Source organism: Priestia sp. AB, from assembly GCF_028369225.1.
In the GTDB taxonomy this organism is placed as follows: domain Bacteria; phylum Bacillota; class Bacilli; order Bacillales; family Bacillaceae_H; genus Priestia; species Priestia megaterium.
This window is the reverse complement of record NZ_JAQMYN010000006.1, coordinates 1-57,671: the sequence shown is the minus strand read 5'-3', so window position 1 is coordinate 57,671 and position 57,671 is coordinate 1. Positions and strand designations below refer to the sequence as shown.

The following is a 57,671-nucleotide window of genomic DNA, read 5'->3' as shown; positions in this document are numbered from 1 at the left end:
TTAACTACGCAGGTTATTGGATGGTTAAGAATGTCTATTTAAATGAAGCTGCGGCAGGTTACAGCATATTAAATGCAACTCTTTCAATCATCATGCTTATACTCGGTCTCATTATTATGATTGCTGCGATTCAAAAATGGACGCAGCTTTGGCGCACGCCTCAGGCTGAACTGGCAGCGAAAGCAAACTTATCACAAAATATATAAAACGAACACGCTTGCTTATATAAATAAGCAAGCGTGTTTTTGATATGGTAATAGCCGGTCAAAATAATTGCACACCAGGCATTTTTATTATTAAACTAAATATACTATACAGAAAATTTTTAAAATAGTTCGTACACTTCACATGTTATATACCCCATTGACTACATCTCAAAATTAACAATTTAAATTATAATAATTATAATTTAGTATTGATTTTTTATTTAAAAATGTTATTATTATTTCTAACATAATAAAATTCAAATAAGAGGTGGTTCTAAGATGACAACAAACAAGAATAACCTGACGACTAGTTGGGGAGCTCCGGTTGGAGATAATCAAAATTCAATGACCGCTGGTTCACGCGGACCTACTTTAATTCAAGATGTTCACCTTTTAGAGAAATTAGCCCATTTTAACCGAGAGCGAGTTCCTGAACGCGTCGTACACGCAAAAGGCGCCGGTGCCCACGGCTATTTTGAAGTGACAAATGATGTTTCAGCCTATACAAAAGCAACTTTCCTTTCTGAAGTAGGAAAACGAACGCCTCTATTTGCTCGTTTTTCAACAGTAGCTGGTGAAAACGGCTCAGCAGATACCGTTCGCGACCCTCGCGGATTTGCTGTTAAATTTTATACAGAAGAAGGAAACTACGACTTAGTCGGAAATAATACACCTGTATTTTTCATCCGAGATGCGATTAAATTCCCTGACTTTATTCATACACAAAAACGCGATCCACGCACACATTTAAAAAACCCGACGGCCGTTTGGGATTTCTGGTCTTTATCTCCTGAATCTTTGCATCAAGTTTCTATTTTAATGTCTGACCGCGGTATCCCCGCAACTTTACGCCATATGCATGGATTTGGCAGCCACACATTTAAATGGGTTAATGCCGAAGGAGATGGCGTTTGGGTAAAATATCACTTCAAAACAGAGCAAGGCGTAAAAAATCTGTCTCCAGACGTAGCTGCAAAGCTAGCTGGTGAAAATCCAGATTATCATACTGAAGATTTATTTAATGCCATTGAAAAAGGCGATTTTCCTTCATGGAAGCTGTACGTTCAGATTATGCCATTAGAAGATGCTGATACGTATCGCTTTGATCCGTTTGACGTAACAAAGGTTTGGTCACAAAAAGACTACCCGTTAATTGAAGTAGGTCGCATGGTCTTAGACCGCAATCCAGAAAATTATTTTGCCGAAGTGGAGCAAGCTACATTCTCACCTGGAACGCTTGTGCCGGGAATTGACGTATCACCTGATAAAATGCTGCAAGGTCGACTATTCGCATACAGCGATGCACATCGCTACCGCGTGGGTGCTAACCATCAAGCGCTACCGATTAACCGTCCGCGCAGCGAAGTAAATAACTATCAGCGTGACGGCCAAATGCGCTTTGACGATAACGGCGGCCGTTCTGTTTATTATGAGCCAAACAGCTTTGGCGGCCCGACAGAATCACAGGAAAACAAACAAGCAGCATACCCTGTTTCAGGCGTTGCCGATAGTGTTGCATATGATCATAACGACCATTACACGCAAGCAGGTGACTTATACCGCCTTCTAAGCAAAGACGAGCGTACACGACTAGTTGCAAACATCGTTGAAGCTATGAAACCTGTAGAAAAAGAAGAGATTAAACTGCGTCAAATTCAACACTTCTACAAAGCGGATCCAGAGTATGGAACACGCATTGCAGACGGTTTAGGATTATCTGTTCCGCAGCAAGTAAAATAAATTTATCCGTTTTCTAAATGAAAAAATAAGAGTATTTTTCTCATTTTAGATTATCATTTATTCTCAATTAGTTTAACATTTTATCAATAAATAAGTATCCATATTTTATGGATACTTATTTAAATTCTTGTAAAAAGAGGAAGGGATGAAGAAATGATTGGACAAGAAATAAGATGTAATCAGTGTGATAGAGAAATAAAAGTACTAAAACACAGTACGCTTTGCGGTTGCGGAATAAAATTACGAACGCTAAAAAAAGAGAAGCAACCAGCATAGTGAGGTTGCTTCTCTTTTTCACTAGATATGCTGTTTATATTCACTGACATTAAAGAGTAATCGTTACTTTAAATAAATCTCCGTCAATTTTAATATTCAGTTCTCCTCCGTGCAAATCAATAATTGACTTAGCAATAGCTAACCCAAGTCCGGAGCCATCGGTTTGTCTTGAAGTGTCCCCTCTTTTAAATCGTTCAAACAGCTCATCTGCCTGCTCATTTAGTTCATATTTACTTACATTTTTAAAGGTTAGTTTCACTTGTTCGTTTATTTCTTGAACAGAAATATAGACACGCGTTTGTTCAAGTGAATATTTCAATATATTCTCTATCAAATTGTCAAATACTCTCCATAATTTTTGACCATCTACAGTAGCAAATATCGGCTTTTCGAGAGATTGAATACGAAATTGCAGAGTTGAATCTTCAATTGCTTCATTATATTCAGCTAAAGCCTGATGAAGAAGCTGGTTAATATCAATTTTGTCTTTATGCAATTCTACATTTCCACTTGCCATTTTTGACACTTCAAATAAATCATCAATAAGTGTCTGTAAACGTTTTGATTTACGGTCAATAATTTCAACGTAAGCATGTTGTTCGTCCGAAGTAAGATCTTGTGACTTTAGCAACGCTGTATATGTCATAATAGAAGTCAATGGTGTTCTTAAATCGTGACTGACGTTGGTAATTAACTCTGTTTTCAAGCGTTCACTTTTAACTTGAACATGCTGAGATGTTTGAATCTGCTGCTGGATATGATTTATGTTTAGCGCTGCTTGAGTCAAAGCTGATTTTCCTTTGATAGGTAACGGCTCTTTCCACTCGGCTGTGGCAATTTGATCAATTGAGATAATAATTTTATTTAAATAATTAACTCGTAGCATAAGCAGTATCAAAGTAACCACTCCTACAACACTGCCTATAGCTAAGTACAGTATGGATACTTGTTCTGCAAACATAGATCCACTAGTCAATAGAGCTGCAACAGCAAACACGGCAAACACTAAAAGCAGCACTACAATCATTATATGCATGCCAATATGTCTGATAATAAAAATAGATTGAAGAAAATAAATTACTTGATAAACACACGTTCTTTTATATTCTTCTTTTATATCATCTATTGTACGTATACGCTGAAACAGTAGAAATACTTGAAGTGCCCATAGAGAAATAGCTATAGATATTGCTATCATATAAAAGAAGAACGTAGCAACATGCTTATATGATTCTAATACAGAAGCAGGATAGCCGTTCAGAATTAGACTTAATGTAAAAAATGAGTATAAAAGAAAAACAATTATACAAATATCTAAAGGTATTTTTTTATAAACCCTCTGTACTGCAGTTTGTCTTGTTATTTCTTTTAAATGTCCAGTTATTGTTTTTTTATAAATAAAGTAACCTATTAACAGAGCTAGTATCCCTGAAAATGCATACACGAGAAACGCTACATTTTGATGATGATAATAGTTATATTCATCAAATAAAGGACTAATGAAGGTTTCTTTTTCAGGAACAGCAATTATACCCGTAAACTTCTGCTTTAAATACCAGGTTGGGATCTCTGAGTCTGCCTCACTGCTTAACGATGAATTTTTATATTCATCTGCTTGGAACACAAGCGGTGATTGAGCTGAATAAGTATGTTTATACAATATATTTTTCTTTTTTACTAATTGATTAACATCTTCTTTGCCTGCGTTTTGGATGTTCGTGTATATTTTGTTTGTGTTCCTATCTTTTAAATAATACACGATGTCTTTTTTATATTGAGATAATGTTTCTTGTCGATCAAAAGCTTCGTCATATAGTTTCTTCATTTCGAGTTTTTTGTTTTTCGCTATTTCTTCTCGAACGAATTGATCATCTTGAAACTTTTTTTGAATGTTTTTAACTTCTAGATCCTGCTGCTTTATATAGGCATCTTCAACGTTTTTACTCTTTGCCTGCTTAGCGTCTTCTATTTTTTCTTCATATTTATCGTGCACGTTTTTTATTTGTTCTGTTAATGTTCCTTCCGTATATCGATACGACTCAATCTCTTCTCCTGTTATCTTATTTGCATTAACGGTATTCTTATCTTTTTGTGTCAATTCTAAAAGGTAGAGATCATTTGTAAAACGACTTATTTGCTTTTTGAAGTCTTCTGATTTTACATAGCTGCTTTTTTGTAAATAGTTTGTTTTTAATAGATTATGCACGTTACTAATTGAAGAAATAGTTGCTCCTAAACCAAATAAAAACAAGATAATCCCTATAGCTGAAATGACGCTACTTTTCCATTTTGTATCCAAGTCCCCACACAACCTTTACATACCTCGGATTTTTTGGTTCAATCTCAATTTTTTCTCTTATTTTTCTAATGTGTACCGCTACTGTGTTTTCTGCGTTGTAGCCTGGTTCATTCCATACGCGTTCATAAATATCATGTATGGAAAAAACTCTCCCTGCATTTTTCATTAATAACTCTACAATTTTATACTCAATGGGAGTCAGCTTAATGAATCCCCCGTCAAGAGTGACGGACTTAGCTTCAATATCAAGTACAAGACCTCGGATATCAATCGTCTTTGTTTCCTCATATGTACCTAATGTCACATATCTTCTTAACTGTGATTTAACTCTCGCTATCAGTTCTAATGGATTAAAAGGCTTTGTCACATAATCATCTGCTCCTACCTGCAGACCGAGCACTTTATCTGCATCTTCGCTTTTAGCACTCAGCATAATAATCGGGATATTTTTTTGTTCTCGGATTTTAAACGTCGTTGAAATGCCATCTTGCCTTGGCATCATAATATCAAGAATAATTAAGTGAACTTTTTCTTTATTTAGTATCTCTATGGCTTCGATTCCATCTTTGGCCGTAAAGACTTTAATACCTTCATTTTTTAAATAAATAGCAATACCATTACGGATTTCTTGCTCATCGTCTACGACTAAAACCACATATTCGTTCATTGATTTCTCACACTCCTTTTAAAAGTATATCATGGGTCATTTCATCTATGGATTTTATTGTAAACTGCATTTCTTAAGAAAAAGGAAGGGGAAATCTTAAGATTTTCTTAAGCTTCATATGTTGAAAAAGGTTTAAAGAATAGGGATAACAGGAACGTTAAAAGAAAAAATATAATCAATTCCTCATTTGATTCTAAAGAACTATCCATGAGCGATTATATCTTTTTATTTAAAAGGAGGATGATTTAACTTGGAACGGAATCATACAATTATGCAATTTTTCGAATGGCATGTGCCAGCTGATGGCGAGCATTGGCAACGCCTCAAAGAGCTCGCTCCTCAACTAAAAGAACAAGGAATTGATTCCGTGTGGATTCCCCCTGTTACAAAAGGTGTTTCATCAGAGGATAATGGCTACGGCGTTTACGACTTATACGATCTTGGCGAATTTGATCAAAAAGGAACCATTCGTACAAAGTATGGAACCAAGCAAGAGCTGCATGAAGCGATTGATGCCTGTCATAATCATGGAATTAATGTCTATGTGGATATTGTAATGAACCATAAAGCTGCAGCAGATGAAAAAGAAACGTTCCACGTCATTGAAGTGGACCCCATGAACCGAACAGAAGAAATTTCTGAACCTTTTGAAATTGAAGGGTGGACAAAGTTTACATTTGAAGGGCGCGGCGATAAATATTCTTCTTTCAAATGGAACTTTAATCATTTTAACGGCACTGATTACGACGATAAAAATGGAAAAGAAGGCGTTTTTCGTATTGCCGGAGAAAACAAAAGCTGGAACGAAAATGTCGATCAAGAGTTTGGCAACTACGATTATTTAATGTTTGCGAATATTGATTACGATCACCCTGAAGTTCGAGAAGAAATGATCAAATGGGGAAAATGGTTAGCAGACACCCTGCAGTGCGACGGTTATCGATTAGACGCCATTAAACATATTAACCACGATTTTATTAAAGAGTTTGCCCACGAATTGTCCTCTTCTCAAGAAAAGCCATTTTATTTTGTGGGAGAGTTTTGGAATCCAGAGTTAACAGCCTGTCAGGAATTCCTAGACGTGATTGATTATCAAATCGATTTGTTTGACGTATCTCTGCACTATAAACTGCATGAAGCCTCTCAGCAAGGAAGAGATTTTGATTTAACCACGATTTTTGATGATACATTAGTCAAGACTCACCCTTTGAATGTTGTCACATTTGTAGATAACCATGACTCTCAGCCAAATGAATCTTTAGAATCGTGGGTAGAAGATTGGTTCAAACAAAGTGCTTACGCTCTAATCTTACTTCGTAAAGACGGCTATCCTTGTGTGTTTTACGGAGACTATTTTGGGATAGGCGGAGAGCACCCAATTGAGGGAAAAGAAAAAGATATTTCCGCTCTCTTGCATGTACGCTATGACAAAGCATACGGCCAGCAAGACGATTATTTTGATCACCCGAATACCATTGGATGGGTAAGGCATGGTGTAGAGGAATTTGAGAAGTCTGGATGCGCTGTAGTGATGTCAAACGGCGAAGATGGCGAAAAGAGAATGTTCGTCGGCGAACACCGAAGTGGACAAACATGGATTGACTTCACAAACAACCGAGAAGATCAAGTTGTGATTGAAGAAGATGGCTACGGACAGTTCCCTGTCAATGGCGGCTCTGTATCCGTTTGGGCTGAAGCATAAAAAAAACAGTGGCTTGCGCCACTGTTTTTTTTACCATAGACCTAGCAGTTTCCACCACAAGCCGCCAATTCCAATCCAAATGATAATATGAATAATTGAAATTAAAAAGCCGAGCGACCACCATTTTTGCTGCGTTACATATCCACTACCGAAGAACACCGGTGCCGGTCCACTGCCGTAGTGAGTTAAACAGCCAAATAAATTGCTAAAGAACGCTAAAATTAATGCTGACAGTAACGGAGGCGCACCAGCGGCCACGATGACAGATAAAAATGCTGCGTACATAGCGCTGACGTGAGCCGTATTACTCGCAAAAAAGTAGTGAGAATAAAAATACGCAACAGCTAGTACAATCAACGCCGTCATCCAAGACATATGACTAACAGTGCCTTTCATCAGATCACTGAACCAAGGAATCATGCCTAGATCATTTAAGAAGGTTGCCATCATAACCAAAACAGCAAACCAAACTAATGTATCCCATGCTCCCTGTTCTTTTTTGATGTCCGACCAGCTTAACACTTGCGTTAAAAGCAGCGCACATAGACCAATAAAAGCAGTTGTTGTTGCATTAATATTTAAATTAGCTCCAAAAATCCACAGCACAAGAAGAAGTAAAAATACGCCAATCATGTACCATTCTTCTTTCTTTAACGGACCCATTTCATTTAGTTTTTTTGCTGCAATTTCAGATGCTTCCGGCGTTTCTTTTAATTCTGGCGGATACAGCTTATAAATAACAAGCGGAATAACAATTAAACTAATAATTCCAGGTACAATTGCAGCCGCTGCCCAGCCAACCCATGAAATAGTCTTGCCTGTAATTTGTTCCGTCATTTTAACAGCAAGAGGATTGGCCGCCATTGCCGTTACGAACATGGCGGATGTGATCATATCTCCTTGAAACGATACTTTTGTTAAGAAAGCGCCAACTCTGCGCTCCGTACCGTCTCCAGTTCTGGATCCGTATGTTTCGGATAAAGAACGAATGATTGGAAGAATAATTCCTCCAGCTCGCGCTGTATTAGACGGCATTGCAGGTGATAAAAGCAAGTCACTTACGATAAGAGAATACGATAATCCCAACGTCTTTTTACCGAACAAACGAACAAAGATGTAGGCAACCCTTGTTCCTAGACCAGTCTTAATAAAACCTCTAGAAATAAAGAATGCAATAACGATTAACCAAATCGTCGTATTTTGAAAACCGCTGAGCGATTGTTCAAGTGTTAATGTATTAGTTAATACAATAATGGTTAAAGATAAAACAGCTACACTGCCTAATGGCAATGGTTTAATGATAAGCCCTACGATAGTAGCCACAAAAATAGCGAATAAGTGCCAAGCCTTCACATCAAGTCCGGACGGAGGTGTAATAAACCATAAAATAAGTCCGATTGCCAGACAAATTAATAAAGGAATAAATTTCACTTCGCCGCCAGGCTTTTTTGTTGTTTCAGCCATAATCTTTCTCCTTTCATGTTTTTAAATAATAGTAATAGTATGCTCTTTCCACTTCGTACCCAATACTTATCCCATTTAAAATAAAATAATTGTAAAAATACGTTTCGTAAGGATGATATTGCAAAATTGTGAAATGTTGAGCATAATTTCTTTATTATTTTATCATATATATTGACAATATTTATCTCTTACCTTCATTTTATTCCCTTCAAAATAGCTTGTAAGCGTTATTTTATTAAAAATAAATAAACTGCATGAGTTCATCATGCAGCCTTGCATTTAGCGATTTACTTTTTGAATAAACACGACTTTTAAATAATTACCTGACTTAAATTCTTTTATTGTTTTAAAATCAGCTGGAAGAGCGAACTGTTCCATCATTTTGTACCGTTCCCCTTTTTCATTAAAAGCTTTTTCAATAAACGAATGGAATTTTTTCATATCAAAATTGCTTGCATTCGTAGATGCTACAATGACACCGTTTGGCTTTGTAAGCGCAATGGCTTCTTTTAATAAATCTTTGTAGTCTTTTGCTGCGCTAAACGTATGCTTTTTCGACTTAGCAAAGCTTGGCGGATCTAGCACTACAAGATCGAACGTCATATTCTTCTTAACCGCATATTTAAAATACTTAAAAACATCTTCTACGATAATGTCCTGTGCTTCGTGATCAATTCCATTTACACTAAATTGCTCAATTGTTTTTGCCAAGCTGCGATTGGCTAAATCGACACTTGTTGTTTTCGCAGCTCCTCCAAGAGCGGCCGCCACTGAAAATGCGCCTGTATACGAAAACATATTTAAGACGGTCTTTCCTTTTGCATATTTATCTCGAATCGTTTTACGGACGTCTCGCTGATCTAAAAAGACTCCCACCATTGCTCCGTCATTTAAGTAAACGGCAAAACGAATACCATTTTCTTTTACAATTAAAGGAAATTCACCTTTGTCCCCTGCTACAAAATCATCTTCTTCAATATACTGACCCTTTACGTTAAAACGTTTTTTCTGGTACAGCCCTTTAAAGTTAGGCGCAGACTTTAAGGCTTCAATGACGTATTCTTTAAATTGATAAATTCCTTCACTATACCAACTCATGACGTAATATCCGTCATAATAATCAATAATCAAGCCGCCGATTCCGTCACCTTCACTATTAAATACGCGAAAAGCAGTTGTGTCTTCAGATGCATAAAAGTCATGACGAGAGGCAATAGCTTGCTGAATTTTTCTAGCAAAAAACGCCACGTCAATTTGCTCACTTTTCTTCTTCGTAAGAATCCATCCGTAGCCTTTGTTTTGTTTTCCATAATAGCCTTTGGCTAAAAATTGATTCTTCGGAGTGACTAAGTTAATAATAACCCCTTCTTCTTGCAGTTTATGACCATCAACAAGCGCATCTTTTTCAATGAGTGGATAACCCTTGTTCACTTTTTTAATAAAAGCTTCTTTGGCTATAACTTGTACTTCTTTTCTCATGTGTACACCCTATCTATTTAATTTATTTCATTCTAGTTCTATCCATTTTACAACAATAATCTACATTTATCTTAACATAGATAAACAGCCCCGTTTCTAGTTATAAATAGAAAAGCAGAAGATGCCTTGAAGCACCCTCTGCTTGATATGAATGAAAAATGAAATGTATGTTTTAAGATAAAAAATTATGAGCACTCTTGTCCCGTATAAGCATTGAACTTAAGCGTCTGCTGCTTGCTTCCGCTCACTAAGGTTACTACGTATACAGTTATTGAGTTTTCTGTTATAAGCTCAATATGCTCTACTTTTCCATCTTGATGTTTCAAAGCAAGATCTTTTACAGCGTTTTCCGTTAACGGCTGAAGCTTATCTTGTTTTACATGTATGATTTCACTTGAAACCGCATCGATTGTAACTGTGTATTCCGTATTATCTTTGATTATTTTCACTGTGAAAATCGCTGCGTTTTGATCATATTCTACCATTCTCACCTTACCTGCATATGTAGCCAATGCAAGATCTTTTGCATCTTGTCTCGTTAATAGCTTCAAGGCTTGCTGAGAAGTATTGACTACTTTTCCTGTGAAAGCATCTAACGTTACTGTATATTGAATGCTATCTTTAAGAATCACTGCAATATACTCACTAGCGGATTCTTTAAACTCTAGACTATATACGTAACCACTATATTGTTTGGCAATTGCTTCTTTTATTTTTTGCTTTGACATTAGCTGCAGCTCTTTTTTATTCTCATGAATGACTTTTCCGGTTAGACCATCCACGGTTAGCGTATATTCTACTTTGCCATCTACTACGGTTAACGTATATTCACGCGTTTCTTTGTAAAATGTAATAGATTGAATAACGCCTTTATACTGCTTAGAAACAGATTCTTTCACTTGAGTTTGTGTCCATAACTTCACTTCTTGCTTCTTTACTACTTTTCCGGTACTTGCATTTACTTCTACGATTCTTTGCTCAAGGCTGTTCGTTACAATTGTAATTACATACACACTTGATTCCTGCTTAAATTCCGTAGACGTAACTGTCCCCTTGCAATCTTGCAGAGCAATACCTTTTGCCTGAGCTTGAGAAATACTCATATGTTCAGTTGTTTCTGCTTTCGCTGTCTTCATTTCTGCAGCGTGACTCGTTGTAATAGAGCTACATGCGATTGCAGTTCCTAAAGCAGATGTAGACAATACTTTTGCCCATTTAATCATCCTTGAATTTCCTCCTTTTTCACCATTAGACTTTCCGTCTAATTTATGGGGTTTTATCTAGTACGCCGTTCATTATGCAAAAGATTTCTGAGAATAAGACGAATAGAAGCTTAAAGTTAGCTGAAGATATAAGAATAGCTACTATTTTCAGCTTGCTTTCAGCTATTATTCAGGGCTGTTTCAGATAAAAAAGCATAATAGAAAGTAGAGGAGCAAAGGAGTTTTCACCATGATGGAACAACTAAAAGGAATTAAAGTCTTGCTTATTGATGACGAACCAACTATTTTACAGTTTTTATCTTTGGGTTTAACGAATGAAGGATTTGATATTAAAACTGCCCAAGACGGAATTGAAGGAATTAATGTAGCCAAAGAATTCAAGCCCCACATCGCTATTGTAGATGTTATGCTTCCAGGAATGGATGGATTTGAAGTATGCCGCTTGTTGAAGAAAATGGGGAATATAGCTGTAATTATGCTAACAGCAAAAGATCAAGTAGATGACCGAGTAAAGGGGCTGACTATTGGAGCAGATGATTATATGGTCAAACCCTTCAGTTTTGAAGAACTTCTTGCACGCATTCAAGCTAGAATCCGCAATCAATTTCCCAACTTATTAGACGAAGTATCAATCGGTCCATTTAAAATTGATGACCGCCGCAAAGAAATTAAATACCTTAATCACATACTTGATTTATCCCCGACTGAATACGCACTTTTAAAGTTTTTGGTTATTAATCACGGTTTCGTACTAAGTAAATCCACCATTTTAGATCGAGTGTGGGGATATGATTTTGGAGGAGAAGAAAACATTGTAGAAGTATACATTCGATCACTGAGAGAAAAATTACAGGACCATAGCCGAACCGTTATTCGAACGCTTCGCGGTGTAGGATACCGGATTGATATTTCATGAAATACAAACGTTTCTTTCATCTGAACTCTCTTCGCCTTCAGCTTTTATCTAGAAGTTTACTCGTTATTTTAAGCTTACTCATGCTGATAGGCGTTTTTCAATACGTATTCATGAAGCAATTTATTTACACAAATAAAATTAGAAGCATCGAAGACCAAATTCACTTAATTCCCGATGATGTCTGGAAGCATGATATTGAAACAAGCCAGAATGTAAAAAGATCAAGACCGATGGTTTATTTCCCAGGTGTTAATATTACCTTTATCAATCAAAAAAGCACATTTTTACGGCTGGCTAAGGATCCACATCATTCTTACTTTCCTAAGCTTTCTGCATCTACATACAAACAAGTAATGAACAACATCAAACAGCCGGACAACACGACGAGCCTCATAAAAAAAATCGATGGTCATCAAGAGCAAGTCATTGTTTTAAAACCCATTGTTTTTGATGGAGAAATACAGGGAGTTATTCAAATCAATACTCCCACTGAATCACTAAGAGACCTCTTAATCAGACAAATGATGATCTTTTTAATGCTTTCACTTACTGCAATGACCATTGCTTTTTTTGTTTTTTCGTCTGTTTTAAAACGGACGTTAGTCCCTTTGTTTACTACTACTAAAAAAGTGGAGCATATTAATGCCGGAAGCTTACATGACCGCTTGCCTGTTAATCAAGGACAAATCGAAATGGATCGCCTTTCTCTTTCTATTAACGAAATGCTTGAACGTCTTGAAAAAGCATTTAAAGCAGAAACAGAAGCCAAAGAACAAATGCGGCGCTTTGTGGCGGATGCTTCTCATGAACTGCGAACGCCGCTTACATCCATTCACGGCTTTTTAGAAGTTTTACTAAGAGGGGCTAGCAGTAATCCCGAGCAGTTAAACGCCGCATTAAAAAGCATGTATGGGGAGTCCAAAAGACTGCGCAAACTGATTCAGGATCTTCTGCTTCTTGCTCAGCTTGATCAACTTCCACCGTTTCAAAAAGAGTACTGTTTTATAGATGAGTTGATTTTAGATATGAAACCTCAACTCATCCTGTTGGCGGGGAACAGAAAGGTTTTATTCGACTTCCCAAGCCGTTTACCATCCGAAGTTAACAAAGATCAATTTAAACAAGTTGTTTTAAACTTATTTTCCAACGCCGTACAGCATACAAATCCAACTACAGGAGTTATTCAAGTGGTAGGAAAAATAAATGAGGAAGAACTTTCGTTAATAATACAAGATAACGGTCATGGTATTCCTCAAGAACACCTTCCTCATTTATTTGAGCGATTTTACAAAGCTGATGCTTCACGCTCTCGGGCATACGGAGGAGCAGGTTTAGGTTTGGCTATCAGCGCATCTATTATAGAATTGCACGGGGGAAAAATACGTGTAAAAAGCAAATTGAATGTAGGAACTGCTTTTGAAATTTTATTGCCCTTAACGTAAAAAAGACGATTGCTTTACAGCAATCGTCTTTTTTGTCAAATCAGCACACTTTTCCTGTTTGAGGACTGATTTTTACAGTATGTTGTACGTTGTCTGTTCCTTTAATGACAAACGTGTATGCTTGTTCACTGAATGAGACAGATTGAACTGTTCCTTTGTGCTGTTGAAGAGCAGCTTGTTTAGCTTGTTCTTGTGTAAACTTTATAACTTCGACTTTCATTAGTTTTCCAGTTTCAGCGTTTACTTTCACATGGTGATCTTTGTTATCTTTTCCGTGGATCAAAAATGTATATACATCATTTGCATATGAACTTGATTGAATCGTTCCGCTGCAATTTTTTAGTGCAATTGTTTGAACCTGTGCTTTTGTAAGTGTAGCGCTTTGAATTTGAATCACTTTTCCACTTTGTGCATTCACTTTCACGTGGTGATCACGGCTATCTTTTCCGTGAATTAAGAACGTATATACTCCATCGTTGAAGCTTACCGACTTAACCGTTCCTCCACAATTTTTCAACGCTACTGCTTGTGCCTCACTTCGAGAAAAAGATAGTTTTTCAACCTTTACCACTTTTCCGCTGTGTGCATTTACTTTCACATGATGATCTTGATTATCTTGTCCGTGAATTAAAAACGTATAGGCGTTATTTTCAAAAGAAACTGTTTGAACCGTTCCTCCGCAGTTCTTTAAGGCAACTGCTTTTGCTTGAGCTTGCGTATACGTTGCCGCTTCGGTATGAGCCGACGCTTTTGTTGAAGTAATGTGCTGGCCGTCTGAAGCAAATGCGCTTGTCATTGAACCAAGAGCGATAGCTGTTCCAATTGTGGCACCTCCCACGACTTTTGCTACTACTGCTTTTCCTGCTAATACTTTTCCAATCATGATTATACCTCCGCGTAATTTCCAATGTATTTACAGCACAAGCTAAAGTTTTTAGCAGCGGTCATTTATCAAAATAGCGCTATTGGAGCAACGTTTTTTCTGCTAAAATACCTTTCACTTTTGCTGTACAAGCCAAAGCGCTTTTTGTCTTGTCGCCTTTAGCTATGGGTTTATTGTAAGAGCGGAACATGAATTCACTGTGAAGCCCAGCTGAATGCTATCTGAACAAATTCTGAAAGATAGCTGAATAATTTCTGTCATGTAAATGTTCACCGTTTTTAACAACAGCTCAACAAATCCAGCGCTTCTCTTTATATTTCCTCAACAATCAAATGATTTAATAAGTGTATGAATACAATTTGGAGGTTATCAACCATGAAAAAACGAGTATCTCTTGGACTATCTCTCACTCTTTTAGCTTCTAGCGCCGCTTCTGCTTTTGCAGCAGAACATCACCCAGTTCAACATCCAAAACAAATCAAAAGCGTCGAGTTTCAGCCAATGAAAGCACCTACTACGATTGAAAATATGATTAAAACGTATACAGAGGCATCTGTAAAAGTAACGTATAAAGATGGAAGCGTTGAAGAAACGCCGCTTAACTATAATCAGCTCTTTCTTTCAAAAGATAAAATTGTCGATAATAAAGGGGAATTAATCGCCGCAGGTACACCGATCGATGCAAACGGGGATCCGATTATTGACCGAAGCGTTCCTGATAAGCCATCACCGTACGTATCAGATGCACCGGATTCAAACAGCTTTATCACCATCAACGGTAAGTCTTATATTATTTCACATTATGAATATGAATCTGTTAATAATGCTGGAAAAGAGATTTCCGGTCTTCCTGCTTCAATGACGCTTACACAAGTTGACCGAGATGATAAAACAGGAAAACTAACCGTCAACCATGCTAAAAAAATTGATTTTTCTAATGTAAATGGTTTATGGACGCCGTGTAATGGCTCTACAACGGATTGGGGTACTCACCTTGGTTCAGAAGAATATGAGCCTGATGCACGTGCTTTTGAAGACCCTTCATCCAGCTCTTATAAAGACGTCACGAACTTCGTTAAGCTTTATTTCGGCGACATGTCAAAAGCAAATCCTTACTACTACGGCTGGATTCCAGAAATTTCAGTGGATGAAAGCGGCAATGCGTCCGTCGTAAAACATTACAGCACAGGTCGTTTTTCACACGAAATGATGCAGGTACTTCCAGATAACAAAACCGCTCTTTTTGGAGACGATGGGTCTAATACCATGATGTTTATGTATGTAGCAGATAAAGAAAAAGACTTCTCAGCAGGAACTCTTTATGCGGCAAAGTTTAAACAAACGAGCACAGAAAATGGAGGTAAAGGCGACCTTCAGTGGATTAAGCTTGGCCATGCAACAGACAATGAAGTGAAAACAATAATTGACAAAGGCACAAAATTTAGTGATATTTTTGAAACAGCTGACCAGCCTACAAAAGGATTTAAAGCAGTCAAAACCGCCGCAAGTAAAAAAGTTGAATATTTAAAAGTAAAGCCTGGCATGGAAAAAGCAGCTGCCTTTTTAGAATCACGCCGATACGGTGCAATTTTAGGTGCAACATCTGAATTCAACAAGATGGAAGGACTAACGGTTAACAAAAAAGACAAAAAAGCGTATATGGCTATTTCTTACCAAAATAGTGCCATGCTAAAAGAATCTGGTGCTGTACAAGATGATATTCAGCTTCCAAAACTAGAGTCTGGTGTGACCTACCAGCTGAACTTAGGATCGCATCAAAAAGACCAAGCAAAAGGCAAGATTAACAGTCGCTACGTACCTGCAAGCATGGAAGGGCTACTGATTGGACAAGACCTAGAAAAAGCAGATGCATACGGTAATAAAGCGGATCCAAATAAAGTTGCCAACCCTGATAACCTTACGTATTCAAATGACTTAAATACACTCTTTATCGGAGAAGACAGCTCACTGCACACAAACAACTTCGTATGGGCTTATAATGTAAAAACAAAAAAACTATCACGCATTCTTTCAGTTCCAGTGGGAGCAGAAGCAACAGGACTTCGTGCAGTAGAAAACATTAAAAACTCTCGCTACGTACTAAGCAACTATCAGCACCCGGGCGAGGACATCAGCAACAAAAACATTACCGCTGTTGATAAAAAAGAGCTAGCTAATGCAATGAAAGAAAGCATTGGCATTCAAGAAACAGGTGGTGTCGGATACATTTCTGGACTGCCTTCTAAGGACGGCGCTCCTTACAAAAAGCATTAATACGTAATAAAGCCACGTCTGTTGTACAGTGACAGACGTGGCTTTTTATATAGTCGAAGTTACTTATAAAATCGTTTATCGTAATCATAATTATAGTGAATACTTTATAATATCCTTGGAGAAAGTACCTACACACGAACCAAATGCTTTAGGATATTTATTCGCAGGTATCCGTTACATACCTTCAGGCTCGCTTTTAATTGCTTACACTCCACTAATACTAGATATAAAAGTTGTTTCAATAAGTATTTCCAGCAAAACAAAACCACTCGTTCCCTTGCACTTTTCGTTCCATACCATTAAAGTATATATTGGTTGAAGTTTATACTGGCATTCAGCCTGATAAAAGAAATTACACTTTTTAATTTTGGGAATATGTTTTCCCTAAAAGAAAGGGTTTAGATATAAGATGAAAGATAATTTTTGGCATGAGTTGCCGCGTCCGTTTTTTATTTTAGCACCGATGGAAGCTGTGACGGATGTCGTTTTTCGCCATGTTGTGACTGAAGCAGCACGACCTGACGTATTTTTTACAGAGTTTACGAATACGGAAAGCTACTGCCATCCGAAAGGAAAAGATAGCGTAAAAGGACGTTTGACGTTTACAGACGATGAACAGCCAATCGTTGCGCACATTTGGGGAGACAAGCCTGAGTACTTCCGTCAAATGAGTATCGGCATGGCCGAAATGGGCTTTCGCGGCATTGATATTAATATGGGCTGTCCTGTGCAGAACGTTGCAGGAAACGGAAAAGGTTCTGGTCTGATTCGCCGTCCAGATACTGCGGCTGAGATTATCCAGGCAGCCAAAGCTGGAGGGCTTCCAGTAAGCGTAAAGACTCGTCTTGGCTATACGCAAGTTGATGAGTGGTACGACTGGCTGAAGCACATTTTAGAACAGGATATCGTGAACCTTTCTATTCACCTTCGTACGAAAAAAGAAATGAGCGATGTTGACGCGCACTGGGAGTTAATTCCGGAGATTAAGAAACTTCGTGACGAAATTGCGCCTCATACGCTACTAACAATTAACGGTGATATTCCTGACCGCCAGAAAGGTCTGGAACTTGCAGAGAAGTACGGCGTTGATGGAATCATGATTGGACGCGGAATTTTCCATAATCCGTTTGCGTTTGAAAAAGAAAAGAAAGAGCACACAAGCGAAGAGCTATTAGAACTTCTTCGCCTGCAGCTAGATCTTCATGATAAGTATTCTGAAGAATTAGAGCCGCGTCCTTTCAAACCGCTTCGACGCTTTTTCAAAATTTACGTTCGCGGATTCCGCGGTGCAAGTGAATTAAGAAATCTACTCATGAGCACGGAAACAACTGACGAGGTGCGTGCGTTGCTTGATGAGTTTAAAGACAGAGCTGGAGTGAAAGAAGACGAAGGTTTTTCTGTTTCTTAAATAAGATCTCGTTTGCTTAAACTCAATTGTTCTAACATTTTATCGGAGAGAAGAACCTCTTGTTCTTTTTTATAGACGTGTGCTATTTATCCACATATGATAAAAGCTGAGGCAGAAGGTTTTACATTTCCTTCTGCCTCAGCTTTTAATGAAAAGATATCCACACGTTCTATTTATGATAAGGTTCATTTCGAATAATACGAAAAGCTCGGTAAATCTGTTCTACTAATACTAGGCGCATAAGCTGATGAGGAAACGTCATCTTTGAAAAAGAAAGGGCTGCGTTTGAGCGTTTCATTACTTCGCTGCTTAAACCAAGCGACCCGCCAATGACAAATGCTATTTTGCTTTTTCCGTAGGTAGCTAATGAATCAATTTCTTTTGCGAGTTCCTCGGAAGATTTTTGTTTTCCGTTAATAGCTAATGCGATCACGTAAGTATCGTCCGAGATTTTCGCTAAGATGCGCTCCCCTTCCTTTTGTTTTACCTGTTCCATTTCAGATTCACTTAAGTTTTCTGGCGCTTTTTCATCTGCAAGCTCAATAATTTCTACTTTTGCATAGCTTGATAAACGCTTTAAATATTCTTGAATGCCTTGTTTTAAGTATTTTTCTTTTAGCTTTCCAATGGTTATAATAGAGATATTCACAGGCTATTCTCCTCTCCTTTATCTCTTATCCACAGATATTATCCACATATCCACATGTTATATCCACATTTTGTATAAGAATATTAGTTCCCTACTACATATACAGCTTCATTGTCACAATATTCACAGCTTTTTTTGTCAGTGGAATTTTCTATTTTTTCAAAAACCGGCGCTAACTCAATCTCATCTACCATTACATCCAGCGCTAGTTCTGTATGTTCTAAACAGCAATATATCTTCATGTATTTATCTTCCTTTCTCTATTCTTTTCATTAAAAAACCACAGGAGTTTATCCCCTGTGGATAACTTTTCTTTCACTTCATTTGACGCGTTAATTTTACTTCTGTGGATTTCTTTTTGCCATCGCGATAGAACGTTACGTTCATTTTATCGCCAATTTCTTTTTCAATGTAGAGGTGTTTGCGAAGTGTCGCAATGTCCCTTACTTTGCTGTGATCTAACTCAACAATCACATCATATTCCTTTAATCCGGCTTTAGCGGCTGGCGAACCTGGCTCGACTTTTAGAACAGCGACTCCGTTTACTACATCATGCGGTAACTTAAGGGTTTCTTTTAAATGATACCCTGATACCTCACTTAATGATAGTGTACTAACTCCAAGATATGGACGTCTGACTTCACCATATCGTTCTAAGTCATTAATAATGGGCCTAGCCATGTTGATTGGAATCGCAAGACCGATGCCTTCTACTGCTTCTTGAGCAATTTTCATGGAATTAATACCGATCAATTCACCATCAATATTAACAAGAGCACCCCCGCTATTACCAGGGTTAATGGCGGCATCTGTTTGAATAACTTCTGATTGCCAATCAGGATTTCCATCGCCATTCAAATCTTGAGGAATGACACGGTTAATCCCTGAGACAACTCCTTGTGTAACGGAGCCAGAAAATTGAAGGCCTAGCGGGTTTCCGATAGCAATCACTGGTTCACCAGCTTTAAGCTTATCAGAATTTCCGAAGGTAGCCACTTTTGTCACGTGGCCTGCGTCAATTTCAAGAACTGCTAAGTCCATTAAATCATCGCTGCCAAGAATTTTAGCCGATACCCTTGTACCGTTACTGAAGCTCACTTCAATTTCGTTAGCGCCTTTAATGACATGATAGTTTGTCACAATATAAGCTTTGTTGCCTTGCTTTTTGTAAATAACACCTGAGCCTGTCCCGGCATCAGTTCGTTCATCATTCCAAAAGCTTTCAGAGTTCTGAATGTTTACAACTCCTACAACTGCTGCATTGACTTCAGAAACAGCTTTTGTGACGGCCGTAGTGACGTCAAGAGATACTGACTTTTGAATGGTAGAACCTGTTTGTTCATCTCCATTTTCATCATCCATCCATCCGTATGGCAAAATCCCGTTCCTCACCAAGGCTGGCATAAGAAGCAGTACAATAAGTGCACCTATAATTGCTCCAACCAGAGCAGAAGCGAAATATCCTCTGCGGCGTTTAGGCGGCCGACTATTTGGCTCTTGGCCTTCATCATAATGTTCCACACTATCACCGAACCCTTCATTTATCATCGTGAATGTCTGCATTCACGTACTAAATGAAGTTATTTTTCGCTTCCTTTCTAGAGACTATACATAAACAATATCAGTTGGTCTTTTTGGATCAGTATCACATAGGAGAATATTGTCCTCTACATTGATGTCTTTTTGTTGTAACACTTGTGCAACCGACATGCGGGCAATTTCCTTCATATTATTGTCTTGACTCAAATGCGCCAAATAAATGCGTTTGGTTTGATCTCCAATCACATCTGCCATTGCAAGCGCCGCATCTTCATTTGATACATGTCCCACGTCGCTTAGAATTCGTCTTTTAATGCTCCAAGGGTAGCGCCCCATTCTCAGCATTTCAACATCATGATTGCTTTCAAATACGTACATATCGCTATTTTTAATCGTACCTTTCATGCGGTCACTTACATAGCCGGTATCCGTAATAAGGGTTAATTTTTTAGACCCTTGATGAAAGACATAAAACATAGGCTCTGCGGCATCATGCGAAACGCCAAAAGACTCCACTTCCAATTGACCAAACGATTTCGTTTGGCCAATTTCAAAGTGAAACTTCTGTTCCGTATTAATGTTGCCGATCAAGCCATCCATTGCGTTCCACGTTTTTTCATTTGCGAAAATAGGGAGCTTATATTTACGTGCCAGAACACCTAGTCCTTTAATATGGTCACTATGTTCGTGAGTCACTAAAATTCCTGATAAATCCGGGATATTGCGATTTACTTGTTGAAAGAGAGCTTCCATTTGCTTTCCGCTCAGCCCTGCATCAACTAGTAAGGAATGTTCTCCATCACTTACTAAAATCGCATTTCCTGTGCTCCCACTCGCTAGCACGCTGAAATGCAGGCTCATTTATCTCACTCCAAATATTTATTTATTTCCTTTTTTAATGATCTGTCCTTCAAAGGCATTTACAAAATAACTCGTATCTCCATTTACAACGATGTGCCAAGTTGGTGCTAAAACTTGAGAATTTAGTAACGGCAGATCAAACGTATAGTACCCAAACTCTACTTTTGTTACAGAATCTTTCTTTTTCAATTCATCCTTCAAGAACAAATTTTCTAATGCTTTTAAAGGCGTTAAAACATCCTGCTCATCATCTAACGTTTTTACAGAACCTAGCATCGTTTGTTCATACGAAATAATTTCATCTTTGTCATTTAAGTGAGCAACGATCATACCATTTTCATTGTCAAAGATTTTATGCTTCTTATATTGTTGAAAGAATGTAACTGTTTTTTTCTCTTTGTTAACATTCCATAGCTCATAATCCTTACCTGAGATCACATACCGTTTTAGAAATTGACTTAGCTTTGCTTCGGGACTTTTTTCAGGTACTGAAAAAGGTTTGTCTAATACGCTTCGAATTGTTTTTTCCTCAAGCAGCGCTGCTTTTTGTTCTTTAAGCTTTTTTAAATCTTCATCTTTAAACAGTTTGCTTTTGGCATTTAACGACGAAGCTTCTTTCACATCTGTAGGCAAATGTTTATATTCAATGCCTTCACTCGTTAATTGTTCTTCAACGCTCGACTCTACAAATAGAGAATACTGATCTTCTTGATGAGTTTTAAAAATCTGATAGCCTAAGTAAATATTAAGAATCAAGAAAGTGAAAATAAAGATGGTTTTTGTTCTATTCCAATCCATCGTTATCGCCTCCTTCGGTCGGCGGTGCAATTCGATACCACTTGCTATTATAATAATAGAACCAAGAAGGAACGAGTTTGACAGAATTAGAATTAAACTCAACCGTCTTTTCACCGGTTTTCGGCTGCTGTGACACTTCTTCTAGCTGATAGCCTATTGAAATATCTTTTAACAGATTCGGGTCAAAGTTTTGGTGTTTTTCAATTAATTGAATCACCTTTTGAGATGACTGCAGCTTTTCTACACTGGAATCCTGTACTCTTACAAAACGATAAAGAGGACGACGGTAATTTAAAATCTCCGCATTTCCCCATCTCTGATATATTTCAGTCATGCCCTGATTGCTGTAAACTGGATAGTTATCTTTATAATAACGATAGCTAATTTCTTTTGTAATACGATTCCAGCTGTTGAACCTGTAATTAGATTCCGTCCAGCCTCCGTGGTCATTAACGAAGCTAAAGCTACGGTTTATTAAATTATAATCTTCCATTACTTCGGTCGTGGAATTTACAAGATTCACATATTCCATCACATCTGTCTTCGTATTAACATTAATCACTTTTGTACCTTCGGTGTAGACATCTCGGTTTGTAGACGTTTCTTTCCGTGCATAGTCTGGGTTGTTAAAAAGCGCTTCCTTATATTTTTCAATATCTAAATGCCTCATGCTCGTATAATAGACTTCACTATTCATCGTGATATTGTTTTCCGGAAGGAAGATATACCGATTTTTGTTTTCTTTATATACAAAGCTCGGGGCATACGTACGTTTCATTTTGTCTTCTAATTCTTTGATATCATCTTTGGCCAAATTCTTCACTGTAACCGAATAAATCTTTTTTTGCTCATAATTCACAAGATACACGCTCACGAAAAAGGAAGGTGTACGCTTAATTTTAATGAGTACACGGTCAAATGTTTGATTAGGCAAAGACGTTTGAGAAAATGAAAAAAGCTGTTGAAATGTTTTTAACGGTAGCGCGTCTGGATACAGCACTTCAATAGAATTACTTCCATGGACATAATTTAAAAATCCATCAGGAGAAATAGCATCCGAAACGTCCGTCACATTCGAAAATTTCCACTTTTTCATTTCATTTACCCATTTGTTTACATCATCTTCGTCGTGAGACATGTAGTGATTATCGTTTCGATGATAGAGAACTTCTGTTGGAAGAATATGATCTTCTATTTTACTTTTTGAACTCACTTCAACTTCCTGCAAATGTTGATTCTTTGAAATGACCTTATAAGAAGGCTGATACGTCCATATATGATACGTCATAATTAAACTGGAAGCGACGAGAACAACTAAGATGGCCGTTTTGATATGTTCATATCTCATTCCCATTCGTCATCATTCTCACTTTCAATTGGAAGAGTAAAGTAAATCGTTGTTCCTTTTCCTTCCTGACTATCTGCCCAAATACGTCCATCATGTGCTTCAATAATTTCCTTGGCAATAGCAAGCCCTAATCCTGTTCCGCCTAATTTACGCGTTCGTGCTTTATCTACACGATAGAAACGTTCGAAAATTTTAGCTAAATTTGATTTTGGAATTCCCATACCTTGGTCTTTAATGCTCACAACAATTTCATGCGTATGCTGAGCAATTGAAAATGTAATGATTCCGCCTTCAGGTGAATATTTTATTGCATTGGAAATAATGTTATCTAATACTTGTGTAATTTTATCTTGATCGATAGCGACATAGATTGCTTCAGTTGGCAAGTCGCGCACGAATGAAATACCTTGTTCAATTGTCATTTCAAAGCGATCAATGATGTAATGATAGAACTTCACAAAATTGATTGGGTCACGACTAAATCGGTAGTCTTGACTATCTAACTTAGATAATTGAAGCAAGTCGTTAACGAGACGAATCATTCGTTCTGTTTCCGTTTGCGTTACATTTAAAAACGTTGGAGCTAAGTCCTTATCTTGCCATGCTCCTTCTGCAAGCGCATCTAAATAACTGCGCATCGTTGTTAACGGCGTACGCAATTCATGTGAAACATTCGCTACAAATTCTCGGCGATCTTGATCAATTTTCTCCTGCTCTGTAATATCATGCAAGACAATGATAATCCCGTTAATAAAACCGGTCTCTTTTTGAATAGCGGAAATGGTAGCTCTTAAAATAAAGGGATCCGATTTTGTACTAAAGTCCAAAATTAATGACTCTTGATTAGCGAGCAAGCTCTCAAACGTATGCGTTTCTTCAAGATCTAATAGGGAAACAACTGGATCAGACAAAACCGTTTCACGTGAAACATTTAGCATAGCTGCAGCTGGATCATTAATTAAAATTACTCTTCCCTTTCGATCCGTCGCAATAACGCCGTCCGTCATATGAGCTAATACTGAACTAAGCTTACGGCGCTCCCCTTCTGTAGTTGCCTGTGCTTCTTGAAGCTTTCTTGTTAAGTTGTTGAATGTGAGAGCTAGCTGACCAATTTCATCATACCCGTATACCTTAGCTTTTCTCGTAAAATTCCCTTTGGCCATCTCAAGTGCTTGTTTTCTCATTTCAGACATTGGACGAGTAATCGTCTGAGCTAAAAACACGCCTAAAATAGCTGTAATAAAAAGAGCAATCACCGTACCTGCCTTAAAGATCTGATTGATATTACTCATTTGATCGTAAACAGGCTCCATGGAAGCTGTTAAGTAAATAGCACCTAAGATTTCTTCGCTAGACTGAATTTTTCCATTTTTATTGGTTGAATTTGATTGACTGGCACCTACTTTATCCTGTAAACGAATAGGCTGTATCATAACTCTGATTCGCTGTCCGCTTTGATCAACAAATACATTATCAGAGTTAGTTCCTGCTAACAACGCATTTGTAATCGCTAAATCATTAGTCTTTTTACCTATGATCTGTTGAGGATTTGAGTTCGATGTAGCAATGATTCTTCTATTTTGGTCAATGACTCTTACTTCAGAGATGTCATTCATATCATTTGAAGCTAAATTGGGTCTTGAAGCAAAATCTCGTAAAATAGTCTTTAAGTCTTCCTCAAGAGTGGGTGAATCATCATCACGATTTTTCACCATTTCTTGTCCAATGTTATACGTGAGCAAGTCTGTCCGCTCTTGAAGAGACGTTCGAAAGTTGTTAACTAATTCTTTTTCTAATTGTCGTGCAAAATAGACCCCAATAATTTGCATCGCAATTAAAATGAGCAGCACATAAATCAATACAAACTTTAAATGAATAGATTGCAGGAGCCTTACTTTCTTCATCTAAAATTACTCCTGCTCTGGGCTGCGTAAATAATAGCCTACTCCACGTCTTGTTACAATCCACATTGGATGGCTTGGATTATCTTCAATTTTTTCACGTAATCTTCGAACTGTTACATCTACCGTACGCACATCACCAAAATAGTCATAACCCCATACAGTTTGAAGCAAGTGTTCACGCGTCATGACTTGTCCAATGTGCTTCGCTAAATAATGCAGCAGCTCAAATTCACGGTGAGTCAGTTCAATCGTTTCTCCGCGCTTAGACACGATATAGGCATCTGGGTGAATAACAAGTGCTCCAATCGTAATTTCATTCGTTTCGCTTTCTTCCGTTGGAACAGCTACCTGCTGATGTCTACGTAAATTAGCTTTTACACGTGCTAATAATTCACGCGTACTAAACGGCTTAGTTACATAATCATCTGCACCTAATTCTAGACCTAAAACTTTGTCAATTTCAGAGTCTTTTGCTGTTAACATGATAATTGGCATATCATATTTTTTGCGCACTTCTCGGCAAACTTCCATTCCATCTTTCTGAGGAAGCATAATATCTAATAAAATCATTTCAGGCTGTACTTCTTCCACTTTTTCAAGTGCTTCTACGCCATCATAAGCACAAAATACTTCGTAACCTTCTTTTTGCAAATTAAACTTTAAAATATCTGCAATCGGCTTTTCGTCATCTACGACTAAAATACGTTTATCCATGATCATCGTTCTCCTTTATTAGTTGAAGCAAAATATAAAAGATAGTATTCATACTGTTTGAATACCGTAGTTTTATTATACTTGATAACCCTTGAAACGTCACAAGTTCATCCTCTACTATACATGAAGATATATGATTTTCAACCATCTCTAAATACAAAAGTAATATATTACCACAAAAGAGATACAAAGCAAATAACGTTTTCTTTTAAATGTAAATAAAAGAAAAAAGCATGACTTTAAATAAAGTCATGCTTTTTGATGGCTCGGGACGGAATCGAACCGCCGACACAAGGATTTTCAGTCCTTTGCTCTACCAACTGAGCTACCGAGCCAAAATGGCGGTCCCGACGGGAATCGAACCCGCGATCTCCTGCGTGACAGGCAGGCATGTTAACCGCTACACCACGGGACCTCAGTCTATATGCTATGTATTAAAAATGACCCGTACGGGATTCGAACCCGTGTTACCGCCGTGAAAGGGCGGTGTCTTAACCGCTTGACCAACGGGCCACGTTGTAACAAAAGTGAGCCATGAAGGACTCGAACCTTCGACCCTCTGATTAAAAGTCAGATGCTCTACCAACTGAGCTAATGGCTCATGTTATATCTCTTAGCGACGCTTATTATAATAACATGATATTTCATATGAATGCAATAGTTTTTTTAAAACTTTCTTTTTATTATTGAACTTTTTTAAAAAATCTTGTTAACAAAGCACCAATTATAAATAAAAAAGGTTAGCTCACGAGGAGCTAACCTTTTTTATTTAGCTATATACACCACGTAATACATTTGTTTGTGTACGATCTGGACCTACAGAGAAAATAGATAAAGGAATACCTGTTAATTGAGACACGCGCTCTAAGTAGTGGCGAGCGTTATCAGGTAACTCATCTAATGTTTTCACACCCGTAATATCTTCTGTCCAACCTGGAAGCTCTTCATATACAGGTTCGCACTCTGCAAGTGTTTTTAAGCTAGCAGGGAATTCTTCCATAACTTCCCCTTTATAACGATAAGCTACGCAAATCTTTAATGTCTCAATTCCCGTTAATACATCAATTGAGTTTAAAGATAAATCTGTGATTCCACTAACGCGACGAGCATGACGTACAACTACACTGTCGAACCAACCTACACGGCGAGGACGACCAGTTGTTGTACCATATTCACGTCCTACTTCACGGATTTGATCACCGATTTCGTTTGTTAATTCAGTTGGGAAAGGACCGTCACCAACACGAGTTGTATACGCTTTTGATACACCTACAACGTGTTTGATTTTAGATGGACCTACACCAGAACCAATTGTTACTCCACCCGCTACTGGGTTTGAAGATGTAACAAATGGATATGTTCCTTGATCGATATCTAACATAACACCTTGTGCGCCTTCGAATAGTACACGACGTCCTTCGTCTAACGCATCATTTAATACTACTGATGTATCAACAACATATTTTGCAACTTGTTGACCATACTCATAGTACTCATCTAAAATTTCTTCTAATGTAAAGCCTTCTACTTCATACATTTTTTCAAGAAGGCGATTCTTTTCAGCTAAGTTTTGTGTTAATTTTGCTTCAAATACTTCACGGTCTAGTAAATCGGCAATTCGAATACCAACACGTGCTGCTTTATCCATATAAGCTGGTCCAATACCTTTTTTCGTTGTACCAATCTTATTTTCACCTTTACGTTCTTCTTCAACTTCATCTAATTTTAAATGATATGGAAGAATCACATGAGCTCGGTTACTAATACGTAAGTTTTCTGTTGTTACACCGCGATCATGTAAGTATTTTAATTCTTGAACAAGCGCTTTTGGATCGACAACCATACCGTTTCCAATTACACACGTTTTGTCATTATAAAAAATACCTGAAGGAATTAAATGTAACTTATAAGTTTCACCATTAAACTTAATTGTGTGACCTGCATTGTTCCCACCTTGGTAACGTGCAATCACTTCTGCATTTTCTGATAGGAAGTCTGTAATCTTCCCTTTTCCTTCATCTCCCCATTGTGTTCCTACTACAACGACTGAAGACATATCTTAAGCACCTCCGCTTAGTAAGCAACAGCTCACTACGACATAATTTAACCATGGATAAGTGTATCAATTTATCACGCTAAAGTCAATTAAATCCGAACGATTTAACAAAATTTATTACAAATATATCGTATTTTGCGGAACGAATGCGATAACAATAAAATAAAACCTCTCATATTGAGAGGTTTTATGCACCAGGCGGCACTCCTGCGTCATCAAAGCGCCGCTCGAGATTAACGAATTTGTTGTACTCTTTTACGAAGGCAAGCTGTACGGTTCCAACTGGACCGTTACGCTGCTTGGCTATAATAATCTCGATAATATTTTGATTTTCTGTATCTTTTTCATAATAGTCTTCACGATATAAGAAAGCTACGATATCAGCATCCTGCTCAATACTTCCAGATTCACGGATATCAGACATCATTGGTCGCTTATCTTGTCTTTGCTCTACTCCACGGGAAAGCTGTGATAAGGCGATAACAGGAACTTCTAATTCACGAGCTAAAGCTTTTAACGCACGAGAAATTTCAGATACTTCCTGCTGTCGGTTTTCTCCGCTTCGTCCATTTCCTTGAATGAGCTGTAAGTAGTCAATTAAAATCATCCCAAGCCCGCCTTCTTGCTTCAAGCGACGACACTTAGAACGAATTTCACCTACTCGAATACCCGGTGTATCATCAATATAAATCCCCGCATTGGACAAAGATCCCATTGCCATCGTGAGCTTTCCCCAGTCATCGGCTGTAAGCGAGCCTGTACGCAGCCTTTGTGCATCAATATTTCCTTCGGCACACAGCATCCTCATAACAAGCTGCTGAGCACCCATCTCTAAACTGAAGATTGCTACGTTCTCATCCGTTTTCGTTGCAACGTTTTGCGCAATATTTAAGGCAAAAGCCGTTTTACCTACCGATGGACGGGCCGCTACAATGATTAAATCATTTCGCTGGAACCCTGCTGTCATTCTATCTAAATCACTAAACCCGGTTGGGATACCTGTAATGTCACCTTTTCGATTGTGAAGAACTTCGATATCATCGTACGTTTGTACAAGTACATCTTTGATATTTTGAAACACACCGCTGTTTTTACGCTGTGCTACTTCTAAAATGTTTTTTTCCGCTTCATTTAATAAAACTTCTACTTCGTCTTCCCTTGCATATCCTTCTGAAGCAATATGCGTTGCAGTACGAATTAGACGGCGTAAAATCGACTTTTCTTCTACGATTTTACCGTAATACTCTACGTTTGCAGCCGTTGGAACAGAGTTAGCTAAATCACTTAAATACGATACGCCGCCAACTTCTTCTAAGATTTTTTGATCAGCTAATTCAGACGTTACCGTTACCAAATCAACCGGTTCACCTTGGTCAGAAAGTTTCAGCATACATGTAAAGATTTTCTGGTGCGATGCCCGGTAAAAATCTTCAGGTATTAGCAGCTCAGATGCTAAGGTTAAAGAAGAAGGCTCTAAGAAAATGGCCCCTAATAGCGCTTGCTCTGCTTCAATATTCTGAGGCGGAAGACGATCAGCAAAAAGATCACTCATATTTCTATGCCCCTCTTATATTCTTTCGTATTTTCTTTCATCATAAATGTTGACGCGAACAAATACAAGTCCGCGCCAACCCTTTATATTATTTACCTTTTTTTCAATCGTACGTTTATTTTTGTTCAGTCACGTGTACCTTTACAGTAGCCGTTACTTCCGGATGTAATTTAACCGGTACATTTGTGTAGCCTAATGCGCGAATTGCATCATTTAATTCAATTTTACGCTTATCTACTTTAATGTTGTGCTTTTTCTTTAATTCTTCAGCAATTTGTTTGCTTGTGATAGAACCGAATAAACGGCCGCCTTCACCAGATTTTGCTTTTAATTCAACTGTTAGTTCTTCAAGAGTTGCTTTTAACTCTTTGTTTGCTTGAAGTTCTGCAGCTGCATCTTTTTGCTCTCTATTTTTTTGCGCTTCTAATACTTTCACATTACCGCCTGTAGCTTCAACAGCATAACCATTTTTTAATAAGAAGTTATGTGCATAACCGTCTGAAACATTTTTCACTTCACCTTTTTTGCCTTTTCCTTTTACATCTTTTAAGAAAATTACTTTCATGATCTTCTACCTCCATCTAAGTACTCATCAATTGCTTGTTTAAGCCGTTCTTCAGCTTCATCCAAACTAATGTCTTGAAGCTGAGTAGCAGCATTCGTTAAGTGGCCTCCGCCTTGGAGACTTTCCATAATAACTTGTACATTGATATCTCCAAGCGATCTAGCACTAATACCAATTAGATTATCCCGCCGCTTAGAAATAACAAATGAAGCAACCACTCCGCTGATTGAAAGCAGCGTATCTGCAGCTTGCGCAATTAACACTTGATCATACATTTTGTTTGGTTCAGCTCTTGAAATGGCAATACCTGCTGTATAAATCTCTGCATGTTCAATAAAGCGTGCTCGCTGTACATATTGTGTGATATCTTCTTTTAAAAACTTTTGAACAAGAACCGTATCTGCGCCTTGAGAACGTAAAAAAGACGCTGCATCAAACGTACGAGATCCCGTCCGTAATGTAAAGCTTTTTGTATCGACAATAATACCGGCTAAAAGTGCTGTTGCTTCTAGCATATCAATTTTAAATCGTTTTGGCTGGTATTCAAGAAGCTCAGTAACGAGTTCAGCTGTCGAGGAAGCATATGGCTCCATATAGACAAGAAGAGGATCTTCGATAAAGTCTTCTCCTCGTCTATGATGATCAATGACCACGACATTTTCAATACGATTTAATAACCTTTCTTCAATAACGAGCGATGGCTTATGCGTATCTACTACTACTAAAAGAGTATCATCACTCACAAGATTCAAGGCTTCTTCAGGCGTAATAAATCGCTCCCACAGGCCTTCTTTCTTTTTAATCTCTTCTAGCATTCGCTGAACACCTGTATCGATATGATCAGGATCCAATACGATAAAACCGTCTTTCTGGTTTACTTGCGCTACTTTTAATATCCCAATAGCAGCTCCCACAGCATCCATATCCGGGTATTTATGACCCATGATAATCACTTTTCCGCTCTCTGTAATGAGCTCTTTTAACGCGTGAGAAATAACTCTTGCACGCACGCGCGTCCGTTTTTCCATTGGGTTTGTCTTGCCCCCAAAGAATTTTACTTTTCCATTTGGCTGTTTAATGGCTACTTGATCTCCGCCTCGACCTAAGGCTAAATCCAAGCTAGATTGAGCTAAAGCACCCAGCTCAGGTAAATCAGCAGCACCAGCTCCGATACCAATGCTTAATGTAAGCGGTATATTTTGTTTAGACGTCTCTTCTCGAACTTGGTCTAAGATAGAAAATTTACTTCGCTCTAAATGAATTAAGATTTGTTCATTCATAATCGCAATAAATTTCTCAGAAGACGTACGTTTAATAAAAATACCGTATTCTTGAGCCCAGCTATTTAACATAGAAGTTACTTGGCTATTTAAGTTACTTTTAACTTGATCATCCATTCCTTGCGTTAGTTCATCATAATTATCTAAAAAGATAATGCCTAAACTTGTTCGTTCTTCTTCATACAACTTTTCGATTTCTATTTGCTCTGTAATATCAAAGAAGTACAGTAAGCGCTCGTCTCGTTTAATCACCACTTTGAATTTCCGATCATGCAACGTGACAACTTCTGTTTCCACTTCTTGTTTGACCAGTGGAATAATACTTTCGGCTACATCGTATAATGATCTTCCCACTAGTGTGTCTTCACCGAGACAAGATGCTAGAAAAGGATTGGTCCATTCAATTTGATATTCATCATTAAACAGCATAATCCCAATCGGCATTTCCATTAATGCCTCTTCGCCTACTTTTTTCAGCCGATGAGACAGCATTGAAATATAGGTTTCAAACTCATCGGACAGCATTCGCTCCATTCTCATGTATAGAAAAAGACAGGCTAATAGTAATATAAAGCCTATCATTCCTATGATCCAATTATGATAGGTCACGATACCTACTAAAATCAGAGCTATACTATACAATGAGTAAAATGGATAGCGAATGACGTTCCTTTTTGTAAAGACAGGCATCCATTTCAGCTCCTACTTTTTTAAGTTCCACAATATCTACTTTTTTGTGTCTAATTGTTTTCTTAAATTAAATCCTAAATCAATTATACCTAAGATGCGCACAATTTGAAGGATAATTGGAATAATTAATGCTAAAATTGTTACAACAATTGGAATTGCTTTGGCATACCCTTTTTGATGTGAGAAATAGAAAATAAAAGAGATCCCTTGTAACACGACTAGCATTTGCAGTCCCATCACGATGTTGATAATAGCTACGTACATAAATGTACCTTGTTCAATATTAAAAGATGGGAAGGATAAAATTAATGCAATCAAATAATACCATAGAATACTTTTAGGAAGTTTAAATTCACGAAAAGGCGGAAATGCTTGCACCTCATAACCTGTTCTTTTAAGAATAGGCGTAGCAATAAGCTGAGAGAAAAAGGCCAGAATAACTCCGCCCATAACAATTAATAGAGGCAACAGATTTTTAAACATATCAAATGCATCTCTCATTTGGTCAATTTGAGATTCCTTAACGTCTTGTCCTAAACTTTTCATCATTTCAATACTTTGATTAATCGATTGATCTAAAGCATTATTTATTTGCTCCATTAGATTAACATTAAAAACGATATTTGCTCCTACGAACAATAAAAGTAAACCTAAACTAAATGCAACCGTGCCGCCTAGTAAAATGGTATACCTTTTTTGTTTTTGTCGGTAAAGCATTCCTATTGCTAATCCACCAATACCAAATACAAATGTAAAAGGAAGAGTCAACACATTTCCAAATAACAAAGTCAATAACAACCCTACTACTAAAAATAATATTGCCTTTTTCCACCCATGACGAACGGTATACACAATAAATGGAACAGCTAGCGCTAGTTGAAAAATGGTTCCCACAACAGGTATGTATAGTGAAAAAAGCAACAGCGCCACAAACAGCGCTAAAAGAGCTGCTCCTTCTGTAATATATCGAATTCCTTTCACAACTTCACCTCGTTGATATAGACTATTATTTATTTTATCGATTCAATTCATAAGAAGCAACTATTTGGCAAAAGAGCACCTATGTAATGTAAAAAGAGGCAGTAAGGGAATCCTTACTGCCTCTTTTTATACCGTTCATTATTCACCAGAAACATATGGTAATAATGCCATTTGACGAGCGCGTTTGATAGCGATCGTTAATTTACGTTGGTATTTAGCGCTTGTTCCAGTTACACGACGAGGTAAAATTTTACCACGCTCTGAAACGAATTTTTTAAGCATATCTACATCTTTGTAATCGATGTGAGTGATGCCGTTTGCTGTGAAGAAACAAACTTTACGACGTCTGTTGCGTCCACCTTTACGTCCACCTGCCATTTTGATACGCCTCCTTCCGCTTAAAAGTTTCTATAAAATTTTATACTCCGGATAATCTACTGCGAATTAAAACGGTAAATCGTCATCTGAAATGTCAATTGTCTCGCCATTATTTGCAAATGGATCATCATCAACGCGAGTATAACCTTGATTACCTGAGTTACGGTTCTGATTATCTCCAAATGGAGAGCCTTGTCCAGATCCTCCAGTGTTAGCAAAGTTACTGCGTTGCGTATCCCCACCGCCACTTTTCGGCTCTAAAAATTGCACACTTTCCGCTACAACTTCCGTTACGTATACGCGACGACCGTCTTGTCCTTCGTAACTGCGAGATTGTAGTCGACCATCAACACCAGCTAAACTTCCTTTTTTAAGGAAGTTGGCTGCATTTTCAGCCTGACGACGCCATACAACACAGTTGATAAAGTCAGCTTCACGTTCACCTTGCTGATTTGTAAATGTGCGGTTTACCGCTAAAGTGAATGTTGCAACCGCTGCTCCACTCGGGGTATAACGTAATTCAGGATCTTTGGTTAAGCGTCCTACGAGAATTACGCGATTCATCATCAGAACCACTCCTTAAGGAAATAAAACCCAATTTATTTAAACGTTTAATTATGCTTCTTGTTTAACAACGATATGACGGATAATGTCTTCGTTGATTTTCGCAAGACGATCAAATTCAGAAACTGCTTCTGAAGTAGCCGCCACGTCAAGAATCATGTAGTAACCGTCACGGAAATCATTGATTTCGTATGCTAAACGACGTTTACCCCATTCTTTAACATTTGCGATTTCAGCACCATTATCAGTTAATACGCCGTTAAAGCGCTCAACTAATGCTTTCTTTGCTTCGTCATCAATGCTTGGACGGATGATGTACATTACTTCATACTTTCTCATCACTGTCACCTCCTTTTGGTCTAACGGCCCGAAACGGGCAAGGAGCAATAAAATATTACTCACGAATTAAAATTATAGCACACTACCATAGGCAAAGCAATACGCATTGCGGGCTGTTTCGTAAATATATGCTAATATTTTAGCCGACGACAAAAGCCGAAAGAAGATATCTCCTTTCGGCTTTTAGTCTTATACGTTAAAGCGGAAATGCATAACGTCTCCGTCTTTTACGATGTATTCTTTTCCTTCTAAGCGTACTTTTCCAGCTTCACGAGCTGCTCCCATTGTTTTGGCAGCTAATAAATCCTCATATGACACCGTTTCTGCGCGAATAAATCCGCGTTCAAAATCTGTATGAATAATACCTGCACACTCAGGAGCTTTCATACCTTGTGTGAACGTCCATGCGCGTACTTCTTGCTCACCAGCTGTAAAGTACGTAGCTAATCCAAGTAAGTCGTACGCTGCACGTACAAGCTGATCTAGACCTGACTGTTCGATGCCTAGTTCTTCAAGGAACATTGCTTTTTCTTCTCCTTCAAGCTCAGCAATTTCAGATTCAATGCGTGCACAAACAACAATCACTTCTGCACCTTCACTTGCCGCATACTGGCGCACTTTTGCTACATATTCGTTAGCAGATGCATCGGCTACTTCATCTTCAGAAACGTTTGCTACATAAAGAATAGGTTTGATTGTTAGCAAGTGAAATTGTTTTACTAATTTCATTTGCTCTTCTGTAAATGATACAGCACGAGCTGGCTGATCACTTTCAAATGCATTCTTTAGTTTCTCGAGAATTTCGTATTCATACATTGCTTCTTTATCTTTTTGTTTAGCCATCTTTTGAACACGGCCAATACGCTTCTCTACCGTTTCTAAATCGGCTAAAATTAACTCTAAATTAATTGTTTCAATATCTGAAATAGGATCTACTTTTCCTGAAACGTGCGTGATGTTTTCATCTTCAAAGCAACGCACAACGTGACAAATCGCATCTACTTCTCGAATATGAGATAAGAATTTATTTCCCAGTCCTTCACCTTTACTAGCACCCTTTACGATTCCAGCGATATCTGTAAATTCAAATGCTGTTGGAATTGTTTTTTTAGGTTTTACAAGCTCTGTAAGTTTTTGAAGACGATGATCAGGTACTTCTACAATACCTACGTTAGGATCAATCGTACAGAAAGGATAGTTCGCAGATTCTGCGCCCGCTTGTGTAATTGCATTAAATAATGTTGATTTTCCAACGTTAGGAAGACCAACAATTCCAGCTGTTAAAGCCATATATTTATTCACTCCTCTTTATATATCCGAAACAAGTTAACCTGTCACAATTATAGTGAGTCAACTTTTGAAATACAAGTTTAATAAAGAACCTTTAGTCGCACCGTTAAGATGCTTCATTTTGTCCCACCTTACAGTATAAGGCATAAACATAGAAAATGCATGAGGTTATTCCTCATGCTTTACAAGAATTTTTTTCATTTTACGTGCAAAATCACGTCTTGGAATCATTACGCTGTGGCCGCAGCCTTCACATTTAATACGGATATCCATTCCCATTCGAATTATTTTCCATTCATTTGTACCGCAAGGATGAGGTTTTTTCATTTCCACAACGTCATTTAAACCAAATTCTTTTTCCGTCATCAGCTCTCTCCTCCTTATTTCCCTTTCAACGTCGACGAATGCTGTGCTTCTTCTGTACGATTATACATAACCATACGAGGAAATGGAACTTCAATACCATGTTCATTTAGCCTTGTACGCACTTCTTTACGAATCATACGAGAAATATGGAAATGTCTCATTGGTTTTACTTCGCTTGTAATCCTCATTGTGACTTCAGTTGCATGGATATTTTGAACCCCCAGCAATTCAGGCGTTTTAACCATATCTTCATAGCGGCTTGGCAATTCTTCTAAGAGCTCTAAAATCACTTTTTCTGCTTTTTGTATGTTTTCTTCATAAGAAATGCTTACATCAACGAAAGCTACGCTGTTATGTAACGAAAAATTAGTGACCTCCACAATACTGCCATTGGGCAAGATATTAATTTCGCCTGTCCAACTCTTAATCTTTGTTGTTCGCAGACCAATTTCTTCTACAGTTCCCTCAAATGTTCCTACTCGAACATAATCGCCAACGGAGAACTGATCTTCAAAGATAATAAAAAATCCCGTGATGATGTCTTTCACTAAGTTTTGAGCACCAAACCCTACCGCAAGCCCTACGATTCCAGCTCCCGCTAGCAATCCTCGAACATCTACTGATAACGTTTCTAAAATCATAACTCCCGCAACGAAATAAATAGCATAAGAAAAAACGTTCTGAAGCAAACGGACCATCGTAGCTTCTCGTCGCTCAGAAATACGCAGAGGGCTATTTGTGCGAACCTCTACAAATTTATTTAACGCTTGCTTTCCAATTCGAATTAAAAACATGGAAATAAGCAGAATCAACAGAATTTTTATGAAGCCTTCTCCAATATGTGCCCACGTTTCTTCTTGAAAAAATGGTTCAAATACGTTCTTAAAAACTGACGTCAACGAATTCATACTACATGTAGCTCCTATCGTAACATACTCTACATACGAGAAAGTTTTAATCTATTGTAGCAAGTTTCTACGAACTTTTGTAGCGATTTCGAAATGGATATAATAGAACGGCTGTTACTAAAAATAAATTGACGATTCCATACATTGGATACAAAACGGCAATCAAAGTAGAAAAACCTAACTTTGTAAAGGGAATCATTAAAAGTAGCCAGCAGGCTGCCAGTTTCCAAAGAGATTGCACCTTTTCAGTATGAAAACGCGCGGTTAGTCCTAAGATTCCCGATACGGCTGTTGTATAAATTGCAATGAGCAAAACAATGCTCATTAAAAACAGCATCGTATAAGGAAAGTCTTTAAGAATAGCGAATAATGGAATTTCATAAGAAGAAAGAAGGCCTGAAACTTGAATAAGCGATTCATTATAAATAAAGGAAAGCCCCCCTAATAAAAACCCGCTACCAACACTTGCAATATAAATCTCTTTTTTGCTTTTAATTTCCTTTCCAATTGTAGATAATACCGCGACAAGAGGAAGAATATTTAACGCCGTAAAGGTAAAAGCAGCAGGCCAATTATGCTGAAGGTGCCAATCAGTTACTCCAGGATGACGTAAAACAAATGTAAGAAGGACGCCAGCTAGTCCAATCATTAAGATTGGCATAACGAAAGAATTGATAGAAAGAAGCCCATTTAATCCTCTTGAAAAAACAAAGACGATAAAAGCACTAAGAGCACCAATTCCCCACCAATAAGGAACATGCCACATTTCCAATGTCGCCCCGCCGCCCGCGATCATAATCACCGTCGTCGTAAACAAATAAAAAACGATTAAAACATCATAGGCCGCAGCCCATCTCTTTCCTATTAATTCAATTAGTACTGGGTAAAATTGATTGGTTCGGTAGCGATAGCTGATTTGCATAATCACATTGCAAGAAATCGCAAAAATAATAGAAAATAGAAAAATAGCAAGTCCGCTTTCTTCGCCAAAAAACTGCCATAGCTCTCTCCCTGAAGCATAACCAGCGCCTATCATGGTTCCCATAATTAAGAATATCCATTTACATCCTGCTCTCCACATCGATTTTCCCCCAATCCATGAAATATATGTATAGAATCTTCAAAATCTTCGTATACTGTTACTATTATGTATAAGGAGTGGACCCTATGAATTTAAAATCTCCCTTCTTTGAGAAGACACAACATTCAACCCGCGTATTTCATGATGAAGAATCTGCTACAAAGAAGCTGAGTACACAGTTACTATCTTTACTTCCAGCACAGAAAGACAGACCAATTGTTTTTGTATGTATTGGAACGGACCGTTCAACTGGGGACTCATTGGGTCCATTAGTCGGAACGAAACTGAATGAAAAAAAGGTTTCATCTTTTCACATTTTTGGAACGTTAGAAGAGCCTGTTCATGCTGTTAATTTGAAAGAAACGTTAAAACATATTCAAAAGCTTTTCCCGAATCCTTTTATTATTGGAATTGATGCTTGTTTAGGTCGTATGAAAAGCGTAGGCTCTGCATCACTTGGAATAGGACCCGTTAAACCAGGAGCAGGAGTTAATAAAGAATTGCCGCCAGTCGGGGATATTCATATAACAGGGGTTGTCAACGTGAGCGGATTTATGGAGTTTTTCGTCTTGCAAAATACGAGGCTTCACCTCGTTATGTGCATTGCCGATTTAATTGCGAAAAGTATTGAGACTGTGCACAACGAACGAGAGAAAGAGTTTAATAATTCTTCGGTTTACCAACCTGTAAGACATTATAAACAATAAAAAAGGTTGTCCTAAAACTAGGACAACCTTTTTTATACAGAAGATTTGTTGGTCTGAGAAAGATCGTTAAATAATTCAAGAAGACGGTTTAAATCTTCTTTAGAGAAAAATTCGATTTCAATTTTTCCTTTTTTCTTGCTTTGTGTAATGTGAACAGAGGTACCAAAACGCTCACGAAGCTGTGTTTCACTTTGTTTTATAAATAAATCTTTATCTTTTTTAGTTTTTGATGTTTCACGTGGAACGGCTTTATTTAAGTGGGCAATATAAGCCTCTAGCTGTCTAACATTCAATTGTTCCTTGCGTATTTTTTCAACGACTTTAGGTAGAAGAGCTTTATTTTTCAAACCGACTAGCGTACGCCCGTGGCCCATAGACAATTCATTAGTAGAAATGAGGGTTTGAATTTCCTCAGGCAACTGCAAGAGGCGAACATAGTTAGCAATATGAGGTCGGCTTTTTCCCAGTCGTGTAGCAAGTTGCTCCTGTGTCATATCGAGCTTATCCATAAGCAATTGATAAGCGGTTGCTTCTTCAATTGGCGTCAAATCTTCACGCTGTAAATTCTCCAACAAAGCTAGTTCCATCATTTGCTTTTCTGAAAAGTCTTTTATAATGACAGGAACAGTAGCAAGGTCGGCTTCTTTAGCAGCTCTAAATCGTCTTTCACCCGCTAAGATTTCATAGCCTTTAATGCTTTTGCGAGCTACAATAGGCTGTAAGATACCATGATGTAAAATGGATTGCTTTAACTCATTAATTGCTTCTTTATTAAACGTTTTACGTGGTTGATAGGGGTTGGGTCTGAGTTCGTGAATAGCAACTTCCTGAATTGAATCATCAGCCTGTGCATCTAAGCCTGAAAATAAGGCATTAATTCCTTTCCCTAATCCTTTCGCCATTATAAATCACTTCCTTTGCAAGTTCCGTATAAACTGCGGCCCCTCTAGATCTTGCATCATATAAGATAATTGGTTCACCATGACTAGGTGCTTCGCTCAAACGAACATTTCGAGGAATAATCGTTTGATAAACGCGATCCTGAAAGTACTTCTTCACTTCTGCTGTTACCTGAAGTCCTAAATTTGTGCGTGCGTCAAGCATAGTCAGCAATACACCTTCGATGCGCAGTTGATTATTCAAATGTTTTTGCACTAATCTAACGGTATTTAGCAATTGACTTAATCCTTCAAGCGCATAATATTCACACTGTACAGGTATTAAAACAGAATCAGCTGCCGTTAACGCATTTAATGTCAGTAAACCAAGAGAAGGGGGACAATCAATAATAACATAATCAAAGTGATCTTTCACCGTTTCTAAAGCTCTCTTAAGTCGAACTTCACGTGAAATGGTGGACACTAATTCAATTTCTGCACCAGCTAATTGAATGGTCGCGGGAATAATTGATAAATTTCCGACGGCTGTTGAACGCACGACGTTTTTGGCTTCCATATCTTCCACGATTACATTATAAATACATTCATCTACATCTGCTTTATCTATGCCAACTCCACTCGTAGCGTTACCCTGGGGATCTCCGTCTACAAGTAGAACCTTTTTTCCTTGTTCAGCTAAACAAGCTCCTAAATTAACAGCGGTTGTTGTTTTTCCAACTCCGCCTTTTTGATTCGCAACTGCCACAATTTTCCCCATGTTGTCACCTACTTTCATTTCCATCCCATTTGTCCAGACAGTTTAATTGTTCATTGAATTTTCTGACGTAAAACTTTGATAAAAAAGCCTCATCAAAAAAAGATGAGGGCTATTTCTTTATTTTTTCGGAATCTTAATAGTAAACTGAAAATACTCATCAAACTCTTCTTCTTCCGTGTTTAATGAAATACCGCTGTCACTAACCATTGTCAAGGATTGACGAATTGTATTCATTGCGATGCGCGTATCTTTACTAAACGCTTTTCTTTTTGCTTTTGGCTTTTTAACCTGCGTTTCTAACAATTTAACTACTCGATCTTCCGTTTGTTTTACATTTAATTGTTTTTCAATAATCTCAGCTAATACTTGAAGTTGTTTTTCTTGATTTTTGAGGGGAATGAGCGCTCTTGCATGTCGCTCTGTAATCAATTTTTGTTTGATTGCTTCTTGTATTTCTACAGGAAGCTTTAACAAACGAAGCTTGTTTGCAATTGTGGATTGGCCTTTTCCTAAACGTTGAGCTAATGCCTCTTGGGTAAGATTATGTAACTCAATTAACTTTGCGTAGGCTAGTGCTTCTTCGACAGCCGTTAGCTCTTCACGTTGTAAGTTTTCTATTAAAGCCACAGAGGCCGTTTCTGTATCGTTAAAATGTTTCACAATTGCAGGAACCGTATCCCATCCTAAGCTTTGTACAGCTCTCCACCGGCGTTCTCCAGCAATTAATTCATATTCTTCGCCCTCAGTCGGTCGAACCACAATAGGTTGAATAATACCGTGTGTATGAATAGTCAGAGCTAGCTCTTCAATTTTTGCTTCATTAAACACAGTACGCGGCTGGTAACGATTTGGAATAATACTTGAAACCCTAATTTGTTTTACTTCATCTCTTAAAATTTTTTCGACATTTTCATCTTGGACAGTTTCAATCTCTACATGAATATCCTCATCTTTTTCTTTTAAATTAAAAAAACGTGAAAAAGCAGATTTCATAGTCCCACACCACCTTCAGGAAAATCCCGCCTTAAACTAATTCGATGTTTTTTAACCATATCCTGCTTTCTAAACAGAAAATATAGAGAAGAAAATGTTTCATATGAAACATTCTCTTCTCTATCTATTTAATGCCTACTCTAGTGGAAGCTTAACTGGGGTACCAGGTTTTCTAGGATATTTTTTAGGCGTTTTCTTGATTTTGTCTATTAAAATAATGTAACGTTCACTTTGCTCCAAAGGCAATTGGAAATGTTCAATCGACTTCACTTTTCCGCCTAATACTTGGAATGATTTTTCTCCATTTTTTAATTCCTCTGGGGCAGAAGCACCTTTCATTGCTAAAAAGCGTCCTTGTTCTTTAACAAGCGGTAAGCAAAATTCATTAAGAACCGAGATACGTGCCACGGCTCTTGCCGTTACAAGATCGAATGACTCGCGAATTGTTTCTTTTTTACCAAATGTTTCAGCCCGATCATGACATAGTGTGACATTGTCTAGTTCAAGCTCATTTACAAGATGCGTTAAAAACGTAATACGCTTTTGTAACGAATCAACGATTGTTACATGCAAATGCGGGAAGCAAATTTTGATCGGAATACTTGGAAATCCTGCTCCTGCACCTACATCACACATGGATTCAATTTCTGTAAAGTCTTGAAAAAAAGCAGCTGAAAGAGAATCGTAAAAATGCTTTTCATACACTTCACCGTGATCAGTGATAGCAGTTAAATTCATTTTTTCGTTCCATTCCACTAAAACTTGATAATACTTTTCAAATTGATTCAGCTGTTTAGAAGAAAGAGAAATTCCCTTTTCTTCTAATAGCTGTTGAAACTGTTGAATATTCATTGAGTTTCCCTTTCTTCGCGCCTAAGAGTTTTAATCATTTGATACTTTAGCGATGCGTCCTTGTTCAATATAAACAAGCAAGATTGAAATATCAGCTGGGTTGACTCCAGAAATACGTGAAGCTTGCGCTACCGTTAGTGGCCGCACTTGGTTTAATTTTTGACGTGCTTCTGTAGCTAAACCGTTAATTGCATCATAATCAATATAATCAGGAATCTTTTTGTTTTCTAACTTCTTTAAGCGTTCAACTTGCTGAAGTGATTTCTGAATATATCCTTCGTATTTCACCTGAATTTCTACTTGTTCAGCTACTTCAGGATCTACCGTCTCATCAGCTGGTGCTAATTGATGAATATGAGTATATGTCATTTCAGGACGGCGAAGTAAATCTGTCGCACGAATGCCATCTTTTAATTCGCTGCCGCCAGCTTCTTTAATCAGTTGTTGAACAGCTTCGTTCGGCTTAATAATAAAGGAGAAAAGACGTTTCTTCTCTTGCTCGATTTCCGCTTTCTTCTGTTCAAATTTAGCATAGCGCTCATCGCTGATTAATCCTAGTTCACGACCAATTTCAGTAAGGCGTAAATCAGCGTTATCATGACGAAGCAATAAACGATATTCTGCACGAGACGTTAGCAGACGATACGGTTCATTTGTTCCTTTTGTTACTAAATCATCCACCAATACACCGATGTAAGCATCAGAACGTCCTAAGATGACTTCTTCTTGTTCCAGGGCTCTTCTTCCCGCGTTAATTCCAGCAAGAAGACCTTGGCCTGCAGCTTCTTCATAACCAGATGTTCCGTTAATTTGTCCAGCCGTATAAAGATTTTTAATTTTCTTCGTTTCAAGCGTTGGCCATAACTGAGTCGGAACAATTGCATCATATTCAATAGCATAGCCCGCACGCATCATTTGGACTTTTTCAAGACCCGGAATTGTCGCAAGCATTTGACGCTGTACGTGCTCAGGAAGACTTGTTGATAGTCCTTGAACATATACTTCTTGCGTATTTCGTCCTTCTGGCTCTAAGAAAATTTGGTGGCGCGGTTTATCATTAAAGCGCACAACCTTATCTTCAATAGATGGACAGTAGCGTGGTCCAGTACCTTTGATCATCCCAGAATACATAGGAGATAAGTGAAGGTTGTCATCAATAATTTGATGAGTTTGTTCACTTGTATATGTTAACCAGCAAGGCAGTTGATCTGTAATGTACTGTGTTGTTTCGTATGAGAAAGCACGAGGCACATCATCCCCAGGCTGAATCTCTGTTTTGCTGTAATCAATAGTTGAGCTATTAACACGAGGTGGAGTTCCTGTTTTAAAACGGACCATGTCCAGCCCTAACTCCTCTAAGTGTTCAGAAAGTTTAATAGCCGGTTGTTGATTATTAGGACCGCTTGAATATTTTAGTTCACCTAAAATAATTTCCCCGCGTAAGAATGTCCCTGTCGTAATAACAACTGTTTTAGCTTTATACACAGCTCCCGTTTGAGTGACAACGCCCGTACATACACCGTCTTCTACGATTAACTGTTCTACCATGCCTTGCATAAGCGTTAGATTTTCTTCATTTTCTAACGTTTTTTTCATTTCATGCTGATAAGCAAATTTATCTGCTTGAGCTCTAAGTGCTCGAACGGCTGGACCTTTTCCTGTGTTTAACATTCTCATTTGAATATGAGTTTTATCGATATTTCTACCCATTTCTCCGCCAAGAGCATCAATTTCACGTACAACAATACCTTTTGCAGGACCGCCTACAGAAGGGTTGCAGGGCATAAATGCCACCATGTCTAAGTTGATGGTCAACGTTAACGTTTTAGCACCCATACGCGCAGAAGCAAGTGCCGCTTCACAACCTGCATGACCTGCTCCAATGACAATAACATCATATTGTCCACCTTCATATTGCATAATAGTAGCCTCCTTTAATAATCTATTTTCCTAAACAGAATTGAGAGAACAACTGATCAATTAAGCTTTCGTGAACAGCATCACCAATAATTTCACCTAATAGTTCCCACGTTCTTGTTAAATCAATTTGGACGATATCGATTGGAACACCACTTTCAATGCCTGTGATGGCCTCATCGATAGCTCCTCTTGCTTGCGTTAAAAGCGCAATATGTCTCGTATTAGATAAATATGTTAAATCTTGAGATTCAATTGTTCCTCCAAAGAAAAGAGCTGCGATTGCTTCTTCAAGCTGATCTACTCCTTGTTCTTGAAGAAGCGAAGTCGTCACTATTGGATGATCACCAGCAAATTGCTGCACTTCCTCTAGATTAATTTTTTGCTCAAGATCTGTTTTATTCACAATCACGATAACGTCCATGCCTTTTACAGCTTCAAATAGCTTTTTATCTTCGTCCGTTAGTTCTTCATTAAAATTCAACACAAGCAAAATTAAATCTGCTTCTTTCAAATACTGACGGGAGCGTTCCACACCAATTCGTTCTACAATATCTTCTGTTTCACGAATTCCAGCTGTATCAACTAATCGGAGAGGAACTCCTCGCACATTGACGTACTCTTCGATTACATCTCGCGTCGTTCCAGGAATGTCTGTGACAATGGCCTTTGCATCTTGCACTAAACTATTTAGAAGAGAAGATTTCCCTACATTAGGACGTCCAATAATAACCGTAGCCAATCCTTCTCTTAAAATTTTTCCTTGATGAGAGGTTTGAAGAAGCTTATCAATTTCTTGGCGTACATTTGAAGCTTTTTCGATCAATACTTGGTGAGTCATTTCCTCTACATCGTCATATTCTGGGTAGTCAATGTTTACTTCTACATGGGCAAGTGTTTCGAGAATTTCCTGCCGTAAATGACGTACTAGCTTGGACAAACGCCCTTCCATTTGGCCAATCGCCATATTCATCGCTTTATCTGTTTTGGCACGAATTAAATCCATGACAGCTTCTGCTTGTGACAAGTCTACTCGACCATTTAAAAATGCTCGTTTTGTAAACTCACCCGGCTCAGCTAAACGGGCACCATTTGCAATAACTAACTGCAGCACACGATTAACGGATACAATTCCTCCGTGACAGTTAATTTCAATAATGTCTTCTCTAGTAAATGTCTTGGGACCTTTCATAATGGAAAGCATCACTTCTTCGACGACTTGCTCTGTCTTGGGATCTACGATATGACCGTAGTGAATAGTATGAGAAGCTACGTCTGTTAATCGTTTGTTCGAAACGCTTTTAAAGATACGATCTGCAATCGTAATGGCTTCTTCACCACTCAGGCGGACGATGGCAATAGCCCCTTCTCCCATTGGTGTAGAAATGGCCGCAATTGTATCAAAATCTAGCACCAACTTCACCTCATTTCATTTTATAAACCTTTTATTTTAAACGATGTTATATACTATCATCGTTAACAATTTTCCACGAACAAAAACATCTATTTTAAGGCCCGTAATTTGTATGAACCAAATAAATAGAATACCACAATTCACCGATTTGGAACATCTCTAACGTTCTTCTGTTATGCACAGTAAGAAAAACAGGCAGTATGTACTATTTTAACTTATCCACATGTGAATAACAATGTATGTAACTTGATTTTTTGAATGCTAGCTTGATAAAAGTAAACATAAAAAAGCACTAGCGCATTTTGCTAGTGCTTTTTTCCGATGGGCTGAACCAAAATACTTCTTTTTGGTTCTTTTCCGACAGAGTGTGTGTCAACTAAAGAATTTTTAGCTAACACTTGATGAATCATTTTTCTTTCATGCGAAGGCATTGGTTCTAGTTGAACAGATCGATTCGTTTTAACCGCCTGATTTGCTATTTTTAATGCCAGTTTTTCGACCATTTCTTTTCGTTTTTCTCGGTAGCCTTCTGGGTTTAATACAACATTTAAAAATTGCTGACTGTATCGATTAGCTACCAGTTGTGTGAGAAGCTGGAGCGCATTAAGGGTTTGTCCATGTTTTCCAATCAACATTCCCGCAGAATCGCTACTAATCTCAATTATGCAGTTTCTCGAGGTTTTTTTGACGTTCGTATGAATCGAAATTCCCATTTCACGGCTAACATTTGTAATAAAATGAACCGCTTCCTCTACAGGGTCAACTATTTTTGTAACTTTTACAACTGCAGGTTTTCCCTTAAAGATTCCTAAAAATCCTTTTTTGCCTGGTTCAATTATTTCTACATTTGCTTGATTTCGCTCTACTTCTAAAGCATTTAATGCTTCTTGAACAGCAGCTTCAATCGTCTGGGCCGTAATTGTGATTTCGTTCATTTTTTAACCCCTTCAATATTCGCTTGTTTTAAGTCTGGCCCTTTAATGAAGTAGGTTTGAATAATCATAAATAGATTTCCCACTACCCAATAAAGAGATAAGGCGGCTGGAAAATTGATTGCAAAAACCACAATCATAATCGGCATAACCCAAAGCATCATAGCCATTTGAGGATTTTGATTTGCATTTCCGGCCATCATCATCTTTTGCTGAATAAACGTTGTGATTCCTGCGACAATTGGTAAGATAAATAGCGGGTCACGCGCACCTAAATCAAACCATAAAAAGCTGTTGTTTGCGATTTCTGACGTTCGTGTAATCGCGTGGAAAATCCCAATAAGAATGGGCATTTGAATTAGAATTGGGAAGCACCCAGCTAAAGGATTTACTCCGTAAGTTTGGAATAATGCCATCGTTTCTTTCTGCAATTGCTGCTGCGTCTGGGCATCTTTTGAACTGTACTTCTCCTTTAACTTCTGAATTTCGGGCTGAAGTGTCTGCATTGCTTTCGTGTTTCTCATCTGTTTAATCATAAGCGGTAGAATAAGTAAGCGAATCAGGATTGTGACAACGATGATCGCAACTCCATAGCTTTTAAATACCTCCGCCAGATACGTAATGACTAATGACAGCGGATACACAACATACTCATTCCAAAAACCTTTACTATCATCTGTAATAGGTTGGTTAATTTCCGTACAACCCGCTAAAACAGTTAATAGAAAGATAAGCGTTATCCCTAAAAACAACTTCTTCTTCACCTGTTTTTCCTCCTTCTACATGTTCACCTTTCAATTCTGAAAGTGCGTCAAAATCCATTATATAAGGATGCGGTAGAAAAACAACAGCTATTAAAGGCTTTTCTTCTATTGTTTATTAATCGTTTTGTCTATGTGTAAGTAATTTGCCACGCTTAAAGACATGCTGCAAGCTGCTTTTAATTTCTTCATAGCTCATTGTTGCAGCAGGCTGCCTTGCAATTACAATATAATCTTTGTCTTGCTTCAAATACGGTGTGAATTCAAACATAATTTGTTTAGCAAGGCGCTTAACTCGATTACGAGTCACGGCATTTCCAATCTTTTTGCCCACGGAGAATCCTACGCGGAAATGTTCTTGATCCGGTTTGTCTAGAACATACAAGACAAATTGGCGATTCGCTACGGACTTACCCTTTTTAAAAACTGTTTGAAATTCATCATTCTTTTTTATACGATATCTTTTTTTCATTTTTAACAACTCCTGCCCTTTTTCAGGTCATGCTTTTATGTAGTCCCTACAGGAACAGAGGTGATTTTAGTCTTATAAAGCGAAAAAAGACCACTGGCGTCAGTGGTCTATTATGCTGATAATACTTTTCTTCCTTTACGACGACGACGAGCTAAAACTTTACGTCCATTCGCTGAGCTCATACGAGCGCGGAAACCGTGTACTTTACTGTGCTTACGTTTGTTTGGTTGGTAAGTTCTTTTCATCTATAAACACCTCCTCGAGGAATAACTGAAAAAGACAGTCCTTGCAATTATAATGAAAAGACTAAGAAGATGTCAATGTTATTTAAAAAATAAAATTTTCAATCTCTTGGTTTCATTATCTGTTTTACTCAATCTTCTTCATTCTAATATCTTTATAACCCAATTGTCTATACCTAATCAATAAAATTCATTGATTTATTAAAGAAAAAATTTTTCCTTTTCATCTCTTTTTCTTTCTCTACCAGCTGTGATCGCATCGTTACTGAACAAAACTACAACAATAAATGTTATAAAAAGCCTCTTTTTTATTCAAATTCTTCTCTTAAACCTTTGTGGATAAGTTTTTTCGACATTTTTCTACTTTTCCATTTCTTATCGACAACTCATGCACACTATCTTGTGTTGTGGAAAACTTTTCTCCACAAGGTGTAGTGATTGTGGATAAGTTTCGAAAATTCATTGCATCATGCCGAATTCTTTGATATTATATTTTTGTTTTCACTCTTAATTACTTTTCCACAGTTGGTTTTTATCCACAAACTGTGGACAACTTGTGGACATCATTTCCACTATCACTGTATAAAGTTATCCACACCATGTGGAATCTGTCGAATAGTCGGCTTTCTTCTATAATATATATTTACCCACATAATAGCAATTGTATAAATATAAATTTTTTATGCATAAGGTTTTGTACAGGTTGTACAAGGGTTGTACAAAGCGCATAAAAGCTAGAAAAAGGAGGGATTGCTCGTTGGAAAACATTCATGATTTATGGAATAGAGCTTTAGATCAAATTGAAAAAAAATTAAGCAAACCTAGTTTTGAAACCTGGCTCAAATCGACAAAAGCTCATGCTTTACAAGGAGACACGCTCATTATTACTGCACCTAATGATTTTGCACGGGACTGGTTAGAATCTAGGTATTCTAATTTAATTGCTGAAACGCTTTATGATCTTACGGGGGAAGAGTTAGATGTAAAATTTATTATTCCTCCTAACCAGGCCGAGGAAGAATTCGATATTCAAGCTCCTAAAAAGAAAGTCAATAAAGACGATGGAGCAGAATTTCCTCAAAGCATGCTAAATTCGAAGTATACCTTTGATACATTTGTTATCGGATCTGGAAATCGGTTTGCGCATGCAGCTTCTTTAGCAGTAGCAGAAGCGCCGGCTAAAGCGTATAATCCGCTTTTTATTTACGGGGGAGTAGGATTAGGTAAAACACACTTAATGCATGCCATAGGCCACTATGTGTTAGATCATAATCCTGCCGCGAAAGTCGTGTACTTATCATCTGAAAAATTCACAAATGAGTTTATTAACTCTATTCGTGACAATAAAGCAGTAGAATTCCGCAACAAATACCGTAATGTAGATGTTTTACTGATTGATGATATTCAATTCTTAGCAGGTAAAGAGCAGACACAAGAAGAATTTTTCCATACGTTTAATACGCTTCACGAAGAAAGCAAGCAGATTGTCATCTCAAGTGATCGACCGCCGAAAGAAATTCCTACACTTGAAGATCGACTTCGCTCTCGCTTTGAATGGGGCCTTATTACAGATATCACACCACCGGATTTGGAAACACGAATTGCTATTTTGCGTAAAAAAGCAAAAGCGGACGGCTTAGTTATTCCAAATGAAGTTATGCTTTATATCGCCAATCAGATTGATTCAAATATCAGAGAATTAGAAGGCGCACTTATTCGTGTAGTAGCTTATTCTTCACTAATTAATAAAGATATAAACGCTGATTTAGCAGCAGAAGCATTAAAAGATATCATCCCTAGTTCAAAACCTAGGGTTATTACGATTCAAGACATCCAACAGATTGTTGGACAAGAATTTAATATAAAATTAGATGATTTCAAAGCAAAGAAACGTACAAAGTCAGTTGCGTTTCCTAGACAAATTGCCATGTACCTTTCTCGCGAACTAACGGATTTTTCGCTGCCTAAAATTGGAGAAGAGTTTGGTGGGCGAGACCATACTACTGTCATCCATGCTCATGAAAAAATCTCAAAACTTGTTCAAACAGATACTGACCTACAAAAACAAATTAAAGAAATAAGTGAATCACTAAAAATATAGGCTTTTTTTACTTGTATTTTGTGTATAAGTGAGTTAGGATTGTACACAGTCTGTCCACATGTGGATAGGCTGTGTTCTCACGTTTTTAGGGGTTATCCACATTTCCACAGCCCCTATTACTACTACTATCTTAAAATATAATAAATAATAAGCTTTTAAACCTACTTTTAAGGAGGATTAATTATTATGAAATTTATCATACAGAAAGACTATCTAGTTCAAAGCGTTCAAGACGTTATGAAAGCTGTATCTTCTAGAACAACCATTCCAATTTTAACGGGGATTAAAATTGTAGCCACTGAAGAAGGTGTTACCTTAACAGGAAGTAACTCCGATATCTCGATTGAATCGTTTATTCCAAACGAAGAAGAAGGAAAAGAAATTGTTGATATCCAAAAACCAGGAAGCGTTGTTCTCCCGGCTCGTTTCTTTAGTGAAATCGTAAAAAAGCTTCCTAAAGACATTGTAGAATTAGACGTCCAAAGTCACTTTTTAACAATCATTCGTTCAGGAAAAGCTGAATTTAACTTAAATGGTTTAGATGCAGAAGAGTATCCTCATTTGCCACAGATCGAAGAAAACAACATGTTTAGATTACCGACAGACTTATTAAAAAACATGATTCGACAAACTGTCTTTGCGGTGTCCACCTCAGAAACACGACCTATCTTGACAGGTGTAAACTGGAAGGTCGATGGCAAAGAATTAACGTGCATTGCCACTGACAGCCACCGTCTAGCTTTGCGAAAAGCGACCATTGAAACTGGAAATGAAGCAACGTATAATGTGGTTATTCCAGGTAAAAGTTTAAGTGAATTCAGTAAGATCCTTGATGATTCTCATGAATTAGTAGACATTGTTATCACGGAAAATCAAGTATTATTCAAAACAAAACATTTACTATTTTTCTCAAGATTATTGGACGGGAATTATCCTGATACTTCAAGATTGATCCCAGCTGATAGTAAAACGGATGTTATATTGAACGTAAAAGAATTCTTGCAATCAATTGACCGCGCTTCTTTATTAGCTCGTGAAGGAAGAAACAACGTAGTAAAACTATCTACGCTGGATGAGGGAATTGTTGAAATTTCTTCTAACTCTCCTGAAATCGGAAAAGTAATTGAAGAGGTACAAAGTCAGTCTATCTCGGGAGAAGAATTAAAAATTTCTTTTAGCGCAAAATATATGTTAGATGCATTAAAAGCGCTCGAAGGAACAGATATCAAAATTAACTTCACTGGTGCGATGCGTCCATTTGTCATTCGAACATTAGAGGATGATTCAATGCTGCAGCTGATTTTACCAGTGCGAACATATTAAATCTCAGAAAGCTACTAGCATGCCGTACTAGTAGCTTTCTTTTCTCAAGGAGAATTATTTAGTAAAATAGAGATACATCATTAGAAAGTGAGAGAGTCGCATGAAAACAGAAGTTAAAATTTCAACTGAATACATTACGCTTGGCCAGTTTTTAAAACTAGCAGACGTCATTCAAACAGGTGGAATGGTAAAATGGTTTTTAAGTGAGCACGAAGTATATGTAAACGGGGAGCTAGAAGAGCGCCGCGGACGTAAATTATATGCAAATGACGAAGTGGATATACCGGCTGCAGGATCATTTGTTGTCATTACTTAAAGTTGGTGAAACGTTTGTATATTAAAGAAATTACTTTAACAAATTACCGAAACTATACGAAGACAACGATTCCTTTTGAAAATAAAGTAAACGTCATTTTGGGTGAAAACGCACAGGGTAAAACAAACGTGATGGAATCGATCTTCGTATTATCTATGGCTAAATCTCATCGTACATCCAACGATAAAGAATTAATTAAATGGGACTGTGAGTATGCAAAGCTATCGGGCATTGTAGAAAAGCATAGAGGGCCTGTTACACTGGATTTAGTCATCTCAACAAAAGGGAAAAAAGCAAAATATAATCACATTGAGCAGAAAAAACTCAGTCAATATATAGGGTCAATTAACACTGTCATGTTTGCTCCGGAGGATTTGAACCTAGTTAAAGGGAGTCCGCAAGTAAGGCGCAAATTTATTGATATGGAGATTGGTCAAGTTTCGCCTGTTTACATGCATGATTTAAGCAGGTATCAAAAGATTTTGCAGCAAAGAAATCAATATTTGAAGCAGCTGCAGACAAAAAAACAAACGGATCTTTCACTTTTAGACGTACTTACGTTACAGTTAAGTGAAATGGCAGCGAAAATCTTAAAAAAACGTTTTGAGTTTTTACAATTACTCCAACAGTGGGCAGAGCCTATTCATAAAGGGATCAGTCGAGACTTAGAAACATTAAAAATTGAGTATAAGAATTCAATTGATGTATCAGAAGATGCAGATTTGTCGAAAATGTTAGAAGCATATCATCAAAAGTTTGATAAAATAAAAAGTAGAGAAATTGATAGAGGTGTCACCTTAGCAGGACCACACCGTGATGATCTTCTTTTCTACGTTAATGAGAAAGACGTTCAAACATTTGGTTCACAAGGGCAACAGCGGACGACTGCTTTATCGTTAAAGCTTGCTGAAATTGAGTTAATTCATCAAGAAGTAGGTGAATATCCAATCTTGCTTTTAGACGACGTATTGTCTGAATTAGATGATTTTCGTCAATCACACTTGCTAAATACCATTCAAGGAAAAGTTCAGACGTTTGTAACGACAACGAGCATTGAAGGAATTCATCACGAGACCTTAGAAAAAGCCGCTACATATCACGTAGAAGCTGGCCAAATTCAAAAGGTCAAATAGCAATTGATCTGTCTAAAAACTTTTCGCAAGGCAATCTAACTGAAATATGATATCATTATAGTTTTAAGTCTATATATTTCAACTCGTACCCTCGATTATGAAAATTTTGTGCATAAGTAAACAAATTGCAAATACATTAAAGGCTCCGTATTATTTCCACATAATATTCGAAAAACATAATATAAAATGATAAATACAGCAGTTTGCTGTTAAAAAAAAGTGTAGGTGATACATTTGACGATGGAACAAAAAGAAGTACAAGCATATGAAGCTGATCAGATACAAGTATTAGAAGGATTAGAAGCTGTTCGTAAACGTCCGGGGATGTATATTGGATCGACGAGCGCAAAGGGTTTACATCATCTTGTATGGGAAATTGTAGATAATAGTATTGATGAAGCGCTGGCCGGCTATTGCGATGAAATTAATGTTATTATCGAAAAAGATAATAGTATTACAGTCAAAGATAACGGTCGTGGAATCCCGGTTGGTATTCAAGAAAAAATGGGCAGACCTGCCGTTGAAGTTATCTTAACGGTTCTTCATGCCGGAGGTAAATTTGGCGGCGGCGGCTATAAAGTATCTGGTGGATTACACGGTGTAGGTGCCTCAGTTGTTAACGCACTTTCTACCTCTTTGGAAGTATACGTACATCGTGACGGTAAAGTTCATTATCAAAAATATGAACGAGGTGTACCGGCTGCTGACTTAAAAGTAGTTGGAGAAACAGATAAAACAGGTACTGTTATTCAATTCCGTCCAGACAGTGAAATTTTTACAGAAACGCTTGAATACGATTTTGATACGTTAGCTAATCGTCTGCGTGAGTTAGCTTTCTTAAATCGTGGCATTAAAATTACGATTGAAGACAAACGTGAAGAAGATAAAAGACGTGAATATCACTATGAAGGCGGAATTAAGTCTTACGTTGAACACTTAAACCGTGCAAAAGAAGTGATTCACGAAGAGCCGATCTATATTGAAGGTAATCGAGACAACATTTCTGTAGAAATTGCTATTCAATATAACGATAGCTATACAAGTAATTTATATTCTTTTGCAAACAACATTCACACATATGAAGGTGGAACGCACGAAGCAGGATTTAAAACAGCGTTAACGCGTGTAATTAACGACTATGCACGTAAAAACAGCGTATTTAAAGACAGTGACGCCAATCTAACGGGTGAAGATGTTCGTGAAGGAATTACAGCTATCATCTCTATTAAGCACCCAGATCCGCAGTTCGAAGGACAAACAAAAACAAAGCTGGGAAATAGTGAAGCAAGAACAATTACCGACTCTGTGTTTGCAGAACACTTAGAAACTTACTTGCTAGAGAACCCTATTGTGGCGAAAAAGGTAATTGAAAAAGGTTTAATGGCTGCAAGAGCAAGAATGGCAGCTAAAAAAGCTCGTGAGCTTACACGCCGTAAAAGCGCGCTTGAAATTTCAAACTTACCGGGTAAATTAGCGGATTGTTCATCAAAAGATCCTTCTATTAGCGAACTTTATGTAGTAGAGGGTGACTCTGCCGGAGGTTCAGCTAAGCAGGGAAGAAGCCGTCATTTCCAAGCTATTTTGCCTTTGCGTGGTAAAATTATCAACGTAGAGAAAGCGCGTTTAGATAAAATTTTATCTAATAACGAAATTCGTACAATCATTACCGCTCTAGGAACGGGTATTGGTGACGATTTTGATATTTCGAAAGCCCGCTACCATAAAATTGTGATTATGACAGATGCAGACGTAGACGGTGCGCATATTCGTACGCTTCTTCTAACGTTCTTCTATCGCTATATGAGACAGATTATTGAGCACGGATATGTGTACATTGCCCAGCCGCCTCTTTACAAAGTTACACAGGGTAAAAAAGTGGAGTATGCGTACAACGATCGTCAATTAGAAGAGGTATTAGCTTCTTTCCCTGAAGGCGCAAAACCAAACCTTCAGCGTTACAAAGGTTTAGGAGAGATGAATCCTGAACAATTATGGGAAACAACAATGGATCCAGAGTTCCGTACCCTTCTTCAGGTGAACTTGCAAGATGCAATTGAAGCTGATGAGACATTTGAAATTTTAATGGGCGACAAAGTAGAACCACGCCGTAATTTCATTGAAGAAAATGCTCAGTACGTAAAAAATCTTGATATTTAAATGAACGGTAATACCCTTTATATGTTTTATAAAGGGTATATAAACGTCAGGATAGAGATAGGTTCTATCCTGCGTTTACATATATATGAATTACTATACTGAACTTCGCGAAGGAGGTTCTTATCGATGTCAGATAAACCAAACTCTCAAATAAGAGAAGTAAATATTAGTCAAGAAATGCGCGCATCCTTTTTAGATTATGCAATGAGCGTAATTGTATCGCGTGCTTTACCAGATGTAAGAGACGGACTTAAGCCTGTGCACCGTCGTATTTTATATGCAATGAATGATTTAGGTATGGGATCGGATAAGCCATATAAAAAATCAGCTCGTATCGTAGGAGAAGTAATTGGTAAGTATCACCCACACGGTGACTCAGCTGTATATGAAACAATGGTTCGTATGGCACAAGATTTTAGCTATCGTTATATGCTAATTGACGGTCATGGAAACTTTGGATCTGTTGATGGAGATGCAGCAGCAGCTATGCGTTATACAGAAGCAAGAATGTCAAAAGTTTCGATGGAACTGTTACGTGACATCAATAAAGATACCATTGATTACCAAGATAACTATGACGGTTCTGAACGTGAACCAATTGTATTACCTGCTAGATTTCCAAATTTACTTGTAAACGGTTCAGCCGGAATTGCGGTAGGTATGGCGACAAATATTCCTCCGCATCAGTTAGGGGAAGTCATTGACGGCGTTTTAGCTGTAAGTCAAGAACCTGATATCACAATTGCAGAGTTAATGGAGATTATTCCAGGCCCGGATTTCCCAACTGCAGGACAAATTCTTGGGCGCAGCGGAATTCGTAAAGCTTATGAAACTGGAAAAGGTTCTATTATTGTTCGCGCAAAAGTAGAAATTGAAGAACAAAGCAATGGTAAACAAACTATTCTTGTTCATGAACTTCCATACCAAGTAAATAAAGCAAAGCTAATTGAAAAAATTGCCGAGCTAGCCCGTGATAAGAAGATTGATGGAATTACGGATTTACGAGATGAGTCTGACCGTTCGGGTATGCGTATTGTTATTGAAGTAAGACGTGATGCAAATGCAAATGTTTTATTAAACAACTTATATAAGCAGACATCTCTTCAAACAAGTTTTGGTATTAATACCCTTGCATTAGTAGATGGACAGCCAAAAGTATTGAACTTGAAGCAATGTCTACAGTACTACTTAGACCATCAGGTAGTGGTTATTCGCCGTCGTACTGAATTTGAACTTCGAAAAGCAGAAGCACGTGCGCATATTTTAGAAGGTTTAAAGATTGCTCTTGATAATTTAGATGCTGTTATTGCTTTAATTAGAGGTTCTCAAACAACAGACATTGCACGTGAAGGATTAATGACGCAGTTTTCGTTATCTGAAAAACAAGCGCAAGCTATTTTGGATATGCGCCTACAGCGTTTAACAGGATTAGAGCGAGAGAAGATTGAAGCAGAATATCAATCTTTATTAGCGCTAATTGCTGAATTAAAAGCTATTTTAGCAGATGAAGAAAAAGTATTAGAAATTATTAGAGAAGAACTAATAGAAGTAAAAGAAAGATTCAATGACGGCCGTCGAACAGAAATCGTAAGCGGAGGAGCTGAAATTATCGAAGACGAGGATCTGATTCCTCGCCAAGATATTGTTATTAGCTTAACGCACAACGGCTATATTAAACGTTTGCCTGTTTCTACGTATAAGAGTCAGCGAAGAGGCGGAAGAGGTATTCAAGGAATGAATACAAACGAAGATGATTTTGTTGAACATCTTCTAACAACTTCTACTCATGATACGATTCTCTTCTTTACAAATAAGGGAAAAGTTTACCGTACGAAAGGATACGAAATTCCAGAGTACGGAAGAACGGCTAAAGGGATACCTATTATTAACTTGTTAGAAGTAGACAAGGGTGAGTGGGTAAATGCCATCATTCGCGTCGATGAATTTGTAGACGATTGGTATCTATTCTTTACTACAAAACAAGGAATTTCTAAGCGCACACCTTTATCTTCTTTTGAGAACATTCGAAATAGCGGACTTATCGCCTTGAATTTAAGAGAAGAAGATGAATTGATTTCTGTTAAATTGACAGATGGTAAGCGCGATATGGTTATTGGAACGAAGAAGGGTATGTTAATTCGTTTTAATGAAAATGATGTTCGTTCAATGGGACGTACAGCTACTGGAGTTAAAGGGATCACTCTCGATTCAGAAGATGAAGTAATCGGTATGGAGATTCTCGAAGAACAATCAGATGTCTTGATCATTACGAAAAATGGTTATGGAAAACGTACGCCGATTGAAGAATATCGTGTGCAAACAAGAGGCGGTAAAGGTTTAAGAACATGTAATATCACTGATAAAAATGGTGATGTTGTCGCACTGAAATGCGTATCTCAAGAAGAAGATATTATGCTTATCACAGTAAGCGGCGTTCTTATCCGTGTTTCTGTTTCAGATATTTCACAAATGGGCCGTAACACACAAGGTGTCAAAGTCATCCGTTTAGGAGACGAAGAGTTTGTTTCAACGGTTGCAAAAGTACAAACTTCAGAAGATGAAGACGAAGTTTTAGATGAATTAGATGAACATGAAGAAACAGATATAATAATTGAAGCTGAAGAAACGGAAGAATAAAAAAAAGCCCCTGAAAAAGCAGGGGCTTTTTTTATGTAAAAAAACCTTGCCATAGGCTTTTCATTTTGGTAATATATAAAAAGTCAGCAAAACATATATGAGTTTTTTAATAGTTTTAAAAAAGTTATATAAAAGTGTTGACAACGATTCTTATAAAGTGTTACTATATAGGAGTCGCTTTAAGACAAGAGTTCTTTGAAAACTGAACGAAATAGT

50 protein-coding genes and 4 tRNA genes (1 of these 54 running past the window's edge) are annotated in these 57,671 nt (G+C 37.6%); 14 read left to right on the top strand and 40 right to left on the bottom strand.

The features are described 5' to 3' along the window. Both cstA and katA read left to right on the top strand, forming a co-directional pair. Window positions 1–206 carry the end of a carbon starvation protein CstA gene (gene cstA / locus POF52_RS18560; protein WP_271993991.1) on the top strand. It extends 1,603 nt beyond the left edge of the window, so 206 of the gene's 1,809 nt are visible here — the last part of the coding sequence; its start codon lies beyond the left edge, outside the window; its stop codon occupies window positions 204–206. Window positions 207–485: 279 nt separating this feature from the next. Further along, entirely contained in the window at window positions 486–1,946 is a 1,461-nt protein-coding gene (katA, locus tag POF52_RS18555) for a catalase KatA (RefSeq protein WP_271993989.1), read from the top strand. Between the two features lie 325 nt (window positions 1,947–2,271). On the opposite strand, the gene POF52_RS18550 is transcribed toward katA, so the two are convergent. Continuing rightward, window positions 2,272–4,521, bottom strand: coding sequence for an MFS domain-containing histidine kinase (locus POF52_RS18550; RefSeq protein ID WP_271993987.1), 2,250 nt, complete (start codon window positions 4,519–4,521; stop codon window positions 2,272–2,274). Beyond that, on the bottom strand, window positions 4,499–5,188 hold the full coding sequence (locus tag POF52_RS18545; protein WP_271993985.1) for a response regulator transcription factor: 690 nt from the start codon (window positions 5,186–5,188) through the stop codon (window positions 4,499–4,501). The genes POF52_RS18550 and POF52_RS18545 overlap by 23 nt, the downstream gene beginning before the upstream one ends. Window positions 5,189–5,438: 250 nt before the next feature. Between POF52_RS18545 and POF52_RS18540 the strand changes: the two genes are divergently transcribed. Then, entirely contained in the window at window positions 5,439–6,890 is a 1,452-nt protein-coding gene (locus POF52_RS18540; RefSeq protein ID WP_271993983.1) for an alpha-amylase, read from the top strand. Between the two features lie 30 nt (window positions 6,891–6,920). Here POF52_RS18540 and POF52_RS18535 read toward each other — a convergent pair whose 3' ends face one another. From POF52_RS18535 to POF52_RS18525, 3 genes are all read right to left on the bottom strand, one after another. Further along, the gene (locus POF52_RS18535) at window positions 6,921–8,354 is read right to left on the bottom strand and encodes an anion permease (protein WP_271993982.1); all 1,434 of its coding nucleotides are present in this window, start codon (window positions 8,352–8,354) and stop codon (window positions 6,921–6,923) included. Window positions 8,355–8,633: 279 nt separating this feature from the next. Beyond that, window positions 8,634–9,833, bottom strand: a complete 1,200-nt coding sequence (locus tag POF52_RS18530; RefSeq protein ID WP_271993980.1) for a class I SAM-dependent rRNA methyltransferase — start codon at window positions 9,831–9,833, stop codon at window positions 8,634–8,636. A 185-nt stretch (window positions 9,834–10,018) separates the two neighbouring features. Continuing rightward, entirely contained in the window at window positions 10,019–11,056 is a 1,038-nt protein-coding gene (locus tag POF52_RS18525; protein ID WP_271993978.1) for a PepSY domain-containing protein, read from the bottom strand. Between the two features lie 232 nt (window positions 11,057–11,288). Here POF52_RS18525 and POF52_RS18520 point away from each other — a divergent pair, with 232 nt between their 5' ends. Together POF52_RS18520 and POF52_RS18515 are read left to right on the top strand one after the other, a co-directional pair. Continuing rightward, on the top strand, window positions 11,289–11,972 hold the full coding sequence (locus tag POF52_RS18520) for a response regulator transcription factor (RefSeq protein ID WP_271994343.1): 684 nt from the start codon (window positions 11,289–11,291) through the stop codon (window positions 11,970–11,972). Beyond that, entirely contained in the window at window positions 11,969–13,414 is a 1,446-nt protein-coding gene (locus tag POF52_RS18515; protein WP_271993976.1) for a sensor histidine kinase, read from the top strand. Before POF52_RS18520 ends, POF52_RS18515 begins: the two co-directional genes overlap by 4 nt. 40 nt (window positions 13,415–13,454) lie before the next feature. Here POF52_RS18515 and POF52_RS18510 read toward each other — a convergent pair whose 3' ends face one another. Next, entirely contained in the window at window positions 13,455–14,297 is an 843-nt protein-coding gene (locus tag POF52_RS18510; protein ID WP_271993974.1) for a PepSY domain-containing protein, read from the bottom strand. A gap of 375 nt (window positions 14,298–14,672) precedes the next feature. Here POF52_RS18510 and POF52_RS18505 point away from each other — a divergent pair, with 375 nt between their 5' ends. After that, entirely contained in the window at window positions 14,673–16,571 is a 1,899-nt protein-coding gene (locus POF52_RS18505) for a PhoX family protein (RefSeq protein ID WP_271993972.1), read from the top strand. 409 nt (window positions 16,572–16,980) lie between these two features. Continuing rightward, entirely contained in the window at window positions 16,981–17,979 is a 999-nt protein-coding gene (locus POF52_RS18500) for a tRNA dihydrouridine synthase (protein ID WP_014457691.1), read from the top strand. A 169-nt stretch (window positions 17,980–18,148) separates the two neighbouring features. Here the strand turns inward: POF52_RS18500 and rlmH are convergent, their stop codons facing one another. The 24 genes from rlmH to POF52_RS18380 form a co-directional block, all read right to left on the bottom strand. Continuing rightward, complete coding sequence (gene rlmH, locus POF52_RS18495) at window positions 18,149–18,628, bottom strand: 23S rRNA (pseudouridine(1915)-N(3))-methyltransferase RlmH (protein WP_016765982.1); 480 nt, start codon at window positions 18,626–18,628, stop codon at window positions 18,149–18,151. A gap of 83 nt (window positions 18,629–18,711) precedes the next feature. Next, complete coding sequence (locus POF52_RS18490) at window positions 18,712–18,870, bottom strand: CxxH/CxxC protein (protein ID WP_013059901.1); 159 nt, start codon at window positions 18,868–18,870, stop codon at window positions 18,712–18,714. Between the two features lie 73 nt (window positions 18,871–18,943). Then, a complete protein-coding gene (locus POF52_RS18485; RefSeq protein WP_271993968.1) occupies window positions 18,944–20,176 on the bottom strand; it encodes a S1C family serine protease in 1,233 nt (410 codons plus the stop codon). Window positions 20,177–20,233: 57 nt separating this feature from the next. Continuing rightward, the gene (locus tag POF52_RS18480; protein WP_013059903.1) at window positions 20,234–21,028 is read right to left on the bottom strand and encodes an MBL fold metallo-hydrolase; all 795 of its coding nucleotides are present in this window, start codon (window positions 21,026–21,028) and stop codon (window positions 20,234–20,236) included. Between the two features lie 18 nt (window positions 21,029–21,046). Next, on the bottom strand, window positions 21,047–21,826 hold the full coding sequence (locus POF52_RS18475) for a two-component system regulatory protein YycI (RefSeq protein WP_176585165.1): 780 nt from the start codon (window positions 21,824–21,826) through the stop codon (window positions 21,047–21,049). After that, on the bottom strand, window positions 21,813–23,180 hold the full coding sequence (locus POF52_RS18470) for a YycH family regulatory protein (RefSeq protein WP_028409756.1): 1,368 nt from the start codon (window positions 23,178–23,180) through the stop codon (window positions 21,813–21,815). The genes POF52_RS18475 and POF52_RS18470 overlap by 14 nt, the downstream gene beginning before the upstream one ends. Continuing rightward, the gene (gene walK, locus POF52_RS18465; RefSeq protein ID WP_271993964.1) at window positions 23,171–25,078 is read right to left on the bottom strand and encodes a cell wall metabolism sensor histidine kinase WalK; all 1,908 of its coding nucleotides are present in this window, start codon (window positions 25,076–25,078) and stop codon (window positions 23,171–23,173) included. Before walK ends, POF52_RS18470 begins: the two co-directional genes overlap by 10 nt. A 6-nt stretch (window positions 25,079–25,084) precedes the next feature. Beyond that, window positions 25,085–25,792 (bottom strand): response regulator YycF, encoded by a 708-nt coding sequence (gene yycF, locus POF52_RS18460; RefSeq protein ID WP_013085552.1) that lies wholly within the window; start codon window positions 25,790–25,792, stop codon window positions 25,085–25,087. A 262-nt stretch (window positions 25,793–26,054) separates the two neighbouring features. After that, window positions 26,055–26,127 (bottom strand) — tRNA-Phe (locus POF52_RS18455). Between the two features lie 4 nt (window positions 26,128–26,131). Beyond that, window positions 26,132–26,207 (bottom strand) — tRNA-Asp (locus POF52_RS18450). A 26-nt stretch (window positions 26,208–26,233) separates the two neighbouring features. Next, a tRNA-Glu gene (locus POF52_RS18445) sits at window positions 26,234–26,305 on the bottom strand. Between the two features lie 15 nt (window positions 26,306–26,320). Continuing rightward, window positions 26,321–26,393, bottom strand: a tRNA-Lys gene (locus POF52_RS18440). 168 nt (window positions 26,394–26,561) lie between these two features. Beyond that, entirely contained in the window at window positions 26,562–27,848 is a 1,287-nt protein-coding gene (locus POF52_RS18435; protein WP_013085553.1) for an adenylosuccinate synthase, read from the bottom strand. A gap of 187 nt (window positions 27,849–28,035) precedes the next feature. Continuing rightward, a complete protein-coding gene (dnaB, locus tag POF52_RS18430; protein WP_013059909.1) occupies window positions 28,036–29,400 on the bottom strand; it encodes a replicative DNA helicase in 1,365 nt (454 codons plus the stop codon). Window positions 29,401–29,515: 115 nt separating this feature from the next. Next, window positions 29,516–29,965 (bottom strand): 50S ribosomal protein L9, encoded by a 450-nt coding sequence (gene rplI / locus POF52_RS18425; protein WP_013085555.1) that lies wholly within the window; start codon window positions 29,963–29,965, stop codon window positions 29,516–29,518. Further along, complete coding sequence (locus POF52_RS18420; RefSeq protein WP_271993958.1) at window positions 29,962–31,935, bottom strand: DHH family phosphoesterase; 1,974 nt, start codon at window positions 31,933–31,935, stop codon at window positions 29,962–29,964. Before POF52_RS18420 ends, rplI begins: the two co-directional genes overlap by 4 nt. Window positions 31,936–31,971: 36 nt before the next feature. Further along, window positions 31,972–32,916, bottom strand: coding sequence for a YybS family protein (locus POF52_RS18415; RefSeq protein ID WP_043977601.1), 945 nt, complete (start codon window positions 32,914–32,916; stop codon window positions 31,972–31,974). Window positions 32,917–33,054: 138 nt separating this feature from the next. After that, the gene (rpsR, locus tag POF52_RS18410) at window positions 33,055–33,294 is read right to left on the bottom strand and encodes a 30S ribosomal protein S18 (protein WP_013059913.1); all 240 of its coding nucleotides are present in this window, start codon (window positions 33,292–33,294) and stop codon (window positions 33,055–33,057) included. A gap of 66 nt (window positions 33,295–33,360) precedes the next feature. Beyond that, window positions 33,361–33,861 carry a single-stranded DNA-binding protein gene (gene ssb / locus POF52_RS18405; protein ID WP_013059914.1) on the bottom strand — a complete coding sequence of 167 codons (501 nt, stop codon included), beginning with the start codon at window positions 33,859–33,861 and terminating at the stop codon, window positions 33,361–33,363. Between the two features lie 48 nt (window positions 33,862–33,909). Next, window positions 33,910–34,197, bottom strand: coding sequence for a 30S ribosomal protein S6 (gene rpsF, locus POF52_RS18400; protein WP_013059915.1), 288 nt, complete (start codon window positions 34,195–34,197; stop codon window positions 33,910–33,912). A 189-nt stretch (window positions 34,198–34,386) separates the two neighbouring features. Then, on the bottom strand, window positions 34,387–35,487 hold the full coding sequence (gene ychF / locus POF52_RS18395) for a redox-regulated ATPase YchF (RefSeq protein WP_013085558.1): 1,101 nt from the start codon (window positions 35,485–35,487) through the stop codon (window positions 34,387–34,389). A 168-nt stretch (window positions 35,488–35,655) separates the two neighbouring features. Beyond that, window positions 35,656–35,853, bottom strand: coding sequence for a DUF951 domain-containing protein (locus tag POF52_RS18390; RefSeq protein WP_013059917.1), 198 nt, complete (start codon window positions 35,851–35,853; stop codon window positions 35,656–35,658). 14 nt (window positions 35,854–35,867) lie between these two features. Continuing rightward, window positions 35,868–36,761 (bottom strand): mechanosensitive ion channel family protein, encoded by an 894-nt coding sequence (locus POF52_RS18385; RefSeq protein WP_013085559.1) that lies wholly within the window; start codon window positions 36,759–36,761, stop codon window positions 35,868–35,870. A gap of 67 nt (window positions 36,762–36,828) precedes the next feature. Continuing rightward, window positions 36,829–37,842, bottom strand: coding sequence for a YkvI family membrane protein (locus POF52_RS18380; protein ID WP_013059919.1), 1,014 nt, complete (start codon window positions 37,840–37,842; stop codon window positions 36,829–36,831). Between the two features lie 86 nt (window positions 37,843–37,928). Here POF52_RS18380 and yyaC point away from each other — a divergent pair, with 86 nt between their 5' ends. Further along, window positions 37,929–38,549: a spore protease YyaC gene (gene yyaC, locus POF52_RS18375; protein WP_013085561.1), complete on the top strand. Its 621-nt coding sequence runs from the start codon at window positions 37,929–37,931 to the stop codon at window positions 38,547–38,549. 32 nt (window positions 38,550–38,581) lie between these two features. Here the strand turns inward: yyaC and POF52_RS18370 are convergent, their stop codons facing one another. The 10 genes from POF52_RS18370 to rpmH form a co-directional block, all read right to left on the bottom strand. Further along, a complete protein-coding gene (locus tag POF52_RS18370) occupies window positions 38,582–39,451 on the bottom strand; it encodes a ParB/RepB/Spo0J family partition protein (RefSeq protein WP_013059921.1) in 870 nt (289 codons plus the stop codon). Then, on the bottom strand, window positions 39,423–40,205 hold the full coding sequence (locus POF52_RS18365) for a ParA family protein (protein WP_013085563.1): 783 nt from the start codon (window positions 40,203–40,205) through the stop codon (window positions 39,423–39,425). The genes POF52_RS18370 and POF52_RS18365 overlap by 29 nt, the downstream gene beginning before the upstream one ends. Before the next feature lie 117 nt (window positions 40,206–40,322). After that, window positions 40,323–41,198: a nucleoid occlusion protein gene (noc, locus tag POF52_RS18360; protein WP_176585161.1), complete on the bottom strand. Its 876-nt coding sequence runs from the start codon at window positions 41,196–41,198 to the stop codon at window positions 40,323–40,325. A gap of 135 nt (window positions 41,199–41,333) precedes the next feature. Next, a complete protein-coding gene (gene rsmG, locus POF52_RS18355; RefSeq protein WP_271993943.1) occupies window positions 41,334–42,050 on the bottom strand; it encodes a 16S rRNA (guanine(527)-N(7))-methyltransferase RsmG in 717 nt (238 codons plus the stop codon). A gap of 30 nt (window positions 42,051–42,080) precedes the next feature. Further along, window positions 42,081–43,970 (bottom strand): tRNA uridine-5-carboxymethylaminomethyl(34) synthesis enzyme MnmG, encoded by a 1,890-nt coding sequence (mnmG, locus tag POF52_RS18350; protein ID WP_013059925.1) that lies wholly within the window; start codon window positions 43,968–43,970, stop codon window positions 42,081–42,083. A 22-nt stretch (window positions 43,971–43,992) separates the two neighbouring features. Then, window positions 43,993–45,381 (bottom strand): tRNA uridine-5-carboxymethylaminomethyl(34) synthesis GTPase MnmE, encoded by a 1,389-nt coding sequence (gene mnmE / locus POF52_RS18345; RefSeq protein ID WP_013085566.1) that lies wholly within the window; start codon window positions 45,379–45,381, stop codon window positions 43,993–43,995. A gap of 305 nt (window positions 45,382–45,686) precedes the next feature. Continuing rightward, a complete protein-coding gene (gene jag, locus POF52_RS18340; RefSeq protein WP_271993939.1) occupies window positions 45,687–46,316 on the bottom strand; it encodes an RNA-binding cell elongation regulator Jag/EloR in 630 nt (209 codons plus the stop codon). Further along, window positions 46,313–47,077 (bottom strand): YidC family membrane integrase SpoIIIJ, encoded by a 765-nt coding sequence (gene spoIIIJ / locus POF52_RS18335; RefSeq protein WP_271993937.1) that lies wholly within the window; start codon window positions 47,075–47,077, stop codon window positions 46,313–46,315. Before spoIIIJ ends, jag begins: the two co-directional genes overlap by 4 nt. A gap of 115 nt (window positions 47,078–47,192) precedes the next feature. Then, window positions 47,193–47,546: a ribonuclease P protein component gene (gene rnpA, locus POF52_RS18330; protein ID WP_013059929.1), complete on the bottom strand. Its 354-nt coding sequence runs from the start codon at window positions 47,544–47,546 to the stop codon at window positions 47,193–47,195. 110 nt (window positions 47,547–47,656) lie between these two features. Further along, on the bottom strand, window positions 47,657–47,791 hold the full coding sequence (rpmH, locus tag POF52_RS18325) for a 50S ribosomal protein L34 (RefSeq protein ID WP_013059930.1): 135 nt from the start codon (window positions 47,789–47,791) through the stop codon (window positions 47,657–47,659). A 754-nt stretch (window positions 47,792–48,545) separates the two neighbouring features. On the opposite strand from rpmH, the gene dnaA reads away from it, so the two are divergent. From dnaA to gyrA, 6 genes are all read left to right on the top strand, one after another. Continuing rightward, window positions 48,546–49,889 (top strand): chromosomal replication initiator protein DnaA, encoded by a 1,344-nt coding sequence (gene dnaA / locus POF52_RS18320; protein ID WP_013081315.1) that lies wholly within the window; start codon window positions 48,546–48,548, stop codon window positions 49,887–49,889. Between the two features lie 186 nt (window positions 49,890–50,075). Next, window positions 50,076–51,212 (top strand): DNA polymerase III subunit beta, encoded by a 1,137-nt coding sequence (dnaN, locus tag POF52_RS18315; RefSeq protein WP_271993929.1) that lies wholly within the window; start codon window positions 50,076–50,078, stop codon window positions 51,210–51,212. A 100-nt stretch (window positions 51,213–51,312) separates the two neighbouring features. Beyond that, entirely contained in the window at window positions 51,313–51,528 is a 216-nt protein-coding gene (yaaA, locus tag POF52_RS18310; RefSeq protein WP_013054822.1) for a S4 domain-containing protein YaaA, read from the top strand. Window positions 51,529–51,542: 14 nt separating this feature from the next. After that, the gene (gene recF, locus POF52_RS18305) at window positions 51,543–52,661 is read left to right on the top strand and encodes a DNA replication/repair protein RecF (RefSeq protein WP_013054823.1); all 1,119 of its coding nucleotides are present in this window, start codon (window positions 51,543–51,545) and stop codon (window positions 52,659–52,661) included. 240 nt (window positions 52,662–52,901) lie between these two features. Continuing rightward, window positions 52,902–54,818, top strand: a complete 1,917-nt coding sequence (gene gyrB, locus POF52_RS18300; protein ID WP_271993908.1) for a DNA topoisomerase (ATP-hydrolyzing) subunit B — start codon at window positions 52,902–52,904, stop codon at window positions 54,816–54,818. A gap of 126 nt (window positions 54,819–54,944) precedes the next feature. Next, a complete protein-coding gene (gyrA, locus tag POF52_RS18295; RefSeq protein WP_057240111.1) occupies window positions 54,945–57,455 on the top strand; it encodes a DNA gyrase subunit A in 2,511 nt (836 codons plus the stop codon). Window positions 57,456–57,671: the final 216 nt, after the last annotated feature.

Coding starts and splice junctions, on each gene's coding strand:
- katA (WP_271993989.1), top strand. CDS start 486: ATGACAACAAACAAGAATAACCTGACGACTAGTTGGGGAGCTCCGGTT.
- POF52_RS18545 (WP_271993985.1), bottom strand. CDS start 5,188: ATGAACGAATATGTGGTTTTAGTCGTAGACGATGAGCAAGAAATCCGT.
- POF52_RS18535 (WP_271993982.1), bottom strand. CDS start 8,354: ATGGCTGAAACAACAAAAAAGCCTGGCGGCGAAGTGAAATTTATTCCT.
- POF52_RS18530 (WP_271993980.1), bottom strand. CDS start 9,833: ATGAGAAAAGAAGTACAAGTTATAGCCAAAGAAGCTTTTATTAAAAAA.
- POF52_RS18525 (WP_271993978.1), bottom strand. CDS start 11,056: ATGATTAAATGGGCAAAAGTATTGTCTACATCTGCTTTAGGAACTGCA.
- POF52_RS18520 (WP_271994343.1), top strand. CDS start 11,289: ATGGAACAACTAAAAGGAATTAAAGTCTTGCTTATTGATGACGAACCA.
- POF52_RS18515 (WP_271993976.1), top strand. CDS start 11,969: ATGAAATACAAACGTTTCTTTCATCTGAACTCTCTTCGCCTTCAGCTT.
- POF52_RS18510 (WP_271993974.1), bottom strand. CDS start 14,297: ATGATTGGAAAAGTATTAGCAGGAAAAGCAGTAGTAGCAAAAGTCGTG.
- POF52_RS18505 (WP_271993972.1), top strand. CDS start 14,673: ATGAAAAAACGAGTATCTCTTGGACTATCTCTCACTCTTTTAGCTTCT.
- POF52_RS18500 (WP_014457691.1), top strand. CDS start 16,981: ATGAAAGATAATTTTTGGCATGAGTTGCCGCGTCCGTTTTTTATTTTA.
- POF52_RS18490 (WP_013059901.1), bottom strand. CDS start 18,870: ATGAAGATATATTGCTGTTTAGAACATACAGAACTAGCGCTGGATGTA.
- POF52_RS18485 (WP_271993968.1), bottom strand. CDS start 20,176: ATGATAAATGAAGGGTTCGGTGATAGTGTGGAACATTATGATGAAGGC.
- POF52_RS18480 (WP_013059903.1), bottom strand. CDS start 21,028: ATGAGCCTGCATTTCAGCGTGCTAGCGAGTGGGAGCACAGGAAATGCG.
- POF52_RS18475 (WP_176585165.1), bottom strand. CDS start 21,826: ATGGATTGGAATAGAACAAAAACCATCTTTATTTTCACTTTCTTGATT.
- POF52_RS18470 (WP_028409756.1), bottom strand. CDS start 23,180: ATGGGAATGAGATATGAACATATCAAAACGGCCATCTTAGTTGTTCTC.
- walK (WP_271993964.1), bottom strand. CDS start 25,078: ATGAAGAAAGTAAGGCTCCTGCAATCTATTCATTTAAAGTTTGTATTG.
- yycF (WP_013085552.1), bottom strand. CDS start 25,792: ATGGATAAACGTATTTTAGTCGTAGATGACGAAAAGCCGATTGCAGAT.
- POF52_RS18435 (WP_013085553.1), bottom strand. CDS start 27,848: ATGTCTTCAGTCGTTGTAGTAGGAACACAATGGGGAGATGAAGGAAAA.
- dnaB (WP_013059909.1), bottom strand. CDS start 29,400: ATGAGTGATCTTTTTGCTGATCGTCTTCCGCCTCAGAATATTGAAGCA.
- rplI (WP_013085555.1), bottom strand. CDS start 29,965: ATGAAAGTAATTTTCTTAAAAGATGTAAAAGGAAAAGGCAAAAAAGGT.
- POF52_RS18420 (WP_271993958.1), bottom strand. CDS start 31,935: ATGCCTGTCTTTACAAAAAGGAACGTCATTCGCTATCCATTTTACTCA.
- rpsR (WP_013059913.1), bottom strand. CDS start 33,294: ATGGCAGGTGGACGTAAAGGTGGACGCAACAGACGTCGTAAAGTTTGT.
- ssb (WP_013059914.1), bottom strand. CDS start 33,861: ATGATGAATCGCGTAATTCTCGTAGGACGCTTAACCAAAGATCCTGAA.
- rpsF (WP_013059915.1), bottom strand. CDS start 34,197: ATGAGAAAGTATGAAGTAATGTACATCATCCGTCCAAGCATTGATGAC.
- ychF (WP_013085558.1), bottom strand. CDS start 35,487: ATGGCTTTAACAGCTGGAATTGTTGGTCTTCCTAACGTTGGAAAATCA.
- POF52_RS18390 (WP_013059917.1), bottom strand. CDS start 35,853: ATGACGGAAAAAGAATTTGGTTTAAATGACGTTGTGGAAATGAAAAAA.
- POF52_RS18385 (WP_013085559.1), bottom strand. CDS start 36,761: ATGAATTCGTTGACGTCAGTTTTTAAGAACGTATTTGAACCATTTTTT.
- POF52_RS18380 (WP_013059919.1), bottom strand. CDS start 37,842: ATGTGGAGAGCAGGATGTAAATGGATATTCTTAATTATGGGAACCATG.
- yyaC (WP_013085561.1), top strand. CDS start 37,929: ATGAATTTAAAATCTCCCTTCTTTGAGAAGACACAACATTCAACCCGC.
- POF52_RS18370 (WP_013059921.1), bottom strand. CDS start 39,451: ATGGCGAAAGGATTAGGGAAAGGAATTAATGCCTTATTTTCAGGCTTA.
- POF52_RS18365 (WP_013085563.1), bottom strand. CDS start 40,205: ATGGGGAAAATTGTGGCAGTTGCGAATCAAAAAGGCGGAGTTGGAAAA.
- noc (WP_176585161.1), bottom strand. CDS start 41,198: ATGAAATCTGCTTTTTCACGTTTTTTTAATTTAAAAGAAAAAGATGAG.
- rsmG (WP_271993943.1), bottom strand. CDS start 42,050: ATGAATATTCAACAGTTTCAACAGCTATTAGAAGAAAAGGGAATTTCT.
- mnmG (WP_013059925.1), bottom strand. CDS start 43,970: ATGCAATATGAAGGTGGACAATATGATGTTATTGTCATTGGAGCAGGT.
- jag (WP_271993939.1), bottom strand. CDS start 46,316: ATGAACGAAATCACAATTACGGCCCAGACGATTGAAGCTGCTGTTCAA.
- rnpA (WP_013059929.1), bottom strand. CDS start 47,546: ATGAAAAAAAGATATCGTATAAAAAAGAATGATGAATTTCAAACAGTT.
- rpmH (WP_013059930.1), bottom strand. CDS start 47,791: ATGAAAAGAACTTACCAACCAAACAAACGTAAGCACAGTAAAGTACAC.
- dnaN (WP_271993929.1), top strand. CDS start 50,076: ATGAAATTTATCATACAGAAAGACTATCTAGTTCAAAGCGTTCAAGAC.
- yaaA (WP_013054822.1), top strand. CDS start 51,313: ATGAAAACAGAAGTTAAAATTTCAACTGAATACATTACGCTTGGCCAG.
- gyrB (WP_271993908.1), top strand. CDS start 52,902: ATGGAACAAAAAGAAGTACAAGCATATGAAGCTGATCAGATACAAGTA.
- gyrA (WP_057240111.1), top strand. CDS start 54,945: ATGTCAGATAAACCAAACTCTCAAATAAGAGAAGTAAATATTAGTCAA.